Here is a 57,671-nt window from a genome sequence, read left to right as displayed (position 1 = left end):
TTGCCGTCAAAAGACCACTTTGGAAATTTTGCCTTTACGTCATTGGTAATTTTCATTTCCTTCCGACCATTTTTAATCCATAGATCATTGCTCCTAATAAATGCTGCTCTCAATCCTATGTTGGATTCTGCCGAAACAAATGAAAGAGGTTGAATACTTAATATAATTAAAGCAAGAACTATTATAATTCTTTTCATCTAATCATTATCATCCCTTTTCTCTTCAAACCTAGCTTCTATATCCTTCCCCTCCCCTACATTTTTACTAATAAAAAAACAGCGATCATAATCGCTGCAATTTTAAACACCCTCTATAGAAGGCGTTACTTTCTTATAATAGTCATGTGTTCGCTAGAAGACCGTTAGGGCGGAACCGGCTCATTTTTATTTCATCTATAAATCTGCCGTGAGCTTTTATACTGCCTTTCTTTTTTCCTTCTACTGTAAAACCAAATTTTTCATATAAGGCCTGTGCAACAGGATTTGTTACAAGAACCCCAAGTCCCACTCTTTCAAGCATTAGCCAATTGTCTGCAAGATCAAGAGCCTTTGTAAGTAATGCTTTCCCAATTCCTTTTTTATGATATTCACTGTCTACGCCAATAAATAATTCCCCCGAATGCGAAAATCTACCTCGTCCTTGAGTTAGACCTACAAAGCCAACAACATTGCCATTAAGCTCCGCAACAAACTCAAATTGATTATCTCCCAGGTTTCGCAACCTATTTTCGACAGCATCCACTCTCATACTAGGAAGAAAAACCATATATTGCAGAACGGCTTCCTGTGTGCAGATACGATGAATTGCACTGGCATCATTTATCTGTACAGGACGAATATTTACTTCCACCACAATACCTCCCTTTTAAACTAGGCAATGTTAAACTTCCCTGTTGATTTCCGCTGCAGGCACTTAGCGATCGCGGGCGGTCCGGAAGCCTCCTCGTCGCTATGGCTCCTGCGGGGTCTCCCTTTGACTCGCTTCTCCCGCAGGACGTTGAATAATCTTCCCTGAATAAACACCGCACGAAGGAAATGCGAATGCATTTTCGAGGATCTCGCACCTTTCGCTCCAATCAACAACAAAATAGCATTTTCAACACTGATCTTTAAAACAACCAATAACTAAAAGATTATACCTATTTTAGAAAATTCTCGATATTTATCAGAAAATCCTGCCCAGGTTGCTGTGTTAGTAACATTCAAGGATATTTCAAAATCAGGAGGCAATATTCTTGATACTCGTATTATCAATAAATTTAAAGTAAGGAAGAATTATTCCTAATAATGATACTGTACAAATAATGGAACCTATTAGTAAGTACATTGGGCGTATCCCCCAAAGTTCACCTAAAAAACTCCCTGCCAATACACCTAATGGCATTGCACCTCTAATGATAAAAAGTCGAACAGAAGATACTTTACCCATTAAATGATCTGGCACAGATTGTTGACAAATCGTTATGTTATGAACTCCAAAAAACGCCATAGCTATTCCAGCAATAACCTCCGTAAAAATCGCAAAAATGATACTGTTATTTATTCCAAGAGAGATAAATGTTAAACCCCCAATAACCAAAGCTCCTAACATTAAAACCCTGCGACTCTTATATGTAATTTTTCCAACTAGTATTGAACCAATCACATAACCTAGAGGGAAAGCAGCCATAAAATATCCGTATTCGGCATAGCTTCCTGATAATTCCTTCGTTATATAAGGAAGATTAATAACCATCGTTACCCCTACTCCAAACTGGACAAAAACTAAAAAAACTCCTAACCAAACGATTACTGGCTGCTTAAAAAAGTAGGAGATACCTTCAATAAAATGTTCCAGCCATGATTTCCGCACACTTTGGGAAATTTTCACCTCATGGATAAAATGCAATAGGATTCCACTTGTGATAAGTAAGGCGCTAACAGAAATGAGTGTCGGTTTTACACCGATGTACTCAACAATGAGTCCTCCTAATATTGGTGCACAGAAAGTCATTAATCTTACAGTTCCATCTATATAAGCATTAGCTGTACTAAGTTGGTCTTTTGACACAATGGTAGGGGTAATCGCTTGATTTGCAGGTGTATATATTGGAGTGATTAAGCCTACTATAATTTGAACTGTATAAATATGCCACGCTTCAAGGTTCCCAGTTATGAGTGTAACAAGTGGTATAAAGAAAATTACCCCTCTTGTCCATTGAGAAAAAATCATTATCCATTTTCGACTCCATTTATCAATAAACGGACCAATAAACAATTGAAGGATAAGAGAGGGTATAAAATATAACAGCCACATACTTCCCAATGCCATAGTAGAACCTGTAAGTTGATAGATAAGAATCGAGTTGCAAAAAGTACCGAAAGCACCGCCTAATTCAGAAATAGCGTTACCTATCCAAACAAAAACAAATGAACGATTCTTTAAAATATTGTTGCTCACGGTCCATCCCATCCTTAATACTCATTATTTATTTAAGAAAATGTTTAGTTCTTCAGATAAAAATTCAACAGCTTTCTTTTTAAGTGAATACTTTGATCCAATAATTTCAACTAATTTAGCTGCTCTAAGAATCTTCAGATGATGATGGACAGTAGATTTACCTATGTTTAATTGATCCGTTATATTTTGCAAAGTAAGATCCGCTTCGTACAGCAGTTTAACAATCCGCAGTCGAACCTCATCTCCTAATGCCTTATGTTTAAGCACCAAAAAGTTGTTTGGCGTATATCGATCATTTGGGGAAATACTTTCATTTGCTATGGGATAATAAAAAACTTTTGTGCCCTCAATATCTGCTTCTATATTCCATGGGCGATAAATATATTGAGGGATTAGTAGGACATGATTTACAGTAGGCTCAGGCATATAAGTAATCCCTCCCGTTGACCATTCAACAAGTTCTTCAGGATTCATTTTTCCTCTCATTTCTTTTTTCGCTTCATAATCTGCTTGTAAGATTCTATTCAATAGCTCGGATTCTTTCTCTATAACCTCGCCATACCATCCTGTCATAACGCTAATAAGATGTTCTTTCAGGAGATTACCATCCACTTTACACATGAATTCTATATAGCTAGGAAAAAATGGGTTATTATTAGTTAAATCTTTCAATTCATTAATAGCTGATTCCTCACCTAATGCAGCATTTTGTCTTACTGTTTGATATTTTAAGCCTATAAAAGGTAAACTAATATACTTTAAATCAGTAAGAGGCAGTTCCTCTATGTAGGAAGTAAGCTCTTTTAAATGAGAAAAATCTTTTGCATGTAACAATTGTAGTAAAGCTTTCCAAGTATTATTTTTTTCAACAAAGTCCAAATTCTCCAATAATTCATTTGATAAAGATTTCCTTATATCTCTCCAATACTTCACTGGTTTCTCCAATGTATTTATAAGTGTAGTATTTGTAATGGCTGCAATTCCCAATGCACATTCCCACAGTAAGGAGTATTTTAACTGAACTTGGTAGGTTTCTCTTTTCCTGCTTGTAAAATTTAAAACATCCAAATTAAGCACCTCGTTTATTATTGTTTCATCTCTTATACAAATTCTATAATTATCGAATTTAAAATTCAATATTTTTAGAACATTATTTTATTAATCTATTATTAAAACTAAAATAAACCCATTCTTTATTTAAATGGGTTTTCTTAATCAAATGCTTATTGAATTTACCTTATTAGATTCGTTCGTTTTTCAATTTCAGATAAAGTGAAACTTCCATCAGTGGGGTTTTTCGACGTACAGGACGTGCTAGTGCCGACGTTGCCACAGGACGTGGCGTTCTTAGTCGGCCTTCATCCCCCACTGATTGTTAGTTGAACCAATCGGGCCTTTACGGGCAGTTGATCCCTCACTTACTCTCCTTTGCATACGTGAATCCTTGAAGTGGGGGTCTTACTGCCCGTTAATCTGCGATAAAAATCAACCATTAAGCCTAATGCTTCTTGTGCTGATTTAACATTATATTTTGGAGAATATGGGTCACTAAATCCATGTTGTCCGTTAAATTTATGTACCTCTACCTTTTTTTCGTCTAAGCATGATATTAAATCGTCCACATTAAATGATGGCTCTGTTTCAGGAAAAAATAGCATCGTAGGACATTTTGGATCAATATCTGTATAATTCCTAATTCGAGAACCATAGTATCCAACCATTCCATCGAGACATTCTTCTTCACTGCATAACCACGCAATCGTTGCCCCAATACTAAATCCGAGAAGATATACTTTTTTATACTTATCTTTACTATCTTGTATTACATTTTTAATTTTTTCAGAAGCATTCATAAAGCCTATATTCCCCATAAAATGACGATAAGCGGCTTCCTCTTGAGAATAATCATAAGGCGCTTCTTGCTCCAATAAATTTGGACAAATAACATCAAAATGTTTTTCCGACAACCGTTGACAAACATGTTCCATGTGCTTGTTAATCCCATAAATTTCATGAACGACAATGATAACAGAGTCTGATTTATTTTGTATGTTTATCAATTTGTACCCCCTGTTAATCCTTTTCAGATTTACCCGAAGTGATATCGTCAAATGGAGTATATTCGTTACTAGGCAGTTTTCTCTTTCTTATCGCTTTAAATACAGCAAATCCAATAGTAAACACTAAAACTCCTGTGAAAAAGTAAGCCATAATAACGCCTCCCATTTCCATTATTTCACTTAAGAAACTGATTTACGAATCCATTATTTTACTGGTTACAATAAAGCCCTAATCTAATGGAATTGCTTAGTTTTTATTTTCATTACCCGGTTTTGTCTTTTTATCCTTATCATCACCCCGATCCTCATCTTCAGCAAGAATTTCCTGTTCCTCATGAAATTCGACTCCAGTTTGTCCAGTGATCTGATCAAATGGGGTGTAGAAAGGCGTTACACTTCTTTTCTTCACAAAAACCTTATAAAAACTAATCATAACGATTATTACAATAACTGCCGGAAATCCAATTGCCATTAGTTCCATCGGATTCATGAACATTGCCCCTTTTTTGTTCTCATCATTCCGTCATTTCAGTTTGTGAAAACCCTATGATTGTTTATTCTTAATCTCCTCCAGCAAGGAAATGATTTTTTCATTCTGCTCAATCATTGTTTCATTTTGGCTTCTTATTTTTGCAAAATCAAACACAAATACTAGTAAAATGATTAATGCTAACTACATATTAACACCTCATACATTATCTTCAATTTTATCATAAAGGACAGGAAATTCATTTTACAGATTCATATTAGCTATAAATGCTCGCTATTACTTTTGCTGCTGGATAAATTAAAAATTGCCCAATGAGAGTTCCTAGTAGTTTCGTTCCTATTAATAGGATGACAAGAGCCTTAACATCTCCATAAGGCCGTTTATTTCTTATTGCTTGATCAGTAATAATGGCGGATTTAGGATCGACTAATTAAAGTTAATAAGATGGTCGCAACACCATTAATCATTCCGGATGAGCCTGCTACGGCCAAATGATACTTTTCTTCTACAAAAAAAGCTGCGTAGGAGGCAGAAATCACACCTATCGTATAAATAGCTGTTATCATTGTATTAAGAAGCAGAAATCTCTTCGGAATCTCCCTATATCTTAATCTAGAATACATTTTTTTCTTAGGCTTAGTTGTACTTTTTACTATACGTTTAAGATTAGAGATACTTAACGCCTCTACCACGATGGCAGGAACGGATCCTTTTATTTCAAGCTTATCAACAGCCTTTCCGAATAATTTAAGGAAGGTAGGAATGAATATGATTCCTGCTAGCGTACCTGCTGTCGCTGAAAAAATGACTAGGCGAATATCTTGCAAAGGATCGATTCCCTTCGAAATGCTTATTCCTATTAATGTACCTATTAATGGTGCTTGAAACATATTGGCTGTCCTTGATACTAAAACAAAAATATTAAATAACGACATAGACAGGGCGTACTTCCCGCTTTTTACGGTATTAAGCCGGACAGAGTAAGCCAGTGTATCTATTAAATGTATGACGAAAGTTAGCCCCATGAGACTAAATAGCACAACAATTCACCTCAAACATTATTTTTTCTCGATTTTATGATCATGAAAGATGGTCTCCGTTTTTCATTTATTAATTTTGGCATTTTTTCTAACCCAGTTGGAGTTGACTGTGGCTCTATAATTCTCTCGAGCACAAGCCCATTGTCTATTAGAGTATTTATTAAGGTTGAAATGGTTCTATGGTACTTCACAACACCATCAATATACCAATGCTCCTCTCTTCTTCCTTCTTCTTGATAATTATCTAAAGCCCAATGTATTTTAACTCCTTCTTTATCCTTCACCCAATTATTCATTTCATTTCTAGCTGTTACGATAGGATGCTCTATTGAAAATACAAATTCACCATTATGTTTTAAAAATGCACTAATATTCTTAATAAGATTTGAGTAATCCTCTATGTAATGAATAGCTAAAGAACTTATAATGACATCAAATTTTCCTTTTGGGAAGTCCATATCTTCTATTGGTGCACAAATATACTCTATTTTTTCGTGCTCGTTATTCTTTTTAGCTTCTTCTATCATATTTTTAGAAATGTCTAAACCTATGACTTTGGAAGCGCCTTTTTCTATACAATACTTGGAAAAGTGGCCTGTCCCACATCCTAAATCTAAGACAGACTTATCCTTCAGTTCAGAAATGGCAGATTTAATGGCAGGCTGCTCAACAAAATCATTATAGGTTATTCCACTTTCACGTAATGACGTATATTCTTTAAAGAAAATTGGATGATCATAAAGTGAAACTTCCATCAGTGGGGATTTTTCTTCATCCCCCACTGATGGTTAGTTGAACCAATCGGGCATTTACGGGCAGTTGATCCCCCACTTACTCTTGTTTGCATACGCGAATCCTTGAAGTGGGGGTCTTACTGCCCGTTAATCTGCGATAAATGTTTTGTTTCATTTTTCTTTCCTCCCTTTTAACATTCATCTCTATTTCATTAATTCTGAAGACACACTAAAAAACCTTTATTAAATTTAATAGAAAAAAGCGATCTTCCTGTTGAAAAATCGCCTCTTGCTTAAGATAGATTACCAGTTGTTATTCTCCCTGATGTTTTCTTATTATTGCTCTTCGGTCCCTGTCTTTGGCTGAGTAAAAAAGAAAATGAAGGTAAGGAGGCCTAGAGCTAAAAGAAAAACACCGTTTTCAGATAATCTAATCGTAGGTAGATCATTTAAAGCCATGTTTATCATTCCTTTTCTAATTTTCTAAATAAAGTCGGGTCAATATTAAAATGATTAGAAACAATCTGGTGAAAAAAATTATAATTTTGTCTTAATAATGGAAGTGTCGGCTCATTTACTTCTTCTCCAAAGATCGGACCACTAACGTCAACGGAAAACCTTCCTGGCCCAACTACAACACTAACTAATCTAATTTCGTCGATAATTAATAAAATGGCGATAATCACATCAATGATATCTATAAAGGCATTTAACACTCTATTGCCACATTTCCCCTCTAACCTACTGCCTCCAAAGATTGGTCCACTTAAAGAAACACTAAATCCACCAGGAATCACAAACACTCCTACGATCGTAATTTGACCTGATAATAATAAAAATGCAGTAACAAGATTTAAATCACGCTGAAGAGAAGCAATCACTTGAATATCTCTTTGTATACTTGTGTTTCCCAAAGTAAGCACACCTCATCAATATACTATTCGGAATAACCCAAAATGACATTGATCAGATAAGATGAAACCTTTGCACAAACAGAAAAAAAGACACACAGCGCTCCTAAAAGGCCATATGTCCTTGTAATTGTTCTTCCGAAAATGTTCGCAGTATTCTCTGTTTTTTGAGCATAATTATTTTCTATTATTTATATGGAGTGGGTGAAATCACTTTTTTACCGATCTGGATCCTTTGTATGCAATACTCGAGGACGCTTGTGTTTCAAAGGAATCGGCGACCTTAACAGAACATCTCTAAAGGCACGGTTATTAAACGGAATAAATGGCCAAAAATATGGAACCCCAAAGGAGTTCATTCTTGTTAATAGGATGATTAACAAGCAGCTTCCAATGATAAATCCATATGAATGGAACATACTCGTGACAATCAATAAAGCAATTCTAATAATTCGGTTAGCAAGACTCATTTCATAGCTTGGTGTTGCAAAAGTACCAATTGCAGCAATTGCAAAATATAAAATAACTTCATTAACAAATAAACCAACTTCAACTCCTACTTGTCCAATCATTAAAGCAGCAACAAGACCAAGCGCTGTCGCTAACGCAGAAGGGGTGTGTATTGCAGCCATTCTGAGCATATCTAATCCGATTTCAATGACTAGGAATTGAACAATTAATGGCACTTTCGTTGAGGAATTTGGTCCGATAAAAGATAAGCTCTTAGGCAATAATTCCGGCTGAATCGCAAATAAATACCAAAGCGGCAGCATAAATACGGACGCCCAAACGGCAAGAAAACGAACAAAACGCAAATAAGCACCTACTATTGGCTTGTTTCGGTATTCTTCTGCATGCTGTAAATGATGCCAGAAGGTTGTTGGCGTAATAATGACACTTGGTGAGCCGTCAACGATAATACATACATGTCCTTCGAATAAATGTGTAGCAGCGACATCTGGTCTTTCTGTATATCTAACTAGGGGATAAGGATTCCAGTGTCGTCCGGAAATAAATTCTTCAACCGTTTTTTCAGCCATTGGCAGTCCATCTATTTCTATCTTTGTAAGCGAATCTTTTATTTTTGTAACCAGCTCTGGATCCGCAATATCTTCAATATAACTGACGACAATATCCGTCTTTGAACGCCTTCCCACTTGCAAATATTCCATTCGTAATGTCCTATCTCTAACTCTTCTTCGTATTAATGCTGTATTAAAAACAAGGGTTTCAACAAAGCCATCACGTGATCCACGCACAACTCTTTCAATATCTGGCTCTTGTGGCCCCCTTACCGGATAGGTACGTGCATCGATTAATATGACTTTATCGACACCATCAACGACGAGCGCTGTCGGTCCGGCCAAAACGGCGTCTACTACCTTTTCTAATTCATCTGTCGTTTCTACTTCTACATATGGTATATACGTCTTTACAAGCTTTGAGAGTATGTCACCATCTAACTTTTCTTTGTCTAATCTAGCGAGTAATCTCATTATGTAATGGAGAATATCATCCTTAACAAAGCCATCGACTAGATAAAAAGCCATTTTCCGCTCTGCATAGACAACATCAAGCTGAATGACATCAAAGCTTTTTTCGACTCCAAGAGCTTCTTTTAAAAATGTAATATTTTCGTCAATATGGTTACTTACTTTCTTTCCTTTTTGTTCCAAAATATCACCTCAGAAGTACATTCCAATATTCCCCTCTAATTCTCTTCAACATCTTTAACATCCATAAAAAAATCCATACCAGTTATTGGTATGAATTTTCCCCTAGCAAATAATAGAAGCTCATGGTATACAAATCGTTCTTGAATCGTCGCCCTCAAAAGTACCTTTATTTCCCAAAAAAACAAAAAGACACATGGCGATTTTCAATATAAAATGCCGTGTGTCTTTCATAAAATATTATTGTATTTTCCTAAAGAACTCTATATAAAGTGAAACTTCCTTCAGTGGGCGTTTTTCGACGCACAGGACGTGCTAGTGCCGACGTTGCCACAGGACGTGGCGTTCTTAGTCGGCCTTCATCCCCCACTGATGGTTAGTTGCGGCCCACAGGAAGTGGGTCACGCAGACGTTGCCACACGATGTGGCGCTTTTAGTCTGTGTTCATTTTACGAGCATTTACGGGCAGTTGATCCCCCACTTACTCTTCTTTGCATATGCGAATCCTTGAAGTGGGGGTCTTACTGCCCGTTAATCTGCGACACCATATCAATTCACTTCAATAACTTTAGAGCTTAATTATCACTACTCGTAGCCATCGACCTTTTTAATGACTCGAGTTCCTGTTTTAACTGTACGTTTTCCTTTTGAATCGCTGCTAATCTAGCATCATTTATTGAATCTATGTCAGTCCCGGGAGGTAGAAGGGAAACTTTATACCAAACTTTTCCGTCTGATGCTTCCTTTGGTATACTTTTATTTAAACTTGCTTTTGGATAAATTCTTTTAATATACTCCATTTCTTCTGTTGAAAGACGTAACTCTCTAATGTTGACGCCTTGATCAAAAGATTCTGCCAAAAACTCTTTAAATTTTTCTTCTTCCTTATGCTTCATCTTAACCCCTCCCTCTTAATTTAACCCCACTTAATGGGATCTTTCACTTGACCTCCAGAGTATTCTATCGATTTTTCTACTAGAACATCCATTGCATCAATACAATATTTCACGACTTCATCACTTAGCTTCAAGCAAGATAGTTCTGTGCAGGCGAGAATAACACAACAGCAATTCTCTTTATCAACAAGGTCTATTATGATTTGTTCAATTGCATTCACATCTACTGCCAAGTCACTTTTTATATTATATATTGTATTCATAACTTGTTCTTGATAGACCTCATTTGGAGTAATCAGCTGCATATTATAGTCAAGACAGCCATGTCGGTATATTCCACTGCTCACCGTGCCATTTGTAGCTAGAATCGCAACCTTGCTTTGATCTCCATATTTTTGATGAATTTTTTTACAAGTCTCATCTATCATATTAATAATATTAATAGAAGTCATTTCTTGCATTTGTTCATAGAAAAAATGAGACGTATTACATGGAATCGCTATATTCTCAACACCAGCTGTTTCTAGTAGCTTGATATCTTTTACTACTGCATTTAAAAATGTTTCTTCCTTCTGATTTATAATCACATCTGTCCGATCTGGCAATGTGGCATGGTTGAGAATCACCATATTGATATGCTCCTGATCAGCATTTGCGACTGTATTTTCAATGACCTTTTCAAAAAAAACAGATGTTGCCATGGGCCCCATCCCACCAATAACGCCTAAGCTTCTTTTTTGCATAATTCATCCTTCTCAAATGATTGACTTTTTTATATTGTACCAAAAAAATAAAAGCAAAAGAAATATTAGACATGACCTACTTACAAAGGTCTATGTTCATTCTTTTGCTCTTATCCTTAGTTTCCATTGTTGACAACCATCATAGCATGGCTGCCTAGTTCTTCATAGCTTTTAAAGAACGCGTTAGCATTATAGGTCACTTGACCTTTCAGCGGGTTCATTGCATGTACGTTCTTTTCATCATAACCATTCAATACAACGGTATGTAAATTTACAGGAGCAATAAACTTCTCTCCTGATTCATGAATATACCATGAATATTTTAACTTAGGCTTTCCAAGATCCAGTGTTACCCAGACAGCTACAGGAATCCCTTTATCAAGCTGTTCAATAATCTCTTCCCTTGTGCTCCCACTTATATCAACAGGCTTAGCGTCCGCATTAATAGCATCTAAATATTTATTTGCTGCCTCTACAATAGGAGGGGCGTAGGAAAAAAACCCGCCTTTTTCGCTTCTAGGATTCCCAGCATATGCTTTATATGGATTAGCCCCATATCGCTTTGAATTCTTGTAATTAAATGGCTGTTTCGGCAAATATTTATCTGCCATTTCTGTTTTTGACACGTTATAGCCATAAGTATTTAGAATCGAAGTTAAGGAAGTGATCTCACAGCCATGAGGAAGCTCCGGCAGCTGTTTCACTGTTTTAACAGGAATCAATACTTCTGTTATGTCCATTCCACCATTTTTTGTCCAATCATACCTTTTCACATAAGGAGGTACATCTATTTTTGTAATGGACTCAATGTCTGAAAAATCTATTTCATCGCTGCCAATACTGTTCACTTTCAAGGTATTAGACACAATATTAATCGTAGCAAATACGACAATTACTAGGCCGGTATAAATAGTAATACTTACTACTTTCTTCACTTATATCTATCCCCTATTAAAGTGATAAGGTGAAACTTCCATCAGTGGGGTTTTTCGACGCACAGGACATGGCTTTCTTAGTCGACTTTCATCCCCCACTGATTGTTAGTTGCGGCCCACAGGAAGTGGGTCACGCAGACGTTGCCACACGATGTGGCGCTTTTAGTCTGTGTTCATTTTATGGGCCTTTACGGGCAGTTGATCCCCCACTTAGGTTTCTTTGATTCTCTCGCAAACTTGAAGTGGGGGTCTTACTGCTCGTTAATCTGCGATAAAGATTTTTTTACATATCTTTAAAGAACTTTTTATACCATACAAGGAAAACGTATACTGTCCAAATATATCTAGCATAATTATTCTTTTTCGTATAATGTTCATCCAAATATCTCATCAGCTCGTCAGTATGGAAGAATTCCTTTGCAATATCGGATTGGAACATATCCTTAACGATATTATAGTATTTTTCTTCTTGGAGCCAGAAACGAATTGGTACAGGGAATCCAACCTTTGGTCGATTTGCCCATTCATCTGGGAGAACCTCACTTGAAGCCTTTCTTAAGGCATACTTCGTATCTTCTCGATTAACTCGAAGAGAACTTGGAATTTTTGATGCCATAGACATCACTTCTTTATCTAAAAACGGAACGCGTAATTCAATAGAATGAGCCATACTCATTTTGTCAGCCTTTAAAAGGATATCCCCAGGAAGCCATAGCTTTAGGTCAAGATATTGCATTTTTGTCACATCATCTTTACCCTTCACTTGGTCAAAAACCTGTTTCGTAATACTTTGTACAGTAGGGCCTTTTTTATACCCTTCCTTTAATACTTTAAAGGCATCTTCCTCTTCAAAAACCTTTGCTTGTCCAATAAACTTCTCTTCTATCTTTTGTCCTCCCTTTACTAGGAAGGTTGTGATTTTGTTTTGCGGGAGGGCGCTTCCTACCTTTGAAAGCATGCGTCTAATAAAGTACGGAACCTTTTCGTATTTTTCTAATTTCGCTGATTTTTGATACCATACATACCCGCCGAAAATCTCATCTGCTCCTTCTCCAGACAGTACAACCGTTACATGCTCTCTAGCTAATTTTGATAAAAAGTACAGAGGCACAGAAGAAAGATTCGATTGTGGTTCATCCATATGATATTGAATGGTTGGCAGTGTTTCAAAGCACTCATCAGCATTCATGAGCTTTCGATAGTTTTCAATGTTAAGAATATCTGATAGTTCCTTAGACAAGTTCGTTTCATTAAAGATTCCTTCATAATCCTTAAAGCCGATAGAGAATGTCTTGTTCGGATTCAATAATGCCGTAATATAACTTGAGTCGATTCCACCTGATAGGAAAGAACCTACCTTAACATCACTGATTTTATGATAGTCAACCGATTCACGCATTGTCTCGTTTATTTGCTTAATATAATGATCTAAGCCATTCTCTTTCTCATCAAAATTCACATTCCAATACTGCTTAATCTCCATTTTGCCTTTTTGATAAATCATATAGTGGCCAGGCTTAAGCTTGTACACACCTTTAAAGAACGTTTCATCAAGGACTGAATATTGGAAAGTAAGATATGGCATTAAAGCATCCTTGTTTAATTCCTTTTTAAATGCTGGATTCTTTAAAAAGGATTTGATCTCTGAACCAAAAATAAAGGAGTTGTCTGTTGTATTTTGCGTATAATAAAGAGGCTTGATTCCAAAGAAATCACGTGCTAAAAGCATTGTTTCCTTTTTCGTATCCCAGATCGCAAAGGCAAACATCCCTCTAAGCTTTTGCAATAAATCTGTACCATACTCCTCATAACCATGGATTAACACTTCACTATCCGTGTCAGTCTTGAAAATATGGCCTTTCTCTAATAAGTCTTTTTTCAATTCTTGATAGTTATAGATTTCACCGTTAAAAATTAAAACACAGCTTTTATCCTCATTAAACATCGGCTGACCAGCTTCTTCTGATAGATCAATGATGCTTAAACGTCTAAAGCCGAATGCAACATTCTCATCTGTATATGATTCTCCACTGTCAGGACCACGATGAATGATTGTGTCCATCATTTCGTTTATCGTATTCTTTTTATCTATTTCTGAATTTGCGTGAGCAAAACCAACAAAACCGCACATTTTTATATCACCTTTATATAGACTCCGTTAAACCTTTATTCTAAATAACAAAGTCCTAATTTTATATTTCCCTAAGAACAAACAATATCAAAAATATAATGGATAGCCAACCAATAACTCATCTACAGCTTAAAGAAAAACCTCCAATGATGGAAGTTTTCCTTTAATTTTGGCATTGTTAAACAAGGTTACTGTTTTCCGAAAGGCCTGTGGGGCACGCGTTCAAAAAGTGATCCAAAAGGTGGATCAAAAATTTGCCTGCATACCCCACAGTCAATTTTAAAGAAAACTCGCCGATTGGCGAGCCTTAGAAAGGCGAAGACAGAGGCGTAGTTGCACTTATACTTAATTCCTAAAATTGCCAACTACGTCGAATCATCTTCTATGCTGGCAATTTATATTTTCTTAACGTGCAACAATAACCATTAACATAGCTTTATTTTAAACCATTTCTGCTTGACTAGATACCCGATTTCGAAGAGGCAGGAATAATTTTTCTTTAGAATAATCAACTTTTATTTCCTCTAGCTGATGTAAAGCAACTTCAGCTCCATGATCCATTCCTTGACAGCCTGCCAAAAGAATTAAGTCTCCTGCTTCTGCTTTTGATAGTGCTTCAGCGATGGCGTCTGGAAGCTCATCATATAAATTCACATTAATTTTTGCTTCCCCCATAACCTCTTCAAACACTTGCTGCTCTTCATCTGTAACCTTGTCCTTAGCGGTCACATGGGAAACGCTTTTCGTCGCAATGATTTCATTAAACTCAAGCTTCGGCGCCCAGCTAGCGATCGTCTCAGCGTTTTCACGATTGACTGTAGGACCTCTCTCTCCCCTAATAGCATAGACGAGATGAAGCTTCTTATATTCCATAAACTTTAAAGTTTCGAGCGTTACATTAATATTTCCTGTATTAGCAAAATGATCATCAATGATCTTAATATCATCTTCAAAAATAAACTCAAAGCGTCTCTCGACTCCACCGAATGTTTTCAATGTTTTTTGGATCGTCGAAACAGATACACCTGAGAGCAAGGAAACGGTAATCGCCACCATTGCATTATAAACAGAATGCAGCCCAGGAACAGCAAGCTCAATATCAAATTCACCTGGGATATATTCTGTATCCTTCACTTTAAAGGCCTTTAATATTTCAACAGTAAATTTACCTCTACCTGTCGTTAAATCTAAATTTTTACAATGAATATGCCCTTCTTTGCTCTTAACACCAAATGTGATAACTTGAGCTTTTGTTTTATCGACTAAAGAAGCGGAATAAGGGCAATCTAAGTTCAGAACAGCAAAGCTATTTTCACTGGCATTTCTAATTAAACTCGATTTTATTTCGAAATACTTCTCAAAGGAGCCATGGGAGTCAATATGCTCACGGCTAACATTGTTAAGCGTTACAATATCGTAATCCACCTGCTCAACCCGATGCATTTCAAGTGCCTGTGACGAAACCTCCATGCTAACATGGGTAACATCTTTTTCAACCATTTCATTTAAATAGTATTGTAAATCCAGAGATTCTGGTGTTGTAAGCTCGGAAGGGATAGTGGTTTCATTAATTTTTATAGAAACCGTTCCTATTAAGCCTGTTTTAAAGCCTTGATTCTCTAAAATGGCATTCGTCATATAAGAAGTAGTGGTTTTTCCATTCGTTGCCGTAATTCCAATCATCTGAAGCTTTTTAGACGGATGGTTGTAAAAGGCTGCTCCTAACCGAGCTAGAGAAATTCGACTATCTTCAACTAAATATTGAGGAATATCAATCCCCTCTTGAAACTCCTCCACAACAGCCGCAACTGCTCCCTTTTCCACTGCCTGGGCAAGATACTTATGCCCGTCTGTTTTATATCCTCGGACACAAACGAAAAGGTGTCCTTTTGTAACCTTTTGAGAGTGATAGGATATTCCAAATATATTTAAATCCTTGTTATTAAGGACTTGTTTGACCTTTATTGATTGTAGAAGTGTTTCTAGCTTCATCCTTTTCTACCTCTTTTCTGCGACATGTAATGATCGCTTTTGTTAGGTATGTTCATTAGCGCTTTTTCAAAAATTTACCCGCAATTTTTTTAAAGTAGGTAATACCTGGCTTAGGATCGCTCCAGTCCCAAATCGCATAAGCCTTCTTCTTCATCAAGGAAACAAATACTTGTTTTCTCGTTAACTGCCCGGTCTTAATATAGCCTTTAATCGCCAGCATGTCCTCATAGGCATACCAAAATACTCGATGCTTATCCTCTTTAACCGCATATGGTTCTAAAGGTGCACCTGTTAACTCACGGTACGTAAGATACGGAAAGTTCACTCCTACCTTATACAGTAGGTTGTTAAGATTTGTAATCCTTGCATTGATCTCAATTAAATAAAACTTCCCTGTTTCAGCGTCCTTTTTAAACTCAATTTCTGCAAACCCTTTATATCCAATCGCTTCAAGAAACGGAGCTCCAATATCGTACAGTTCCTGTACATATTTTTGCTCTGTATAAACAGAAGCGCCAAAATTAATTGGGTATTGACGATGCTTTTGACATGTAACCCAATGGGTCACTTTTGAATCTTGGTTTAAATAGGCATCAAATGTATACATGTGGTCATCAAAGCCAGGAATGATTCTTTGTACAATCACTTCTAAGTCGGCTTTCTGCGCTTTTTCTATGGCAGCAAGCAATTCCTCTCGATTGTATACCTTAAAAAGCTTTCTTCTAAAAGTTGCAACAAAGGTAGGGGAATCTGTAGGCTTTACTATGCAAGGATACTTAATGATTTCCTCTACTTTTTCAATATAGTTCTCTTCATCTATTCTAACCGTTTCCGGAACTGCCATTCCATGTTCCATAGCTAAGGAATGAAGTGTTTCCTTATTCATTACTTTCGTATATAAACCCTTTTCTGTCTGAGGGATAAAATAGCATTCTCTCAATTCCTCTAAATACTCATCAATGACTTCTACATATGAATCATGACAAGGGATTAAAACCGGGGTAATGCTTTGGTTTTTTGCATAATCTATTAAAAAACGAACAAACCCTTTTGGATCTTCTTTATAGTAAGGGGCAATTAGCCTCTCAGAACAATATTTAGATTCTGAACCATATCTATCATTTTCATTATAATCCACAGCAACAGTATGGATGCCATGAACTCCTAAACAGCGAATTGTACTTAAACCAATATAATAATTACATCCTAAAATTACAGCCTTGTTCAAACTCTCATCTCCTTGAATATCTTATATAAAATGATATTCTTCAATATATAGATTTTGTCATAGAATTGCGTAACCATGCAAGAGATATTAAATAATTTCAGCCGAATTGCTTAGGTAATTTCCGGAAGCTTACACATAGATGAAAAAATACTGTTGCCTTTTCCTATGTTTAAACTTCTTTAAGCCTCATACACTGATATAAAAATACACTTTGTCAGCTAGTTTGATTGATTTATCAACCAAATTAGGTGTTTATCAGCCAATTAATGAAAGCAACAATCTTTTTGAAATAAGCCTTAAAAAAAGAAATGATCTCGCTAAAAAATCGAGATCATTTGCATCTATAGGTATTCGGTAACTGTTGTAAGGATTTTGTACGTATTAGCAATATATTGTCCAAGTTTAAGATGATATTGTCCGGGTTCACAGCTTTATTAGCCGAGTTACATTTATAGAAAGCTTACCTTTATTCCTTATTTATTTCATTCATTATAAAATATTGTTTTACTCGATTTAACAACATAAATTCGGTATAAAATGAAGGCAATAATTGATAATATCACACCTGAAATATAAGGAAGTCCTGCCTGAATTGCAAACAACCAGCCTCCTAAAGGCGGACCAATAATTCTTCCTAAAGAATCAAAGGAAGACAGCAGTCCAGTTGAGCTTCCATGCCCAGCGACGGATTTTTTCGTAATTAGCGCTGAAACGCTAGGTCGAATAACTCCATTTCCAATACCAAAAATCGTTAAAAATATGGCTGCCGTAGTGAAGCTATTAACAAGTAAAATGAGCCCAAAGCCAATGGCTGAGACCACTATTCCAGCTTGTATTACTGCTCCCTCTCCATATTTTTTCGTTAATTTGCCGACTAAACCGCCTTGTACGATTGCACTGGCAAGTCCCATTATCATAAATATATATCCTAATTGCACCGTTCCTAAATCTGCTTTTTTAGCAGCGAAATAGGCAAAAGTAGCTTCTAAGCCAGATAACGATAGGGAAATAAATAGCTGCAGAAAAAATAAAATAGATACAGACCCAGTAAATGCACTCCATCTTGAGCTCTTATTTTCAGATTGCTTCTGTCTTTTTTCTTTAGGTAATGATTCTTTTAATATCAACAGCACTAAAATAAATGTGATCGCAGATGTCGCACCTGCTAGAAAAAAAGGCATTGTTAAGCTTATTTTGGAAAACACACCGCCAATGGCTGGACCAAAAACAAACCCTAGCCCTGTTGCAGCACCAACAACCCCCATTCCTTTCCCGCGATTCTCTTCAGAAGTTATATCCGCTACATATGCCATGACAGTCGGCATATTAGCAGAGGATAAAATACCCCCAATCATTCTTGCGGCAAACAGCATCCAAAGCTGGCCCGAAAAGGCTTGGAGGAAAAACGAAATCGATAATCCTGCGATTCCCAATAAAATAACGGGTTTGCGTCCAATCCGATCCGAAACCTTTCCCCAAATCGGTGCAAAAATGAGCTGCATTAACGAATAAACAGCCATCAGCCATCCCAGTTGAGCTGGACTTGCACCAATTTCCTCAGCGTAAAATGGCAGTACAGGAATGATGATACCGAAGCCTACCATAACTAAAAACATAACTAGAAATAATATGGGTAATACTCTTTTAGTTTCCAACTGATATCTATCCCCTCAGAAAAGCGTTATTCACATATTTTACTGTTTTGTGGTATTATTTTCTATACTTTATCATTGTATACCACCAATCCATTTTACAAAAATAGATTGCATTTGAAAAACTTAACGTTCAGGCAAATATTCGTTTGACCTTCTTATGCACAAAAAAAAGCAATTACCGGTCTAACCAAACAGGTAATTACTTCTAGTTATTATATACTCTAACTCCCCGAAGATCCCCCAGCAGATGCCGCTGCAGCCGCACTCGCCGCAGCAACCGAAGCATGCTGTGCCTGGATCAATGCCTGAATGGCTGCTGTTAATCCAGTTGAAGCGTCAACGTATTCCTGCGAAACAAACACTGCTGCTGCAACGATGGCCATATCCTTATGCCATTTAAATTCTTTCATATCTCTAAGTTCGAGGGCATACGAAATCGCTTCTTTTAATTTTCCTGAAAGTGCAATCACACATAAGGAAGAATAATGCATTTGCTTTACTTTCAGACCACTTCTACTTAATTCATCCATCGCATAGATTACATTACTAACCGTTTCTTTACGGAATGCTCCATTCATTACGAGCATATTCGCCATGAACTGTAAATCATTCCCTTTATAAAATCCGTTTTCACTTAAAGTTTTGTAATACTGTTCCGAAATATGAACAAGCTCCTCCACCTGACCTTCCTGCTTAGCAATAATCGCAGCTGCAGGATAATCATCATGCGAGGTCAGAAAGCGGTGATACTTCTTCATTTCTTCGTGAACTGTATTGATCCTTCGTGGGTCCATATGATCTTCCATTAAAAAAGCAGCAATATAGGTAAAAACGGAACTGCGAAACCCTGCTGAACGAAGAGTCTCATAATTTCGATGCAAACGATTAACCTCTTCATCTGGAAGATTTCCATTTGCTAAAATGAGTCCAGTCATGGGGTAATAAATGCTTCTTAAAGGCGAAAAGAACGACGTACTCTTTTTCACAAGATCCGACACTTTTAAAAAGGCAGTCCCGTCCATTCGTTTTCCTTTAGCTGCAAATTGCGATGCAGTCATCAACACCAGACGTCGATCCATCCAACTCCCTACTGCCTGCTTTAACACCTCTACATTTTCTTCAAGTAATGCTTTTTCCATTCTAACCACTCCGTTTTTAATTGGAAAACTAGGCGTTCGGCGAATGCCTTCGTTTTTCTAATGATCTTTATAACAAGGACTTCATCGAATTACTTTAGTACGTTAACAAACTTATGCGCTCCTTTAGCCAAAAGTTTGATACCTTTTAATACGAATAAAACTAAAAAACGTTTCCAATAACTCGAATATTTTGTTTTATCTTACATTATTCATTTATCTCTCATATATTGTTTGCAAGGACCAAAGGATTTTTGGTAAGTTTAGGATGAACTATTTTGTTTAGAGGTGCCTATTCAATGAAAAAAAACTGGGCTAAAAATATTAAAAATGTTGTACTCCATCCATTTACGTGGATCATGCTTATTTTGTTAATAAAAATAATTGCTTTTCAGATTGTTATTTTTGATAACAAATCATTTTTTCATATTTTAATAGTCGAATTCCCAATGTGGGCTCTTTTCTTAACCATTTTCATTATTCTATTTAAAGAACGAAAGTGGTTAGCCATTTGGCTCTATAACCTCGGCTTGTCTACTCTATTTATTGTAGTTATCTTTTATACAAGATATTTTTCAACCGTTCCGTCCTATTACGATGTTAAACAAATATATCAGTCGAACTCTGTTGGCGGGACTGTCGCTCTTCTCGGAACTCCATATGACTATTTATTTTTCTTAGATGTTGCAGTGATTCTTCCACTCATCTGGTATTTCAAGAGAGGAGACTCACCTCGTTCATTTGCTAATGCGAAAAAATGGGCCATCGGCTTTAGCTGTGTAGGACTCATCACGACAATCATTGCCTTTTTCTATCCGCTGGTTGATGTTTCTTATTTCGCAAAAAAGCATGGATATATTCAATCCCAATTTGTGCAAATGTATGAACGCAGCATCGGCAAAGCATTTGCTGAAAACGAATATTTATCAGACAAAGATTTAGCAAAATTAAAAGGAAATTCTTATGTTCCATTTACAGAGCATGACACTTATGGACTTGCGAAGGATCGCCATGTTTTTGTTATTCAAGTGGAGTCCTTACAAGGATTTACGATTAAACAATCGATTGATGGACAGGAAATCACTCCGAATTTAAATGCTCTTTTAAAGGAAAGTGCGTATTTCGATAATGTGTACCAGCAAATCGGGGCAGGGAATACTTCTGATGCAGAATGGCTTATGCATACATCCCTTTACCCTGAGGGAATGGACCCAACCGTGAATGTGATCGATAATGGGAGCGAGATCCCCTCACTTGTACGGACTTTAAAAGACAATGGCTATGGGACAGCAACATATCATGCGGATGACATTACCTATTGGAGCCGGGATAAATTGTACCCCGCTCTTGGCTTTGATTATATTTATACAAGTGAAGAAATTCCAAATGAGAAAGAAATCGGGTTCGGTCCAGCGGATGAGGTTCTATTTAATTTTGTTGAATCACAATTGCCAAATCATCTAAATGAACATGACAAGATGTACTCAAATATCATTACACTTACAAATCACACACCATTTGAAATGCCTGAAGAATTTAAATATCTTGACCTGCCAGACGAGTATGAGGGGACGTATGTCGGAAACTATTTGCAGTCCGTTCGCTATACGGATGAACAAATTGGATTATTTATTAAACAGTTGAAAAAGCTTGGCATCTATGATGATTCGCTCGTGCTCATTTATGGGGATCATTCTGGATTACACGGAGCACCCGTTACAGAAAAAGACTATGAAATATTAAAAGAAATTTTAGGACACGGTTACAATTTGCAAGATCGCTTTGTTGTGCCTGTTATTTTCACTGCTCCTGGTATTTTTCACGGAGAAACACACTCCCAGCTCGGCGGTCAAATTGATTTAATGCCTACACTGCTGAACCTGCTGGGTATCGAGCACAATACCCAAATGATCGGTCACAATCTTTTTCAATACAAACATAACTTACTTGGCATGAGATACTATTTGCCTGGCGGATCATTTATTAGTGATAATACGCTATACACTGCGCCAAGCGCCAAGCACCCGGCTGTTTTATATAACCGCGAAACAATGAAGAAAACGAAAAACACAAAGAATATGCAAAAAAGAATCGATAACACCCTACAAATCATGCAGTACTCCGACTATATCCGGAAGGAAATGGAAGAGGAATAGAGATTTAGATTTAGATTTAGGTATAGCCTCCAGCCGCGTTTTTAGTGGGTGGGGGTTTTTTGTTTGTTGAGGTGGTCTTACTAAATCCCTTGAGACCATTTTTCTGCTTTAAAGTGGGAAGTAGTCTTCTTTTCTGACCTCTTCTCCTCTTAAAACTGCAAGCGATGGTCTATTTATCTCTCTTTCTGACCTCTTCTCCACTTAAAACTGCGGGCTGTGGTCTATTTAACTTCTTTTCTGACCGCTTCTCTCCTTAAAACTCAGGGCCATGGTCTATTTATCTCTCTTTCTGACCTCTTCTCCTCTTATAACCGCGGGCAGTGGTCTATTTAACTTCTTTTCTGACCTCTTCTCCTCTTAAAACTGCAAGCGATGGTCTATTTATCTCTCTTTCTGACCTCTTCTCCACTTAAAACCGCGGGCAGTGGTCTAATTATCTCTCTTTCTAACCTCTTCTCCACTTAAAACCGCGGGCTGTGGTCTATTTAACTTCTTTTCTGACCTCTTCTCCACTTAAAACTGCGGACAGTGGTCTATTTATCTTCTTTTCTGACCTCTTCTCCACTTAAAACTGTGGACAATGGTCTATTTAACTTCTTTTCTGACCTCTTCTCCACTTAAAACCGCGGGCTGTGGTCTATTTATCTCTGGTGAATCAGTAATCTACTATTATTTGAAAAGTAGATTATTGGTATTATTTTGTATCACTAAAATTAGGTTCAAAATAAGAAGATCTTCCTTGCTTAATTAGTTCATACTTTTTCGAAAGAATCCTTCGAATGGATCTGCTGGACTTAACGCCTTTACACCACTCAAAAATTTCATTAGTGGTGATTTTTCTATCAGGAAAAAGCAATTTAAATTCCTCCGTGCTCCGTAAAATAGCAGAGATAACATTTTCTTTTCCACCACACTCCTTACAGACAATAGTTTCTTCCCCCTCTGTCAAACTATCCATCAATGAATAACAGTAAGCACAGGTTACTCCCCTTTCAAGTTGGTCATAGTTATATTCAGGTAAGCGAGTGTACGGAGATTCTTTTAAACAAATAGAAACTAATTGTTCTGCGAATTTTGAGTGTCTCTTTTTTAAAATGCCCTCGTTCATTATTAATTTGTTCTTAAAGCGATTAAGCTGTGCTAGGGATACGATCGGAAGGCTAAGTGGAGTTTGATAGAGGAAAAAATCGGGATTAACGAAGATAAGATATGATTCGATCGGAGAACTAAATCCAAGCTCTTGAAGTAATCCTCGGAAAAGCATTCCACTCCTTTCCAATTGAAAGATAGGATTCTTTATTTCTGATTTTGATATTGTATACCATTTATCACCTTGAATATAAAAATCACCTTCGTAATTTTTAATTTCAAACAGATAAATCTTCTCCGAAGTGATTAACAACGTATCAATTTGAAAAACAGAATTATTACTTTCTAGCAACAAGTCATTTAGCACAAGCCATTCACCTGAAAGATTCTCTAACCAATTGTCAAACCACAGTTCCCCTTTAAATCCCTTTTCTAAATTTAAATAAATATTCTTTTCTTTTTCTGACAATTCCATCCGTGCATTTAAAAATCTCAAAAGCTTTAATTCTACTGGCTCAGTACGTTGCTTAATAAGCATACTTTACATCTCCTTATTTAGTTTAGGGTATAAAACTTTGCTAAAACTCCTCCTCTTCTTCAAAAAAAACCTCCTTTTTCTGCGGACTTACATTTATTTTTTCAGTTTTTACAAAAAATAGATCAAGGAAAAATGTACATGAAGGAGTTGTGGAGAAAATAGCGGGTTTTATTTCGAAAATTCCAACTACATTGTAATAGAAAATAAATAATATCTCAATTAATTACCAAAAACAGTTGAACAATTCGCATGCTTATAACATAATATATATGAGCATATATTCATATACTAAAATAGGAGGTTTATCTTATGGGACATCACCACCACGGTCATTCACACGGGCATAGTCACTCCCATGGACATGGACATAGTCATTCCCATGCACATACAGGGAATAAAAAAGCGTTATTATTATCCTTCATTTTAATAACTTCATTTATGATTGTTGAGGTTATTGGAGGAATTATGACAAATAGCTTGGCGCTGCTTTCAGATGCAGGGCATATGCTGAGCGATGCAGCGGCACTTGGATTAAGCTTTTTTGCCATTAAGCTTGGAGAAAGAAAAGCTTCTGCTTCAAAAACTTACGGGTATAAGCGATTTGAAATTATTGCTGCTTTATTAAATGGGATTACGCTCATTCTGATCTCACTCTATATTTTCTTTGAGGCATACCAACGATTTTTCAACCCGCCAGAAGTTCAAAGCGGAGGAATGCTTGTCATTTCCACAATTGGATTACTCGTGAATATCCTTGCAGCATGGATTTTAATGAGAGGAGATAAGGATGAAAATTTAAATGTTCGAAGTGCCTTTCTTCATGTAATTGGAGACATGCTTGGTTCGGTTGGTGCCATCATCGCCGCTTTGCTTATGATCTTATTCGGATGGGGAATTGCAGATCCAATTGCAAGTGTCATTGTAGCGCTCCTGATCATCATAAGCGGCTTTCGAGTGACGAAGGAATCCCTCCACATTTTGATGGAAGGTTCTCCTGCTCATATTGAAATGGAGAGTGTGAGAGCAGCACTTACAAAAATACCAGGCGTATTGGAAATCCATGATATTCATGTTTGGTCCATCACATCTGGAATGCCGATGTTAAGCTGCCATATTGTGATTGGAGAAGAGAGTGTGCACGATACCATTCTCCATGATGCACAATCAATCCTCCATGATGATTTTGGGATTGATCATAGTACCATTCAAGTTGAAAAAGGAGCATATGGCTGCCCGAATCATCATGGAAGCTGCAATTAATGATGATTCGCGTGCTCAATTGTCTGCTTTAATATATCCATGACATGCTCGTCATCACAGGAGTAAAATAGTGAGGTTCCTTCACGTCTAAATTTAACTAATCGCAAATTCTTTAAAAAGCGCAGCTGATGTGAAACCGTTGATTGAAGAAGAGATAAGTTCTCAGCAATCTCATTAACTGAATGCTCCCCATGAAATAATAAATGCAGTATACGAATTCGGGTCGGATCTGATAGTGCTTTAAATGTTTGCGACACAATAAAAAGAGTCTCTTCATCAAGCTCCTTCATATTATAGGGCTGTTGATCTTTTTCCAAAATTATCATCCTCCACACCTTATTATAAGGCAATGTACATGAAGAGTGTTAAAATTGCCAATAGGGATTATGACAGATTTTGATCCATCTTTAGATCACTTTTTGAACCTTTTTCATAAGGCCTTTGCAAAATCAATATTCTTTTTATATTAGCTAGCAATTCTAAATAAGGCTCTGTTAAACTTTAATGTTGATTTTTATATTAAAATTTAGGGAAACCCACTTTTAGTAGGTTTCCCCTTAACCTATCGTGATTTACCGTAAAAAGTAATCGACAATGAGTGGGAAAATTAATAATAGTACAGAGAAAGAAATTAGAAAATTAGCGGTTTTTCGTGATAGCATTTCTTTTCCTTTTCCATTGTACCAACCTTTAAATTGCCATTTGTTCCTATAAGTAACAAACAACAATAACAAAATAGCCAAGAAACCTAACCATTCATATTGGGTTACGCCTAATGATTTGTAAAAGTAGGTTAGAACGGAAGAGAAGATACCTCCTAAAAGTCCAAATATCAATATGATTCGTATTAATTCTAATAAAACTCTCATTCCACAACCTCCCTTACCTTGTATATTAAATTTACACTAAATGGATTTTGTTAAATATAACAATTTTTGAAACAATAAACAGTTAACCAAGTTAAATGTTAAATTTCCCCAAAAACAAACTATCATATGTGTCCGTCATTTCAAATACAAATGATGTTAGCAGAAATTCTTTTATATATTGTTTTGTGATTTTGTTACTACAACTATTGACAAATAAAAACCAAGCGAGGTAATTATCAAGATATTTTGTTTTGTAGACACACTATTAAATCGGTCTTCCATTGTTTCAAGCGAGAGTGGAGACCATTCACATTTTGGATATGATACAAGCCTTTAATAACGTGTTTACAATCGTTTGATTTAATTCGATAATGCTCCAAGCCTTTTTCTTTTGCATAGGTTTATAGGCTCTCCAAGCATCTGCTACAAGCACATTTTTTTAGTATGGGGTAATTTGTCGATATGCTTTAACAAGTTGCTAAACGCTTTGCTCAACTTTACAATCAACAAACATTTGTTCTTATTCTATCATGGCGAAAATATCAAATATCAACACTGTTCTTTAACAGAGCCCTAAATTAAAGAAATTCTGGCTTTTATAATGATTATTACTCCTTAACAAATTGAAAATCCACATTAGTACCATTCAATTGGAGGGATTTTGGTACCTTTAAATATACTTCCATATTCCCAATCCCACTTACATCATTAAAAGCTTGTTGACCGGTAAATTGATTGATTGTAAACTCATTTCTTACAATGGAAAGATTAATAGTTTGTTGATCCGGATATAACACACTAAGCGTATCATTCTCCAGCCGAAAATTAATAGGCACAAGTTTATCTGAGAAATCATAACCGCTTACGTAAAAACCGTTCGTATATACGAGAGCTTCAATTATTCCATCGTCAAGATCTTTTCTTTCCACATAAACAGGCTTAACAAGTCCCGTGATTTCTACTTTAAGAGACTGATTGGAGTAATCATAGATTTTTTCGTTAATTACTTGCCCACTTTCAAGCTGCTCTATATCCCCCGCTTCAAGAGCAGTGTAAAAACGAGTCCAATCCTGGACTTCATCCAAATCCTCCACTTTCTCGCGACTAGTCATAGAATCATTTGTTAGGAGCGAAGCAAAAGGAAAAGAAAGTAATAATACACCGACGTAAATAATTAGCAGCCAATGGGTCATTTTCACTGTTACAAATTTTCTTTTCGAATTCAAACTTAAAACGATGACCAGTATAATAAGTATGGCTGTGACCGGCAGTAAAGTCATAAGAATAGTCATCTTCGCACCTCCAACCGATTTAGAATGCTAATGGAAGCGATGAAAAATAAAGCTGCTGTGGAAACCATTTTTACAATAAATAGTCCAATTGAAGACTCCATTACATAAAATTCAAATACGTATGCTATAAACGGGTCTCTATTCATTACCCCATCCATAAACAGCATTCCGATAACCAATACTGGAATTAATACTACAAATGCCTTGCTGATTTGTACAAGCGCTCCTATTAAATAACCTATTGCACTAACAGCGAACAAGTAGATTATGGTCGCACCAACACCAAGAAGAAAATCCTGAAACGTTAACGGAATTCCATAAATCTGTTCCTCGGAAAAAATATATTTAAAAACGAGAAGTAAATTCTTAGCTAGCATAGCCGTTATCCCGCCGATAATGCTTGCTGTCAATAAAAAAAGAATATTGGAAAGGCTGCTGCTGAGACGATTCGTCACAAACGAAAAATCATGATTTCGATATGGCCTCGTTGTAATCGTAATTGCAGTGACAAAAGCCCAAATCATCGTAAAGCCAATGATTACATCTCCAGAGAAATAGCTGACTTCGATCGAAACTTGATCAGAAGAGGAACCAAATGAATTAGATCCACCCATAGAAAAAAGAATAGCTAACAGTTGAAGGAAGACAAGTGAACTCATTGCATCGATATTCGCTTTTAGCTTGAAAAAATATTGCCTTTTAACGACTTCGGTCAAATTAACGTTCTTTAAAAACATCATCGATTCCCCCTTTCGTTTGATTTGTTAAATAGACACATAGATCACTAGGAGAAACAGCGGTAATCTCCAGCCCTGCTAATCTTGCATTCTGAAGTGCAGAACCTGCAAAATCATTCCTTACCACTACATAGCTCGTATTCGTGCCAATTTTATTTTCATAGAGAATCTCTTTATCTTTCACCCATTCTTGAATCTTCTCTGTCGGTCCTTTCAAGCCAATCGCCCATTCCTTCAACTCTTCCATGGGCAAATACAAATGATTCCTCCCGTCCTTTAAGAGAAGAACATCCTCTAATAAATTCTCGATTTCATCTACATGATGGCTTGAAATAATAATTGTCCTTGGATGAGCAATATAGTCTTTAAGCAGAGCGCGGTAGAAGTCCTTTCTTACCGATGCATCCATTCCTGTTGTCGGTTCATCTAAAATCGTTAATGGCGAATGGGAGGCTAGGCCGACAATCGCATTAAATGTACTTGTCTTCCCTTTTGAAAGTCGGTTGTGGTAACCTTTCGGATCAAAGGAAAAATAATCAAAAAGGCGCTTTGCCAATTCCATATCCCAATTTGGGTAGAAGCTGCTCGCTGCTTCTAATAATTCATAGAGCTGCAGTGCAGGTGGAAAACTCATTTGGTCATCGACAAAAATAGAATTGGCAGAGACGATTAAACTATTAAATGGTCTTTCTGAAAATACCTTAATGTCGCCAGAAGTCTCTTTAATGAAACCAGCTAATATCTTCAATAACGTCGTTTTTCCAACTCCATTTCGACCAATTAATCCTGTGATTTTATTTTCTTCAATCGAAAACGAAAGATTTTTTAAAACCTTTTTCCCAAAATACGTTTTCGTTAAATCTTTGCATTCAATCACCTTCATCACTCCCCCTCCTCAGATTGTGCTGATTTGATCATCTCAATTAATTCCACATCACTTATATGCAATCTTTTTGCTTCTAACACTATTTCTTGGACAAGCCGCTTAAATGTATAATTTTTACGTTTATTCATAATGATTTCTTTTGCATCCGCTGTAACAAACATGCCCAGTCCCCTTTTTTTGTAGAGGATGTTTTCATCAACGAGAAGACTAAGACCTTTAGCTGCAGTTGCTGGATTGATTGTATACATCTCCGCTAATTGATATTGAGAATAAACCTTATCGTCACTGTTGAAGTGTCCATTCATGATTTCTGTTTCTATCCATTCTGCGATTTGTACATAAATAGGCTTCGTTCCTTCTGTATTAAGAATCGTCACCGCCCCCTATAACATAGTACATTACTGTTGTAATGTACTATACTATTAATTCCCTAAGTTTTCAAGTGCTATTAGCCAAAAATAAAAGGACAGACACCTCGTCCCTCTTTCATTGGGAAAAGGTGTCTGTCCTCATGTCACATTAAGCTTCTCTTTCTATATCCAACAGCCTTGTCTTCATTTCTAATCCACCTCGATAGCCGGTCAATGTTCCATTCTTACCTACTACACGATGACAAGGTACTGTAATTAATACTGGATTTGCCCCAATCGCTGACCCAACTGCACGAACAGCGGCTGGCTTATTTATATGGCTTGCAATCTCTGAATAGGACTTTGTCTGTCCGTAAGGTATTTCACAAAGTGCATTCCATACAGAAAGCTGGAATGCTGTCCCATGGAAATCAAAAGGAATCGTAAATGCTTTCCGTTTACCTTTTAAATACCCAATGATTTCAATCGCATAGGGTTCAAGTTTCTTATTATCTTCAATGAGAGGACTTTCCGGAAAGCGTTTCTTAGCCCACTCGGATAACTCTTCAAAAGGTTTGTTTTGTGAGCCGACATAGCATAGCCCCTTAGATGTTGATGCAATATAAAAATTCCAATCCCTAAACTCTAGCAAAGACCAATACAGGGCTGGCTTATTCTTGGATTCCATTTACAATCCCTCCAAATGATTCATTTGTTGATGCAACTGGCGATATCGTGCTGGTGTATATCCTGTTATCTTTTTAAACAAAGTTATAAAATAAGGTGTGTTAGATATTCCTACACATATGGAGATATCGGTTATCGATTTTTTAGATTGAACCAAATATTCTTTGGCTGCGTTTATTCTAACCAGTTGAATATATTCAACTGGCGTAATGCCCTTGATTTTTTTAAATGTTCGATGTAAATGATAAGGGCTCCCATGAGCAATATCCGCTAATGTTTCTAGTGTTAATTTTTCAGTGAAATTCTTATCAATGTATTCAGTTATTAGCGTCACCCATTCACGATCAGGCAATCTCTCATTAGTAGGCTTACAGCGTTTACATGGGCGATAATGAGCATTGAGAGCTTGTTCTGCATTTTGGAAAATCCGTACATTTTCTCTTTTCGGAACACGGGACTTGCATGATGGCTTACAAAAGATCCCTGTAGTCTTCACAGCATAAAAAAATTGATCATTATACGCAGCATTATTTTCGATAATTGCTTGCCACTTTTCATTTGTTATCCATTCTGCTTCATTCGAAATTCCATCATCATGACGATCTTGAAAGCTATCGCTAATTCGGCCTGGCATTGCCCATCACCACCCCTTTTAAAGTACGATACTATAAATGATTTAGTAAGAAATAATATCCTCAAATGATGAAACAGTAGAGTATTTTTTCATCATACCTACACTATAACCCCGTAAATTAGAAAAAATAAGATTTTTAGAATATAAAAGCAAGATAACAAAATTTTTTATGATTATGTTGTGTTAAAGTGAAAATACACTTTTGGGGTGTTAGCATCTGCTTATTTTATAAATGCCAAAACAAGTGAGGAGATAAAATGGAGCTGCATGAAATCAATGATAAATTCATCATTCCACTGCCTGAAGCGTTCGATACGAATGCGAACTTGGGCTATTTAACAAGGGCAAAAGATGAATGTATGTATGAAATCGAGGACGGCATCATTACAAAAGTTATAGCCATTGGGGAAATTCGTTCATTAGTACGGATAAGCATCATCGAAAATAAACAAATGCTTATCCAGTTTATCAATGATTCTCGACCTACTAAAGCCCGTCATCTAGAAGAGATTGTAAAATATATCAGTGAGTGGTTTGATCTAGATAACGATTTAACTTCGTTTTATGACATGGCCAAAGCAGACCCATTACTTAAATTGCCTGCCCGAAAATTCTTTGGCTTGCGAATCATTGGCATTCCGGACTTATTTGAAGCTTTATGCTGGGGAGTTTTAGGGCAGCAAATCAATTTGCCGTTCGCCTACTCATTAAAGAAACAATTTGTAGAAAAATTTGGCGATTCCATCGAATGGAGTGGGAAGAAATATTGGATTTTTCCAACCTGCGAACGAATTGCGCAATTAACTCCTGCAGATTTTGCGGATATTAAAATGACGGTTAAAAAGAGCGAATACCTCATTGGAATTGCTGGCTTAATGGCAAGCGGAGAATTATCAAAAGAAAAATTAGCTAAAATGAACTTCAAAGATGCTGAAAAAAACTTAATAAAGATACGCGGCATCGGCCCTTGGACAGCCAATTATGTTCTAATGCGGTGCCTTCGATTCAGTGAAGCCTTTCCAATTGATGATGTCGGTCTTATTAATGCCATTAAAACATTACAGAATATGGACCGAAAGCCAACAAAAGAGGAAATCTTAGCATTTTCGATCCCATGGAGAAATTGGGAATCCTATGCAACCTTTTATTTATGGCGAACACTGTACTAATACGATTTAGAGGATGAAATATCAAAGCACATCCTCTTTTTTGTTTATCCCGCATTAACGGGCAGTAATACTCCCATCTCAAAATTCAGCGAAAGCAAAGAAGTTAGGTGGGAGATAAACTGCCCGTAAAAGCCCGACGACGGACAGGACAAGGAAGGCTTCGATAGCGATTAACATCGCACGAAGGAAAAGCGATAGCTTTTACGAGGATGTCCTAGTCAGGCGAAAGCCACAGGACGTGGCGTTTTGAGCGTGATTGGTTCAACTAATAATCAGTGGGGGATGAAGAAAACCCCCACTGATTAAAGTTTCACTTTATTCATTGCTTTTGAGAAACTTTTCTGATAATATAAATTCCTTATCACTCACGCTTCTATGTACTTCCCCATTGCGGCTGAAAAATGGGAATGGAAGGAAGATGGATGTGTCAACTCAACAACAACACCCCGATTTTCAACAAGAAATTCAACGATTAGAATTTACGAAAAGATACTTAGATGTTGTGATTAAAACAGCAGAATCTAGTAAAGATCAATTCCAAGAAAATATGCGCGAGGCATTCCAAGACGTCGATTGGCTAGATTCCAGCTCAAGCTATTCCTCTCTACTCACAAATGCAAGATTTTTTGAAATGTCTAAGGATGAATTAAAAAGTCTAAAAAATGCCAGAGTAAAACCTTATTTTGCACGGATTGATTTCCTGCAAGAGAATCAAAAAGAGATAGAACAATTATACATAGGGAAAACATCTCTATACTCGAGGGAAAATCAAGAACAAATCATTGTCGATTGGAGATCTCCGATTGCAAATCTCTATTATGAAGGCAGGCTTGGAGAGGTTCATTACGAATCCTACGAGGAAAGCTATAACGGATTATTATCGCTAAAAAGGCAATTTATGATCGAAAATGGCGAGCTTGATGAAATTCGAGACATTGATTTAACAACAACAGATGAACTGCTCCAGGATTCACTCTCAAAAAGCTCAAGTAATCGGCTTACAGAAATCATTTCAACCATTCAAGAAGAGCAAAATCGCATTATCCGGGCTGATTTAAATAAGCCAATTATTGTTCAGGGGGCTGCCGGAAGCGGAAAAACAACGATCGCTCTTCACCGGATTAGTTATTTCATTTATCAATACAAGGAAAACTTTGCCCCAGAACAGCTTATGATTCTAGCACCAAGCAGGCTCTTTATTGACTATATTTCAGAAGCACTGCCTGAGCTTGGGGTGGAGAGGGTCCGCCAAACAACTTATCAGGAATATGTTCAAGCATGTCTTGGCATAAAGCTTAACCTCAAGCCTGATAATAAACTAGTTCGACTGCTGGAAGAGCCTGAAAGCAAGGATAGTCAAACCTCTGCTTGGATTTCATCAACTAAGGGTTCTCCCGTTTTTCATCTTATATTATCCAACTATATTAGAAGCATTTATAAAACCTTCTATCCATCAGAAGACTTTATGGTAGATAAGTTTCGGCTATTTGGTCATAAAAAGTTCATTCATCTTTTTAAAAATGACTATAACTATCTTCCCCTTTTTAAAAGACTGGAAAAATTGAAAGCGATTCTTCAAAATGATGTTGCCAAAAAGAAACAAAACATCATCAAGAAAATTGAAACCTTTTATGATGAAAGGATTGAACGTGCGCTCTATCGTGGAAAGGATCCAGAGAAACGAAGGCAATATGTTTCCGACGCACTTGATAAGAAGGATCTTCGCCTAAGCGAAATTAAGAAAGCTCTTCGTACTGCAGTCCCTGCCTATATGAGACAATTTCCTAAGAAGACGCTTATCCAATATTATCATGAGCTTTTCAACGATCCCGCCCTGCTTTGTCAATTCTCTGAAGGCAAGCTTACGGAGCAGGAAGCAGAGACTCTTTGCCAGTACAGCCAAGCCCTTTTCTCGAAAAAGAAATATGAAAGAGAAGACCTTGCTCTCATGCTTTATTTACAGGTTTACCTATTTGGCATTCCAAAAGAGATCAAAGCGAAGAATATTGTCATTGATGAAGCACAGGATTACAGCTTTATGGAGCTGATATCTCTTAAGAAAGCACTTGATACAGATATGTTTACACTTGTTGGCGACCTCGCCCAAGGGATCCATTCATATAGGGGATTAACTTCTTGGAATGGGGTTTTAGAAGAAATTTTCCCACGTGCTACCTATACCGAACTGCAAAAGAGTTATCGTACAACAGTTGAAATCATGGAAAAAGCAAATGAGCTTTTGAAGCTGCTTCCCTACTCTTTTCCAAAGGTAGAACCCGTTGTGAGACATGGGGAAAGTCCAAAATTTATGATGAGGAAAAACGATCTTGAACTTGTTAGGCAAATCGAGGAGCAAGTTTCCCTTTTAAAACAGGAAAACTTTAAAACCTTCGCGGTTATCGGAAAAACAATGAAAGATTGCCAGCTTCTTTATTCCCTTTTCAAAGAACATTCGGAGATGCCGGTTAAGCTGCTGGAAGAACAAGAAAAGATCCCGAAGGATGAAATTGTCATCGTGCCTTCGTTTTTAGCAAAAGGGTTAGAATTCGATGCCGTTATGATCGTATCTCTGGAAGAAACATTTTCCCGCGACTCTGAACTGGATATTAAGCTTCTCTATGTAGCCATGACAAGACCTTTGCACCGGCTGTACTTTTATGGGGAAAGCGAAGATGATTTTATTATTCATATATAAAATAGTGCCTGCTCCTCAAAGCTTTTTCCTTTGGAGCAGGCACTATGCTTTTTCTAACTTATGCTGCTACATCCCTCTTATTAAACAATAAGAATGCAAGTAAATGGAAGAAAGCAAAGTAGATAATCAGCATCATAATGGAGAAAGACAGTGTCATACCCTCTACTGGTGGAACACCATCAAAATACACAGTTAAGTTTGTATTTGCAAACAAGAAATACTTCGTCCATTCAAATTTGCTTGCCAACAGCATTGTCGCTGTGCTCCCCGTAAAGAGGAGAAATAATGATAAGCCAATAGCAAGTGAGCTATTCCGGAAAACGGTAGAGATCATAAAGGCCATTGTTGCAACTAATAACACATCAATCGAACTTAATAAATATTGGCTGATTAAGTGAACAACAATATTTCTTTCAACTACTTCTCCATTTATATATGCTAAATGAGACACCTCTTCCGCTGGTGCACCAAATAGCACAAATCCGACAAGAACTGATAATGTGTACAGGATTGCTAAAAAGAAGAACCCATATAAAATAACGGTTATATACTTTGATAACAATATGCTTGATCGTCCATAAGGTCGTATTAAAAGCAGTTTGATTGTTCCCCATGAAAACTCGGACGATACAATTCCGGCAGCAATAATAATCGTAAATAAACCTGCAAATGATATGATGGCTTGTGCTTCGTTGACAAATGTCCACATATGGGTTTCAGTTTGAGGAGGAATATCATTTTCTAGCTGATATTCCTTGATTGCTATTTGTCTTTCATAGTACATTTTTAAATTGGCATTTCTTTGACCGATGTCTTCTAATGCAGAACGATCACTTAAAAGCTGTTTTTCTAACTCTTGCTTCCATTGAGTATTTTCCTGTGGAGGATTTTGATTGTCTAGAACTTTTGATAGCCCTCCAAACCCGATGACAAACAGTACAATTAACGCAATCATAATAAGTGTCCCAATTCTTCTAAACACTTTTACCCACTCATTAATGATTAATTTCCCCATTTTATCTCCCCTCCTTATCCAGCAGTAATTTCTAAGAACTTATCCTCTAATGTTTTTGTCATTGGTTTAGCACTATAAACGGCAATATTACATTCGGTTAGTTTTTTGAATATAGTGGGGATGTCTTCTCTAGAACATTTAATTGTAAATCCCGATTCAATTCGTTCCATCTCATATTTATTTTCAAGCCACTGTGCAGCCTCAATACCTACCTCTCCTGTCTCGAAGAAAAACACAAGCTGGTCGTCTGAAACGAATGCATTTACTTCCTGAACCTCGATTAACTCACCATTTTGAATGATAGCAATTCTGTCACACATCATTTCCATTTCTGATAACAAGTGACTCGAGACAATGACACTCATTCCTCCTTCTCGTGTCAGCTTCCTTAAATGCTCTCGAATCTCTTTAATTCCTGCAGGATCGAGCCCATTTGTCGGTTCATCTAAAATTAACAGCTTTGGATCATGCAACAAACATTGTGCTAATCCAAGCCGCTGTCTCATTCCTAAAGAATAGGTTTTGACTTTATCGTGAATCCGATCTGTTAGCCCTACAAGATCTACTACTTCACGTATTTTTTCTTTTGATATTCCTTTTTGCATACGAGCATACTGCAGTAAGTTTTGATAGCCTGTTAGGAATTTATACATCTCTGGGTTTTCTACTATCGCACCAATCTGTCTAATCGCTTGGCTAAAATTATTCTTAATACTTTGACCGCAGACAATAATGTCTCCTTCATTTATTTTCATTAATCCTACAATCATTCGAATTGTTGTAGTTTTACCAGCACCATTTGGACCTAAAAAACCAAAGATCTCCCCTTGCTGTACGGAAAAACTTAAACCTTTAATAATCTCTTTACCATTAATCGTTTTCTTCACATTTTTCAGCTCAAGTATTGTTTCCAACCTTTTCCCCTCCCACCTTCACTCTTCTTCCTCTTCCCAAAATAACTCATCAAGTGTTTTATTAAGAGCCTTACAAATAGAAATACATAAATTCAAGCTAGGGTTGTATTTTCCTTTTTCAATGAGCCCGATCGTTTGTCTCGACACTCCTACAATATTCGCTAATTCCTCCTGCGACAAATCCTTTTCAACTCTTGCTACTTTTAGTTTCAAATTCTTCATAGATGCTCCTCACTTGTTACTCATCATCTAAGTCTTTCTCAGATGCTTTTAGGCTGGCACTCTTTGCTGCAGAAAAGGAACCTACAATCACGACGAGAAAAAACGGAACATTAATCATAAGGGAGGAAAAAAGGACTAACACAAAGATAAAAATGCTATTTAAATATCCTTCCCCATAAATCATTGCACTTCGCACCCCAAAGAAAATACTAATAATTAATCCAAAACTAAGAACAAAATATACATTTTTAGAACTCAACGGGACCTTACTATTTCGATCATGGATTTCAACTTCGTCTGAAAAAATGCCTAAGCTTGCTGCCCGCACAGTGTAGTAAATACCCGAAACAAATAAAATGATAAGCTCAGTCATAATTTGTTTGGCTTCCAACCCTAATATATACATCTTAGCGGCTATGGAAAGTAAGCAAATGACCATAATCAGCATATAAATTTCTCTGTAAATTTTGTTTTGGGTGTTCCTAATACGTTCATCCACCACTTTTTTTCTTTTTCGAAACCAACTCATTTGATTCTCTCCTTATCAGGATAATATTTCCTAATTTAATCTTATTATATGATATTATTAACAAAATGCAATATATATATTGCATTAATTAATATATATATAACATCAAGGTTACAAAAAAAGAATCTGTTTTGAAAAAATAATCAGAACAGATTCTTACATATTTCCATTATTATTAGCTTTACAAATTATATTGTACCTTTTGAGAGTGATCCAAGGATCGATTGAATCCTTTCAAGCTTTTCATTCTCATCCAAATACTCGAAAAAGCCTACTTGGTTTCCCCACGGATCAAGAAATGTCCCCCATTTTGCAGGAACGCCTTCTCTTTCGAATATTTGAAAGAACTCTACTTCTAATTCTTTCATTAATCTTTCTCTTTCTTTTTCCATACTATCCACACCTAGTCGGATCGGCCCACTTCCCACTAAGTGAGTCCCTTCAGCCACTTGCAGCCAACAGCCAGGAATCAGCTCCCATTCCGCAAAGCCTTCATGTGGAATGAAATCTGGCTCCCTATTTAACAGCGTTGTGTACCATTTTTGGCCCTTATCAATATCTCCTACTCGAATTTGGAATGTTACCTCATATACCAATTTGTTATGTCCTCCTTAAAGGTTAACCATTAAAATCTATAATCGTCTTTACAGACAATCCCATATTCAAGATACATTTTTAATAATGTCATCGCTTCTCCCCATCCTGTTGCACATCCTATACAAGCAGATAGATCTTTAGAGGAAGTCGTGTATCCTGTCTCCTCCAATAATAAAAGCGTTCCTTCCTTAACTTGCTCTAATTCAAATTTAACCGTTGTTTTGCCTTCGCCTGGAGACCATTGAAAAACAAATAATTTATTTGGAATGGCTGTTAAAATATCTCCGCCGTCTTCTATATTCTCCTTCTTCACTCCATAGCTAGACCAGCTAAAAGTTATTTTTCCTTCCCCATTTTCATTCAAGTATAAGGAAGTATGATCTGTAAACCAGGCATTCCATCCTTCTGCAGTTATTAATGTTCGATATACCTTTTCTGGATTGGCCTTTATATATGTTTGATGATGAATCTGCATTAAACACTACTCCTTAATTGGAGAACTCTACTACTTCGATCTGGTTTCCAGCAGGGTCCTCAATAATATTGTAGCGGCCAGGCGGGCATGGTCTTGCCTCATCAAACAAAATTTTTACTCCTTTTGATTTCAAATGGCTAATATCCTTATCAAGGTCAGCTGATATTAAACCTAGCAACACATTCTGTTTCGGATTCTGATAAGCATCTTCACTTTCCTCTAACACAATTGGTATTTCATCATGCTCTAGACTGACAATCTTAGCACCATAATACTTTGAAACCTTGAAACCTAAAATATTTGAATAAAAATCAACGGATTCCTGCAGATTTGGAACACGAATGGTAAGCACACAAACTTTATTTAACATGACATCTCCTCCTTATTTAAGTTTCATTTTATCGGAAAAATCCACACATTATTTCTCCCAGATTGCTTACTTTTTGTCTCTATCAAAAAGAAGCATAGGCAAATTAATTAATATAGGCGGATCAAATGGTTGTGGGTCTCTTAATAGTATTTCGACTTCAGCAATTGTGTCTTTCCTAACCTCTATCGGCTGATCGAAAATTCCACGTAATGCTTTATCGAGTATGAAATAATCCATAGGATTTGTACTCCAATGTATTGCTGCAGCTAAAATATAATACGTGCCATTAGGAACATGATCAAATTTACATGTCCCTTCATTATGTAGTACTGTACCTAAAACTGGCTTTTGGTCTGGAATAGGGCGAGGGAATAATCCTACAAATACTAAGCCTTTAAATGTTGGAGGTGCTTTAATATGACAAGTAATAGATGCAGATGTTTTCGATATCATTTGATAGCTTTTCTTATCTTTGTAAAGATTAATAAATTGGTATAAAAACTCGTATTCTAACTTGAATCTCTTTGGTGATTGCCCTACATATTGTTTAAATCTAGAGCTATAGGAGCCTATACTTTTATAGCCAATACTTAGTAAGGATTTAAGGATCGAGTTAGAGGGTCTTGTTAACATTTGCTTACTAGCTTCAATCCGTAATGCCGATAAAAAGTGCCGCGGAGTTACGCCTGTCACTTCCTTAAAAGCTCTCAAGAAATGATAGGTACTGTAGCCATACTTAGCAGCTAGATCCTCAGATGTAATATCTGCTTCTAAATGATTTTTCATATATTCAATCGCTTCTTCGACAGCATTCAAAAGATCCTTGTCCATACACATCATCCTAAAGCGCTTTTTTAGAAAAACTCCATATGACTCTTTTCATGTTTATAATAATCCAAGCGATCCTGCAAAGTACCCGTATGAAATTCAAATTTATGTCCATCAGGATCGGTAAAATAAATGGATTTCTTATCTTTTTCATCTCTTGGACGGCCTGAAAGAATATTAACGTTTAATTTTCTTAGTTTGTCATACATCTCATCGTAATCCTCTTCATCAATTGAAAAAGCAATATGTGTATTGGATTGAGCTATTTCGTTACGAGGAATGTCCTTTTCCATATTCAATGCAAGCCATAGACCATTGAGATCAAAATAAGCCGTGCTTCTTCCTTTAACTAACAGCCTTGCATCAAAAACATTTTTATAAAATTCGATAGACTTTTCCAGATTGGAAACAGAGAATAAAAAATGGTTTATACCTTTTACTGCCAAGAAATTTTCCTCTTTTCTTTTAAACGATTTATTCTTTCTAAAAAACTAGCAAGCTATCATGATCTCCTCGTCACATCTGGTTAATAATAACATTATAGTTTGAAAATTAATAATTTACCAATAACATACTAGATTTGATAAATCGTAAAATCAAAAAAGTCCATCCCAGCAAATTATGCGGAACAGACTTTTCAATATGTTTAAGCTTCAGCGCCGCTCCATTCCGTTAATCCCCAATCCCATTAAAACCACACCAATTAGAAGCAGCATGCTTATTGGAAATAACAGCTCAGAAAATGGCAGCTGATAAATGGTAACACCCTTTAAAATTTCCATCCCATAGGAAATAGGCGAAATATTTGATAATGCAAGTAGGAAAGGTGAAGAGACAATTTCAAGTGGCCAGTAAGCTCCACCTAGCATGGCTAGACTAACCGAAATGAGCGGAATAAGCGCATTAAACTGACGAATGCTTTTCACAAAACCAGTAAGAAACATAGATAGAGCGACAATCGAAAATACATAAGGAATGAGAGCAACCAAGGTCTCTCCAAATCCTCCATAAAAGTCAACCTTTGCCGCAAAACGGAATACAAGAAAAATGAGAACAATTTGTACATAGCCTAGAACAAAGCTGTAAATTAAATTTGCACTATACATTTCCCATTTTCGAACCGGGGATAATATTAGCCGGTCACGGATTCCCATTTGTCTTTCCTCAAATAATTCAGCAACCAGGGTCGAAATCGTATAGATGACGAAAAAAAGTGAGAAGCCGAAAATCCCTTGTAATCGACTGTCAATAACAACGGATTCCCCTCCATGGAAGGTTTCCATCCCAATTTGAAATAGTGGTTCTTCTTCCACTTGTATCAATAGTTGATCCACCTGTTTTTCCGATAATCCATTTTCCTCTCCAGTACCAAGAAGATGTTGTCTTTCATTTTGTTCTGCAACGATTTGGGTGAGCTTCTGTTCGATCAAAGTGACATTGGGTGATTCTACCGTATAAAGAATTCTATAACCCTTGTTATTTTGGAGTATCCCTGCGTCCACCTCATTCCCTTGCACCTGATTCCGCAGCTCCTCCTCAGTAACAGACTGAAAAACAAGTTCATCTGAAGTGTTTAATTGCTCTAGCAATGAAGACGAGATTTCATTTTCACCTTCCGCAGCAATTGGAATGGTTTGTGTTCCATTGTTACCACCCATAAAATATGCAAATACGAGTGTAAAGAGCACCATGATGATAAAGGTCCATGGTTTACGAAGAAATCGCTGCATTTTTGCTAATAGTAAACCACCCATTACTGTCTCACCTCTTTCGGGAAAATGAACACACCAATAACAGCTAACACAATTCCACAGATGCAGAGCGTCACTAGCTGAGGAATCACTGTTTCAATTCCATAGCCTTGATATATGTTTAAATAGGCATTCATCGCTGCTCCATTTGGTGTAAATTTTCCAATTTCTGCAACTGTTTCAGACAAATCTTTGACAGGGACGAAGGTTCCGCCCAATAAAGCAAAAATGGTTACGATAATAGATGAAAAGAAATTTGAAAAAGTTTGAGAATGAAAGCGATAATTTAATGATGTGACAAGAGCTGCGAAGCCTCCAACCGCTATGGCAATACAAATCGTAATGGCCAAGAAGCTGGATAAGTCATCCCATTTTACACCGTATGCAAGAAATGAAAACCCAAATAGGAGCAATAACTGGATAAAAGCAATGATAATAGCTGATATAAATGTACCCATTAAATAAGAGGTTCTAGATGCTCCTGAAAGGATAAATCGTGTATAAACATTTGATTCTTTCTCTGCAAAAGCAAATGTACCGGCCATGGATGCAACATAGAGAACGAACATCATACTAATACCAATTGTGTAATACGCAATGGCTGAAACAGATTTAACAGCAGATATACTCTGAATGGATACCTCAGATTCAGCTGGTTGCTTCATCTCCGGATTCATCGGTATACCTTTTTTTGCTAAAGCTGTTTGAAGTGTATATTGATGTTGGAATTCCTCTATAATATCGGTAACCAATTGGGTGGCAAGCTCGCGAGCTTCATTTTGATAAAGCTTCAATTCGGGTTTTTCAGATGTCGGCTCAGATGGGAAAAAGACAGACATTAGAAAATGATAAGTGAACTTCTCTGGCACTTCAATGATCACTGCATAGTCTTTATTCTTCTTTAACTCAGCCAATTTTTCAGGTTCAACTTCCTTAACAAGAACAAATTCTTTCAATTTCTCATTTTCAAGAACGTCTTCTCTTAATATTTTTAATGGCAGCAACGTATCCATTTGTTCTTCAATCCCTGCGATGGCTTCAGGAGCTAGCCGACTTTTTTGCAGGAAGGTTTTAAATTCCTCTGTGTCATCCTCTTCGTTTCCATGAGAAACATAAGCCACCTTCACTTCAATTGGCGACTTCTCTCCCTCAAACAATCCTCCTAATGCAAATCCCAAAATCGTAATAAGCACCAGAGGCATGACAAGTTGAGTGATGATTACCTCAGGGTTTCGTATAAAAACGAGTAACTGCTTTTTCAAGAAAGCGGTAAACACAACAATCCCCCCCTAATTCCGTAGCGCCCGACCAGTAAGATGCAAAAATACATCTTCAAGGGTTGGGGTTTGTGCCTCAATGGACTGGATCGTCGTTTCCGTCCCTTCTGCTAACTGAAAAAGACGAGCAAACAGGTTTACTTCTTTAGGAATGACAATAGTAATCATATTTCCAGAGCTTTGGACTTCCTTCACGATCGCTTCCTGCCTGATACTTTGGACAAATTTTTCATTTGGCTGTTCAACTTTGATGATTAGCGTTTTTTCCGCTGATAGAATGCTTTTGATTTCATCCTTTGTCCCTGCAGCAATGATTCGACCTTGATCCATAATATAAATACGATCACATATGAATTCGACCTCTTCCATATAGTGACTCGTATACAGAATGGACATCCCAATCTCTTGATTTAACCGCTTCACTGTTTCTAAAATATGATTACGGGACTGGGGATCGATTCCTACCGTCGGTTCATCCATAATGATCATTTCAGGGTCATGCATTAAGCTCGCACCAATATTCAATCTGCGCTTCATTCCTCCAGAAAAATGCTTCGTGATCACCTTTTTTTGTTCAGATAGGCCAATTAACTCCAGCACTTCATCCACCTTTTTCTGAAGCTGCTTACCTGACATATGATGTATTCGGCCAAAAAAAAGCAAATTTTCCTTTGCGGTTAAATCATTGTATAAAGCTATTTCCTGTGGCACGACTCCGAGCACACGGCGAAGCTCCTGCGGATTCTTCAAAATACTTTGCTTGTGAAACCGCACATCACCAGAAGTTGGAGGAACGAGCGATGAAATCATCGAAATGGTCGTCGACTTTCCTGCCCCATTCGGACCTAATAGCCCAACCGTCTCCCCACTCTCGATATACATGTTCAGCCCATCAACAACTTTCTTTTTCTTAAATTGTTTTGTAATATCAATCGCTTCAAGCATTGTTATTCCCCCTTTCAGTAACTTCATCTTATTCTAAAGGCATTCCCTTTCCCACTCACCTCCGTCACAAAATGATTCTCCTAACCATGACCTCAGTCATTATCATTTAAGTGAGCTTTGAAGAGCACTATGTGAGGTAGTTGCTTAGCCTAAGCTTATAAACCACTTGATGCGGGTTTGTGTTTTGGAATGGTCTATTTCATGGCTTTTATGACCACTTAATGCAATTTTCTGCTTTGGAATGGTCTATTTCATGTCTTTTATGACCACTTGATGCGATTTTCTGATTTGGAATGGTCTATTTCATGGCTTTAATGACCACTTGATGCGATTTTCTGATTTGAAGTGGTCTATTTAATCGCTTTTATGACCACTTGATGCGATTATTTGATTTGGAGTGGTCTATTTAATTGCTTTTATGACCATTTGATGCGATTTTCCGCTTTGAAGTGGTCTATTTAATTGCTTTTATGACCACTTGATGCGATTTTCCGCTTTGGAATGGCCTATTTAATTGCTTTTATGACCACTTGATACGATTTTTTGATTTGAAGTGGTCTATTTATTTTCCTTTATGAACACTTGATGTAGACTTTTGCTTTGAAATGGTCTATTTAATAACTTGTGTTACCATTTTCGCATAAAGTGATTTTGCCACTAAAAAAAGCCCTCCAAAGTAAAATACTTCAAAAGACTCTTCCTAAATAAACGATATACAAACTTTCCTTTAATCATTCCGCCAGTATCTTATTCAGATAAATCATTCTTCACTGCAAAGATTGCCAGCTGTGTACGGTCACGCAATTCAAGTTTTTGTAAAATGGCGGTAATATGATTTTTTACTGTTCCAATCGATAAATGCAATTCATCTGCAATTTCCTTATTCGTCATCTCATTACCGACACATCGGGCTATCGCTAATTCTCTTGGTGTTAAAGGAATATCCGCTGCTTCCTTCTTTTTTTGTAAAAGCAATCGCGGCATAACCTTTGCTGTTACTTCTTGATTGAGTGGCATACCTCCATCTATGCAGCTTAAAATCGCCTTAATCAATTCTTCACGCTCCGCCGTTTTTAACAAAAATCCATTGACCCCATCTTTTAAAGACTGAAGGGCATACTCATCATCATTAAAGGTGGTCAGCATTAAAATTTTTACATGAGGCCATCTCTGTTTCATGATGCGTGCAGCTTCAATTCCATTCATGACCGGCATCCGTATATCCATCACAACACAGTCAATAGCATGAAGTTCCATTTTCGATATAGCTTCCATTCCATCTCCAGCTTCTGCCACTACCTGTAAGCTTTTTTCCTGCTCAATCATCATTTTTATCCCTTGGCGAACAATAACCTGATCTTCTACTAGCAGAATTTTTTTCATTTATAAGCCATCTCCCTTCAATGGAAAAGATGCATCAACAATAAAAAACCCCTCCGTTTGATATGCCTGCACGCTACCCCCGATTTCATCCAGCCGCTCTCTCATATTTTGCAAGCCAAACCCCGGCTGAAAAGGTTGAGCGTTATTAATGCGATTTTGAATATTTATATGAAAATGACCAACAGCCGTTCTTCCAAGAGTAACCATGACCTCACGTGAAGCAGCATAACGCATTGCATTCGTAAGCGCTTCTTGAAGCACACGGTATAAAACAATACTTTGATCATTTGATAGCTTTGCAGACAAAATGCCATGTTTCGTTGTGAAGTTAATAGAAATATGACTCTCCGTTTCAAGCTTTCGAATAAGCTGGAGGACGGAAGTAAGTCCTGCCGCTTCGTCTTGGTTCAATGTACGAACAGCTAGTCTTATTTCTTCTAAACTATCGCGCACCTCTTTCTTAATGGTTACTAACCGCGGATCATTAACCTCCATTGACATCATTTCAAGCTGCATTAGCACCGCTGTTAATTTATGACCAACTGAATCATGAATCTCACGCGAAATCCGAGTCCGTTCTTCCAACCGAGCCATACTTTCATTTTCAAGAGCCTTCCTCTTAAGCTGTCGATATTCTAAAATAACCTCATTATGTACAAAAAATAATTCCGCGCGCTCTCCAATTTTCCTCCATAACAAATAAAGAAGAGCACTCATGAAGCCAACTGCCAGAACCGATTCAATCGTCAAGCTATCATGAATAAAAAGAGTGATAACTGAAAAAATCGTATATACACCAAGTATGATGTAAAAGGAATGTCGTTGAACAAAAAATGCCGCTTCTATAGCTATGTATAGATAGAGCAATTCTCCATAATACAAACTCTTTATGTCCACAAAAATAATAGAAAAAAATACAAGGGTGAGCATCGATGAAAAGAGAACCAAACTAGTTTTATAGATAGGAATAAGAAAAAAGAGAATAATCGAACTTGCACAAAGCAATAATAACAAGGATAATTCCTTATTAGCTAATTGTTCAGGAGATATAAACAATCCAACCCATAAACTTATATAAAGAAAAAATCGAATTAAAAAGGGAAAAATAGTAGTTCCTCCTTACATTTGAACGAAATACATCTTGAAGGTCATTTAAGTTATATTTTACCATTATGTGATATTAGAAAAATAGTATCTTATCAAGATGTATTCTGTTCAAATAAGAAAGGAATTCTACGACAAAGCCTTCAAACCTACTACGCCAATAATAATTAATCCCAAACTTATAATTCGACCCCTGTTTTTGGATTCGCCAAAAAGAAGCATGTTTAATAAAACTGCACCTGCTGTACCGATACCAATCCAAACTGCATAGGCGATACTGACCTGCAAATAATTGAAGGATGCATATAAAAAAACAAATGAGGCACCAAATCCACCTATATATAGAAGGCCGTTTTTTAGCGATTTTTGCTGACTGTACAATTTCAAACCAATCGCACCAGCAATTTCACTAGCAGCAGCAATTAAAACCAGTAACCAGCCCATATTAAACGGCCTCCTTTTCTTCTTTGTTATCAGCAATATTTAACCCAATTACGCCAACAATTAAAATGACTATAAACAAAACTTTCCCCAAGCTAAAGCTTTCTCCGAAAAGGAATACATCCATTAGCACTGTTCCGATTGTACCAACCCCAGCAAAAACAGCATATACCGTTCCAGTAGGAAGGTTTTCACATGCTTTAGGAAGAAAGTGAAAATCAATAAGGATAATTCCGATAATAATCACCCAATGCCACCAGCTATTTGCGACATTAAATCCATACACCCAAATTAACTCAAAAAAACACGTTAGAAAAACATAAAACCAAGCTTTATCTTTCATAGTATCCTCCTCTAAGATGACTGACTTTCATTCATTTTTTAAATAAAAAATAATTTCGACCTACTTAAAGATGCCTTTCTAAGCAAGTCGAATAAAAATTTTCATTTTTTTCCTTAATAAAGGCTCTTATTCCCTAATCCCAAGCCCACGCTTTAAGAAATCCATCACTTCTAATTTTTGAGTATCCGCATTCCCATCTTGCTTGGAATCATATAAATATATTTGCTCTGCCGCTGATTCAACAAGACCAATGAATAGCTTAGAAGTGCGTTCAACATTAATGGAATGACGAATAACACCTGAAATCTTTGCTTCTTGTAAAAACTGGCTGATCCACGAATAAAAAGGCTGATAAACGGTTTCCCATTCTTTTATATGCTCAGTTGAAGCAAGTCCTGCATATACAAGAGCCTGAAGTTCCCGATAATCACTGGTAAAAGAAAAAATGGCGTCAACCACCTGTGTAAGCTGTGTTGAAAAAGATGCACTTTCATCTACTTGAGCTTTTACCGCTGCCATTTCTTTTTCAACCATTACTTCTGCTATTGCCGGCATAACAGACAATTTAGACGGAAAATACAAATAGAAGGTTCCTTGCGCAATTCCAGCCAATTTCACAATATCCGAAATCTTCGTCTTTTCAATGCCTTTTTCCTTAAAAACCTCAATGGCTGCATGAACAATTTTTTCTTTTTTATTCATGATCCACTTCCTCTCGAAAACAATGACTGACTTTCATTCATTTTATCCAAATCTCTATAGACTGTCAAATTAATCAATCGTTTGACTAATACCTTTGTTCGCTTTTTTCCTCTTAATCAATCGTTTGATTGATACTTCTGTTCGCTATTTCCTCTTAATCAATCGTTTGATTAATTCTTCTGTTCGCTTTTTCCTCTTAATCAATCGTTTGATTGATACTTCCGTTCGCTTTTCTCCTTAATCAATCGTTTGATTAATACTTCTGTTCGCTTTTTCCTTTTAAAATAACCAATTTCAAAAAATTTAGTTTTTAATGAAATACCTCATTCATTCTCCGTTCATATTCTATTTTTACAATAAATTCAAAAAGTTACAAAGGAGCTGAGATTAAATGCTTAAGCCATTTCGAAAAATAGTAAAATTTGCGAGCAGTTCAAAAGGAGCTAAATTTGTTATCCTAGCATGGGTATTAGCGGTAGTTCTATTGAGCGTGATCGCTCCATCAGCTAAAGATTATAAAGTTAATAGTGGAGAAGGAAGCGTGAATGAGAATACACCTTCCGAAATTTCAAATCAAATAATGAAGGAACAATTTCCTTCTACTGACGGACTGCCTGCACTCCTTGTTTTTAATCGTGAAGGCGGCATTACTGACCAAGATAAAGAAAAAATCAATGAACTGAGCGAATGGCTTTCTTCTGATAAAAAGCCTGATAATATTTTAAGTGCTCTTCCTTTTCATGCGCTTCCTCCTCCTGTTCAAAAGCAAATGTATTCTGAGGATGGATCAACACTTCTAATCAATTTTTTATTAGATCCTAATCTTGAATCTGGCGAAGTTCTTAAAATAATGGATCAAATTAGGGATAAAGTAAAAGACATCGGCATGGATGGAATGAAATTTGAAATCACAGGTCCAGCCGGAATCTCAGCTGACACAATCTCTTTATTCAAAAGTTCTGATATCATTTTAATGGTAGCAACAGTTGTTTTGATTTTTATCACTTTAATCGTCATTTATCGTTCTCCATTGCTTGCCATTACCCCATTGATTATTGCAGGTATCGTATATGGAATAGTCGACCGGATATTAGGATTAGCTGGAAAATATGATTGGTTTACAATCGATAGCTCGGCTGTTTCTATCATGCTGATTTTATTGTTTGCCGTTTTAACCGATTATAGCCTGTTTGTTTTTTCACGTTATCGCGAGGAATTAAAGAAACACGAATCTAAGTATGCTTCCATGCAAGAAGCCATGCATCATGTTTCCGAACCAATTGTATTCAGTGGCGGAACCATTCTACTAGCGATGCTTACATTATTTGTAACTGTATTTAAGCCATACAATAGTTTTGCTCCAGTCTTTTCTGTGGCTGTAGTGGTTATTTTAGTAGCAGGTTTGACGCTCATCCCGAGTATTTTTGCCTTAATGGGTCGAAAAGCGTTTTGGCCGTTTGTACCAAAGGTTGAGAAGGAAAGCAAAACGAAAAAAGGAATATGGTTTAAGATAAGCAACCAAGTAATGAGGAAACCAGCATTATTAGGGAGCATCTTGCTTATTGTCTTACTTATTGGTGTCTTTAATTTTTCATCCATACAATATTCATTTAATTTATTGAAATCATTCCCAGAAGACATGCCCTCTCGCCAAGGCTTCGAGCTTCTCGAAGAAAATTATCCTGCAGGGCAATTAGCACCTGTAACTGTGCTATTAAAATCTGACAAAGAATTTGAGATAAATGAAGAGTTCTTCCATCAAGTAAATGATCTTACACAGAAATTAGCAGGCCAAAGTGGCGTTGCATCTGTCACCCCGATGATTTCTGATGAAGCGATGAAGGATACGCGGATGCTTCCACGTAACTATTTATCAGAATCCAATCAAACGGTTAGACTGCAAGTAATATTGAACAGCAATCCATATGAAAAGGAAGCCTTGGACACTGTTCAGAAGCTCCGTGATTCAGAGGAGCAATTGCTCAAAGACAGCGGATTTTCTACAAGTGAAGTTAATCTTCACTTTGCTGGGCAATCCGCTCAGCAGCTAGATGTAAAACATATGAACGATCGTGACATGATTGTCTTGTTCTCCCTTGTCACCGTGCTGCTAACTGTGATTCTAGGTTTCCAAACACGATCAATACTCATGCCGATTATCATGATGTCAACGATCCTTTTATCTTATTTTTCCACGCTCGGCTTTGGATGGTGGATTTTCAAACATCTTATGGGCTATGACACCATTAGCTATCGCTTGCCTGTGTATACCTTTGTCTTTATGGTTGCCCTTGGCATTGACTATAACATCATGCTCGTGTCGCGTATTAGAGAAGAAGCCACTAAGCTTCCTTGGAAAGAAGCCGTTGGAAAAGGAGTTGCTGTTACGGGTGGCGTGATTTCATCAGCAGGATTAATCCTTGCAGCTACTTTTGCCGTCTTAATGACACAGCCATTACAAGAACTCTTCCTATTCGGCTTCATAATGGCTATGGGGATTTTACTAGATACGTTCTTGATAAGAGGAATTTTCCTGCCTTCGATTTTAATTTTGACACATGGAAAAAGTAAAAAACAATTGCATCAGGCTGAAGCTGAAGAGCAAATTTCATAATAAAACATAGTGTTAAATGAACAGTCTAAGGGGGCATCTCTAAGTCGAAAACTCGACTAGTGGTGCCCTCTTCACACATAAAGTGAAACTTCCATCAATGGGGGTTTTTCGACGCACAGGACGTGCTAGTGCCGACGTTGCCACAGGACGTGGCGTTCTTAGTCGGCTTTCATCTCCCACTGATGGTTAGTTGAACCAATCGGGCCTTTACGGGCAGTTGATCCCCCACTTAGGTTTCTTTGATTCTCTCGCAACTTTGAAGTGGGGGTCTTACTGCCCGTTAATCTGCGATAAATGATTATGCCCCCTTTCCAAAAACACCTATTTATCGCCCTTTTTGGTATTTGTCCATACATCTGAAAGGCTGGCTGAATAAATTGTACTAATTGGAAAACTGCCGTGTTATTCACCAGGGGGAGAACATCTATGAACATATTAATAGTAGGTACCGGCTATGTTGGTACAACCACAGGCCTTGTTTTTTGTGAAATGGGTCACCAAGTTACTGGCCTTGATATTGATGAACAAAAGCTTAAATCCTTACAATCTGGAAAGATTTATTTCTACGAACCAGGGTTAGATGAGTTGCTGTCAAAACATCTTCAGAAAAGAAATATTACGTTTACATCGGATATAGAAAATGCCATAAAAGATAATGATATTATCTTTATTTGTGTTGGGACCCCTCAAGGAGAAGATGGGAGTGCCGACCTAAGGTATGTAAAAAACGTCACCGAATCAATTGGAAAATATATGGATAAATATAAAGTCATCGTCAATAAAAGTACAGTACCAGTTGGAACAGCCGAATTAGTGACGACTTGGATTAAAGAAAAACAGGAAGCTTTGATTCCATTCGATGTTGTATCAAATCCCGAGTTCTTACGAGAGGGTTCAGCATTACATGACGCTTTAAATCCAGATAGAATTGTGATTGGCTCTGAAAGTAAAAAAGCAAGAGATATAATGAAAGAATTATATAAGAATTTCCACTGCCCCATTGTAGAAACGGATTCTAAATCCTCTGAGCTAATCAAGTATGCAGCCAATGCTTTCCTTGCATTAAAGATCTCTTATATAAATGAACTGGCCCGATTATGTAAAACATTAGATATTCATATAGATGGTATAGCTGAAGGAATCGGGTATGACAAAAGAATTGGGAATAGTTTTTTAAAGGCAGGGATTGGATTTGGAGGATCTTGTTTTCCGAAAGATGTAAGTGCCCTTTTATACACCGCAAAAAAATCAAACCACCGTTTGACCATTTTGGAAGCTGCAAAAGAGGTAAACGAGACACAGCCTATTCATTTTATTCATATGGTGAAAAGCAAGCTTGGGAAATTAAAGGGGAAAAATATTGCTATCTTAGGTATCTCTTTTAAAGCAAATACTGACGATACAAGGGAATCCCCAGCATTTCGAATTATCGACAGACTACTAGCTGAGCAAGCAAATGTTACCTGCTATGATCCTAAAGCGAAAATTGGAAATCAGAGGGTCATTCAACAAAATAATATTGAAAATACGTTAAGAAATTGTGATGCTGTGATTATTTGTACTGAATGGGAAGAATTTCGGATCACAGAATGGGAAAAACATAAATCAATCATGAAGTCACCTGTCATTTTTGACGGTAGAAACATTTTGGAAAAATCCAAAATGAAAGAAATAGGATATGAGTATTACAATATATAATGGAGTAGAAACGTTAATCTATTCATTAGATATTTATCTGCTTATAAAGCAACTACAAAAGCCGGGGAAAAAATCCCCGGCTTTTGCAATTTAAAAACTAAATATGATTAGGGCTTATTTGTCCCTTTTTTTAGATTTCTTTTCATTTTTCCAATAAAATCGATATTGCATGATTTTATTGATCATCTTTTCATCGTCAATTTCTTTAAACACAAAAGGATCTGGCTTCAAATTTATTTCGATAATCCAGATATTCATATTTTCATCTATGCCGATATCTAATCCGATTGCCTTTCGATTAAACAAAAGAGCAATTTCCTCACCTAGAATGTACAATTTTTTTTTCAATTCTTTTATATCCTTTTTTTTCATATGAGGTTTTAGCAAAAATTCAACTGGATAGGGTGTTCCTTTACTATGAAAATTCGTTACAATATATTTCGGATCTGCTAATCTGCCTAATATACCGGTAGATTCATATTTATTTTTCGGAGATAGCTGTACCATTAAACGAAAATCAAATATGGCTTCATTGTATTTTAATAAATGAATGCCTCTTTGGATAATGTAGGTATGATTTTTCCGTTTCTTCATTTTTTTGTTGATTGATCTTTCAATAGCATCGAATAATTCTGTGTAGGAACGAAAGGTAAAGGATTCTTTTTTGCTTTGGTATCGAAATTTACATTTACCACTTTTCGTTATTATTTTCTCTACTCTCATAACACCCCTTCCCCATGACCAATTATCTGGCTTTATATAAACCATCTTATACATTTCAAGCATCTCAGCTAAATCATGGCTACTAAATAACCTTGTTTCAGGGATATATTGACGGAACTGATCATGCTCTTCTAAAATATTTTTTAAGGCCCATTTACTCCTTTTTATCTTTGGATTTTCCATATTTCACAGCACTCCTTTAGATTCGTAATAAAGACCATCAACCAGATTTCCATATTTTTTATGAATATTTTTAGAATTTACGGGTACAAAAAATTAGAAAAACTTGGCGTTCGCTAGTCCTTTTTGGCGAATGCCTTAGTTTTTCTTACACGTTAAGAAAGTATAAATTGTCAACGCAGAAGATGATCCGACGTAGTTGCCAATTTTAGGAATTAAGTACGACGGACAGGACAAGGAAGGCTTCGATAGCGATTAACATCGCACGAAGGAAAAGCGATAGCTTTTACGAGGATGCCCTAGTCGGGCGAATGCCACAGGACGTGGCATGTATGAGCGCGATAAGTGCAACTACGCCTCTGTCTTCGCCTTTCCAAGGCTCGCCAATCGGCGAGTTTTCTTTATGCGATCTTATTAGCAGATATTTAAATGAACACACACTTTACTTTAGAATGTTAATAGACTTAAACTTTCCTGTTAGCTAAAAAGCAGTTGTATCCTATCCTATGTATTTTTTAGTTTCATGCCTGTGTTATAATCCATCTTAAAAAAACAAAAAGCACCCATTATCTGGATGCTTCATTACCATTTTGGCTCGATGATGATTTTTCTCATTAATAGATCTGTATCTAAGCATTGTAATCCACAAATACAAGATAGATCTATATCGGTGCAAACGGGTGTTTTTTCTAATCGATAAACTTCACATAAATCTGTTACAGGCCTATTATTTATGTCAAATGGGCGAAGTAAAGTAATATTGGCACAGTGAGTTCCTTTTTCATACGAATTAACTCCAAAAAAACTGGTTGTGAAACACTCTTGTCCTATTGAATCAATATTAATAAAATGGCTGCTAACATGATGAATCCCCTTTTTTGTAAAGAGCATGAATGGAATTGTGTCTACTTTAAAGAGCCTGCCAAGTAAACTACCGAGATAAGGAGTTGAGATGTTCGATAAAAGATTCTGTAAGTTTATTATTTCAAGTAACGCATCACCAATACAATTTTCCTTATTTATTGAGCTTTCGTTTCTTTCCATAAGCCACTCCCTCCATCTGTCTAATCATCTACATTCATGATATAAAAATGAGGGAGCTTTTGTGTAGGCAGTTGATTAAATTAGACTTTAGCCCTTATCTTTTGCCATATAATGCGCGTAATGGACGATTCTTTTTGCAACATCAAATTCTCTATGCTTGGATCCTGGTCTCCAGTTTACTTCAAAAATCCATATTTTTCCATTTTCATCCATTCCTACATCTATCCCAAGTTCATCAAAGGAATGATTATACAAGGATTCAAAATGACTGGCAAAGGCAATGGCGAATTTTTCAAGCAGCCTTTGTTTATTGAAATATTCATTTCCAAACTCATCTTTAAGAAAACGGTCAAGATCTCCTCGGTATCCACCGCTGCTAATATTGCTTATCAGTTTGGCACTTCCGCTTATCCGTGGATAGATAAGATTAATATCCCAATTCCCCGAGCCATTTTTTTGGACATGAAGTCGAAAATCATAAGTTAGTCCAGTTTTTGTTTTACACTCAATAAATGGCTGAGTTAAATACTTTTGTTCATGTTTTAACTCTTCAATTAATAAATCAAATGATTTACTATCCAACAAATCTTTATGATCACCATTTATTATGGTAAAGCCTTTTAAAGCATCCCCTTGAATAAAAATGACTTTTTTTCCATGATTACCGGAATAAGGCTTGATGACGATTGTTTTTGCCTTTTCTAATAATTCAATGGTCTTTTCTGTACTTTCCAAAGGGAAGGTCGGGATTAAATAATCTGCAAACTCCCCATCCCGTAATATTTTTTTATAAACCTTCATTTTGTTCCCTACTGTGTGACTCGTAAATGGAATCATCTTTTTTAAACGACTATAGATTTCTTTTTGCTTAATGCTTTTAGGACTGCTATTATTAATAATTACATTTGGAAAATCCATTTCTTTTTGAATCCAATTTCCTTTTTCGTAAATCCAGCCATTTATCTTTTGGCTATCAAATTGAACGCACTGATAAGAAAAATAAAAGAAATGGAAGCCTTCCATTTTTGCGACTGCAGCACATGCATAGGCAATTTTCACATCATCCGGCCTCTTCTTATAATGCAACATTCCGATTAATACCATAGCCAAAATTCCTTAAAGAGGTTCCATATAAAATTTTATTTCCTTAGCAGCTGTCGTTGCAATTCGTTTTGCTTCCTCTTTAGAATCAGAGGAGGCAATCACATAGGCATAGCGATCTCCCATTGAATACGGGGCAGTTAAGATTTGACCTTTACGTGGTTTTATATAAACTTCCTTTACACCATCATAAGATAGAGCACGATTCTTCCCTGTAACTTTTATCAGCTTCCCTCTGGAACTTACCGTTAAAAAATGTGCAAATACATGATTTGACAACGCGCCCTTCAAAATAGGTTCCTCCCCTAAGTTCATTTTAATAATTTCTTGAACGATATTCACTCCAGTTCCTTCAAGAATAATTCTATTCATCGCTCCTCCTGACATTCTTGGATTGATCTCAACTAATTTCCATTCACCTTTTACATTTCTCATCTCCAGATGACAAGACCCATGATACATTTCTAATTTATTTATAATCGATTTGACCGTCATTTCTAGTTTATTGTAAAGGAACTCATCCATTTCAGCGGGAAAGCTATATCCAGTCACAATAAAGGTATCCTTTTGTGAGAATTCTTGCTCCACAACTCCAATGAGATGAATATCCCCATGGCAAACGATTACCTCGATTAAATATTGGGGACCGTCTAAATATTCTTCTATTAAAATAGGCAAATGAGGAAATTTGGTTTTTAACATTTCAATTCCTTTAGGAAGAGCTTCCTTTGATTTCACGAATATTACATCCTTTGAACCATTGGATAGAGGATATTTCAAGATGAGTGGCAAAAAGCTTTCAATTTGATTTATCATTTCATGAACAGAATCATTTGGATTCATAACCGAATAGAATGGATTCACATCGAGCTTCTGCAGTGCATGTCTGAATCGAGTCTTGTCTTCCATTTTGTATAAAGCTTTTGTTGAAAGATGAACAAACCCCATCTCTTTTGATAGGATTGAGGCAAGATGTACATATGGATCTATAAGACTTATGCAAGCCTTTATATTTTTCCCTTGGTCCTGTAATAATTGAAAGCTTTCTTTTAGTTTTTCTATGTCGTGAATTTCTTTCATAAATATCATTTGATGGACATCTTGAAATTCTTCTCTTTGATCAATAAATTTCCTGTTATTAGTAATTAAAACTGTAAAGTAACCCATTTGATCAGCAATTTGTATCGCTTCTCGACTTGTGCCTGACTTGTGGCTTCCTATAAAAACAATTGTCTTCATGTTTTTTCGTCCCTTGCTCTTTCTTTTTAAGCCCTTTCTTAATTTATTCATCCAGCAGGAAAGAGGTGAATTGGAGCACTGCCTGAGAATAATAAAAGATGAGCACTTTAAATGAAATGATCACCTTTTTTACTTAACTAGGGTTTTTTAGCTATATTTTTATCAATCTATCAAATAACCTAATTAAATGATTATATTTGCCGTAATCCTTTATCGTATTTCGCTGAAACAATATGCGCTCTTTCAGACTTTTATCAGATTCAATTCAATCTAAAAAAGTACTCCTTTCTCAATTAAAAACCAGTAGATTAGTAATTGATTAGTCAGCCTTTTTATTATATTTTTGTAAGCAGATCAAATAGTTCAATTAAATTCATATACTTCCCATAGGACTCTATTTCATCTCGTTCTTCAAAGATGAGTTGTTTCGTTATAGCATCTGTTTCAATTCCAGAGCTTTGCATTAAATGACTGATTGGCTTATTTTGTGACTTTAAAATTCGGATTTCTTTGAACAACATGATTAAAGAGTGTTCGAATTTTTTGTATTTACCATTATATTCTTCTTTGAGGGTTAAGCTCTCTCTCAAGATGTTGTCCATAAATGCATAATCCATTTTCATAATGATGAAAGATAAATCTCGAATGCAAACACTGAGATCAGGATGCTTTTCCATAAAGAGAAGCCAATTCCTATCATCTTCTTCAGATAAAGACTTATGTTTTTCATGTTCCTGATGATATCGAATGAGAGCTGGTTCAGACACAAACTTGGCACCAGCTTTATAAAGCCTATAAGCAAATTCAGCATCTTCTGGGCCCCATCCTCTAAAGGCCTCCTCATAGCCTTCCAAACTATCAAAAAAAGATCTTGTCATTGACAGATTCCCTAAACAGGCCCACCATGCAAGGGGACTTGTGTCCAAATCGCCACATAAATAGGCTAATAATTCATCATCTTTTTTCACAGTAAATAAATCTAGTTGCTGAAAGTTGTTGATATCTTCTTTATTAAGCAACTGAACGGGGTGCTTTAACTTTTTTATGATTGCCCGTACCTTCTTACTATCTACCTTTTTTTTTATACTTTTTTCTATTCGTTTCTTTACAACAGATTTCGTACTTACTAAATGGGTTAATTCATTAATTTGTTTCTTCCCATACTTAGGAAAAAGATAAGTATAAAGCTTCCCGCTGCGTTTCCCTCCGATTACCACAACATTCTCTTTATCCAAATGATGACGGTAGCGATTATGAATGTAATTTGGGTCAACAATCATTTCAGCGTCTAAAAAAACAACCACTTTCCCATTTGACATTTTTACTCCTAGATTTCTTGCCGCTGCAAGCCCTATGTTTTGCGTTGTTTTTAAATATATAAATTGGAAAGGGGCTTGATATTCTTTCAAGTCTTCAGTTTGATCAGTTGATGCATCATCTATCAAAATGACTTCCATTTCGGATAAATCAAATGTCTGATTTTCTAACGCATAAAGGCTCAAAAGATTAAGAGGATACCGGTTATACGATGGTAAAATAACACTAACTTCCATAAAAAAATACTCCTTTCCTTATTGAAAAAAGCATACGATAGGTAATTGAAAAGTTAGGAGTTTCCAAAAACATCCTAGTGGTTCGTATCATTTATTAGTAAGGAGATCAAATAATTTAATCAAATTCTTATATTTTCCATACGACTCTATTTCATTTCGTTCTTTAAAAATCTGTTTTTTCTTCATGGCATCTGCTTC

Annotated in this window: 58 protein-coding genes and 1 pseudogene (2 of these 59 running past the window's edge); 6 read left to right on the top strand and 53 right to left on the bottom strand. The window is 36.5% G+C overall.

Annotation, left to right across the window (positions count from 1 at the left end; genetic code table 11):
• From FSZ17_RS02690 to FSZ17_RS02595, 20 genes are all read right to left on the bottom strand, one after another.
• Window positions 1-197, bottom strand: partial view of a PD40 domain-containing protein gene (locus FSZ17_RS02690; protein ID WP_057775617.1) — the start only. The gene continues 1,054 nt to the left of window position 1, outside the view; 197 of the gene's 1,251 nt are visible here — the first part of the coding sequence; the start codon lies at window positions 195-197; the stop codon falls past the left edge of the window.
• A gap of 142 nt (window positions 198-339) precedes the next feature.
• Window positions 340-849 carry a GNAT family N-acetyltransferase gene (locus FSZ17_RS02685; RefSeq protein ID WP_057775615.1) on the bottom strand — a complete coding sequence of 170 codons (510 nt, stop codon included), beginning with the start codon at window positions 847-849 and terminating at the stop codon, window positions 340-342.
• 369 nt (window positions 850-1,218) lie between these two features.
• A complete protein-coding gene (locus FSZ17_RS02675; RefSeq protein WP_057775613.1) occupies window positions 1,219-2,451 on the bottom strand; it encodes an MFS transporter in 1,233 nt (410 codons plus the stop codon).
• A 12-nt stretch (window positions 2,452-2,463) separates the two neighbouring features.
• On the bottom strand, window positions 2,464-3,507 hold the full coding sequence (locus tag FSZ17_RS02670; RefSeq protein ID WP_057775611.1) for an ArsR/SmtB family transcription factor: 1,044 nt from the start codon (window positions 3,505-3,507) through the stop codon (window positions 2,464-2,466).
• A 350-nt stretch (window positions 3,508-3,857) separates the two neighbouring features.
• On the bottom strand, window positions 3,858-4,499 hold the full coding sequence (locus tag FSZ17_RS02665) for a dienelactone hydrolase family protein (protein ID WP_057775609.1): 642 nt from the start codon (window positions 4,497-4,499) through the stop codon (window positions 3,858-3,860).
• Window positions 4,500-4,512: 13 nt separating this feature from the next.
• Window positions 4,513-4,650: a DUF3951 domain-containing protein gene (locus FSZ17_RS02660; RefSeq protein ID WP_185150658.1), complete on the bottom strand. Its 138-nt coding sequence runs from the start codon at window positions 4,648-4,650 to the stop codon at window positions 4,513-4,515.
• A gap of 96 nt (window positions 4,651-4,746) precedes the next feature.
• Window positions 4,747-4,989 carry a DUF3951 domain-containing protein gene (locus FSZ17_RS02655; RefSeq protein WP_057775607.1) on the bottom strand — a complete coding sequence of 81 codons (243 nt, stop codon included), beginning with the start codon at window positions 4,987-4,989 and terminating at the stop codon, window positions 4,747-4,749.
• 256 nt (window positions 4,990-5,245) lie between these two features.
• On the bottom strand, window positions 5,246-5,380 hold the full coding sequence (locus FSZ17_RS23860; RefSeq protein ID WP_267128905.1) for a lipid II flippase family protein: 135 nt from the start codon (window positions 5,378-5,380) through the stop codon (window positions 5,246-5,248).
• 25 nt (window positions 5,381-5,405) lie between these two features.
• Window positions 5,406-6,014, bottom strand: coding sequence for a lipid II flippase family protein (locus FSZ17_RS02650; protein ID WP_267128904.1), 609 nt, complete (start codon window positions 6,012-6,014; stop codon window positions 5,406-5,408).
• Between the two features lie 26 nt (window positions 6,015-6,040).
• Window positions 6,041-6,784 (bottom strand): class I SAM-dependent methyltransferase, encoded by a 744-nt coding sequence (locus tag FSZ17_RS02645; RefSeq protein ID WP_057775606.1) that lies wholly within the window; start codon window positions 6,782-6,784, stop codon window positions 6,041-6,043.
• Window positions 6,785-7,227: 443 nt separating this feature from the next.
• On the bottom strand, window positions 7,228-7,677 hold the full coding sequence (locus FSZ17_RS02640; protein ID WP_057775604.1) for a hypothetical protein: 450 nt from the start codon (window positions 7,675-7,677) through the stop codon (window positions 7,228-7,230).
• A 215-nt stretch (window positions 7,678-7,892) separates the two neighbouring features.
• Window positions 7,893-9,350: a spore germination protein gene (locus tag FSZ17_RS02635; RefSeq protein WP_057775602.1), complete on the bottom strand. Its 1,458-nt coding sequence runs from the start codon at window positions 9,348-9,350 to the stop codon at window positions 7,893-7,895.
• 572 nt (window positions 9,351-9,922) lie between these two features.
• Window positions 9,923-10,243 carry a hypothetical protein gene (locus tag FSZ17_RS02630; RefSeq protein WP_057775601.1) on the bottom strand — a complete coding sequence of 107 codons (321 nt, stop codon included), beginning with the start codon at window positions 10,241-10,243 and terminating at the stop codon, window positions 9,923-9,925.
• A gap of 20 nt (window positions 10,244-10,263) precedes the next feature.
• Window positions 10,264-10,986 (bottom strand): cysteate racemase, encoded by a 723-nt coding sequence (cuyB, locus tag FSZ17_RS02625; RefSeq protein WP_057775599.1) that lies wholly within the window; start codon window positions 10,984-10,986, stop codon window positions 10,264-10,266.
• Between the two features lie 116 nt (window positions 10,987-11,102).
• Window positions 11,103-11,921, bottom strand: coding sequence for a C39 family peptidase (locus FSZ17_RS02620; RefSeq protein WP_057775597.1), 819 nt, complete (start codon window positions 11,919-11,921; stop codon window positions 11,103-11,105).
• A gap of 283 nt (window positions 11,922-12,204) precedes the next feature.
• Entirely contained in the window at window positions 12,205-14,052 is a 1,848-nt protein-coding gene (gene asnB, locus FSZ17_RS02615; protein WP_057775596.1) for an asparagine synthase (glutamine-hydrolyzing), read from the bottom strand.
• Between the two features lie 441 nt (window positions 14,053-14,493).
• Window positions 14,494-16,044, bottom strand: coding sequence for a Mur ligase family protein (locus FSZ17_RS02610; protein ID WP_057775594.1), 1,551 nt, complete (start codon window positions 16,042-16,044; stop codon window positions 14,494-14,496).
• 55 nt (window positions 16,045-16,099) lie between these two features.
• Complete coding sequence (locus FSZ17_RS02605) at window positions 16,100-17,272, bottom strand: carboxylate--amine ligase (protein WP_057775592.1); 1,173 nt, start codon at window positions 17,270-17,272, stop codon at window positions 16,100-16,102.
• Window positions 17,273-17,754: 482 nt separating this feature from the next.
• Entirely contained in the window at window positions 17,755-18,927 is a 1,173-nt protein-coding gene (locus tag FSZ17_RS02600) for an MFS transporter (protein ID WP_057775590.1), read from the bottom strand.
• Between the two features lie 221 nt (window positions 18,928-19,148).
• Entirely contained in the window at window positions 19,149-20,066 is a 918-nt protein-coding gene (locus FSZ17_RS02595) for a DUF4003 family protein (RefSeq protein WP_057775588.1), read from the bottom strand.
• A gap of 296 nt (window positions 20,067-20,362) precedes the next feature.
• Here FSZ17_RS02595 and FSZ17_RS02590 point away from each other — a divergent pair, with 296 nt between their 5' ends.
• The gene (locus FSZ17_RS02590; protein ID WP_057775740.1) at window positions 20,363-22,219 is read left to right on the top strand and encodes an LTA synthase family protein; all 1,857 of its coding nucleotides are present in this window, start codon (window positions 20,363-20,365) and stop codon (window positions 22,217-22,219) included.
• A gap of 694 nt (window positions 22,220-22,913) precedes the next feature.
• Here FSZ17_RS02590 and FSZ17_RS02585 read toward each other — a convergent pair.
• Window positions 22,914-23,846: a nuclease-related domain-containing protein gene (locus FSZ17_RS02585; RefSeq protein WP_057775585.1), complete on the bottom strand. Its 933-nt coding sequence runs from the start codon at window positions 23,844-23,846 to the stop codon at window positions 22,914-22,916.
• A gap of 309 nt (window positions 23,847-24,155) precedes the next feature.
• Between FSZ17_RS02585 and FSZ17_RS02580 the strand changes: the two genes are divergently transcribed.
• Window positions 24,156-25,106 carry a cation diffusion facilitator family transporter gene (locus FSZ17_RS02580; RefSeq protein ID WP_057775582.1) on the top strand — a complete coding sequence of 317 codons (951 nt, stop codon included), beginning with the start codon at window positions 24,156-24,158 and terminating at the stop codon, window positions 25,104-25,106.
• Here the strand turns inward: FSZ17_RS02580 and FSZ17_RS02575 are convergent.
• The 9 genes and pseudogenes from FSZ17_RS02575 to FSZ17_RS02535 form a co-directional block, all read right to left on the bottom strand.
• Complete coding sequence (locus FSZ17_RS02575; RefSeq protein WP_322107598.1) at window positions 25,103-25,432, bottom strand: ArsR/SmtB family transcription factor; 330 nt, start codon at window positions 25,430-25,432, stop codon at window positions 25,103-25,105. The two genes, FSZ17_RS02580 and FSZ17_RS02575, sit on opposite strands and share 4 nt — an antisense overlap.
• A 246-nt stretch (window positions 25,433-25,678) precedes the next feature.
• The gene (locus FSZ17_RS02570; RefSeq protein WP_057775578.1) at window positions 25,679-25,975 is read right to left on the bottom strand and encodes a hypothetical protein; all 297 of its coding nucleotides are present in this window, start codon (window positions 25,973-25,975) and stop codon (window positions 25,679-25,681) included.
• Window positions 25,976-26,066: 91 nt separating this feature from the next.
• Window positions 26,067-26,411 (bottom strand): annotated as a pseudogene (locus tag FSZ17_RS02565) (IS1595 family transposase); the annotation flags it as partial.
• A gap of 172 nt (window positions 26,412-26,583) precedes the next feature.
• On the bottom strand, window positions 26,584-27,267 hold the full coding sequence (locus FSZ17_RS02560; protein WP_057775576.1) for a hypothetical protein: 684 nt from the start codon (window positions 27,265-27,267) through the stop codon (window positions 26,584-26,586).
• The gene (locus tag FSZ17_RS02555; RefSeq protein WP_146846346.1) at window positions 27,264-28,007 is read right to left on the bottom strand and encodes a hypothetical protein; all 744 of its coding nucleotides are present in this window, start codon (window positions 28,005-28,007) and stop codon (window positions 27,264-27,266) included. The genes FSZ17_RS02560 and FSZ17_RS02555 overlap by 4 nt, the downstream gene beginning before the upstream one ends.
• Window positions 27,985-28,887: an ATP-binding cassette domain-containing protein gene (locus FSZ17_RS02550; RefSeq protein WP_057775572.1), complete on the bottom strand. Its 903-nt coding sequence runs from the start codon at window positions 28,885-28,887 to the stop codon at window positions 27,985-27,987. The genes FSZ17_RS02555 and FSZ17_RS02550 overlap by 23 nt, the downstream gene beginning before the upstream one ends.
• Window positions 28,887-29,267 carry a GntR family transcriptional regulator gene (locus FSZ17_RS02545; RefSeq protein WP_228460271.1) on the bottom strand — a complete coding sequence of 127 codons (381 nt, stop codon included), beginning with the start codon at window positions 29,265-29,267 and terminating at the stop codon, window positions 28,887-28,889. Before FSZ17_RS02545 ends, FSZ17_RS02550 begins: the two co-directional genes overlap by 1 nt.
• Window positions 29,268-29,409: 142 nt before the next feature.
• Window positions 29,410-29,928, bottom strand: a complete 519-nt coding sequence (locus tag FSZ17_RS02540; protein ID WP_057775570.1) for a methylated-DNA--[protein]-cysteine S-methyltransferase — start codon at window positions 29,926-29,928, stop codon at window positions 29,410-29,412.
• Window positions 29,929-30,561: a bifunctional transcriptional activator/DNA repair enzyme AdaA gene (locus tag FSZ17_RS02535; RefSeq protein ID WP_057775568.1), complete on the bottom strand. Its 633-nt coding sequence runs from the start codon at window positions 30,559-30,561 to the stop codon at window positions 29,929-29,931.
• 257 nt (window positions 30,562-30,818) lie between these two features.
• On the opposite strand from FSZ17_RS02535, the gene FSZ17_RS02530 reads away from it, so the two are divergent.
• Together FSZ17_RS02530 and helD are read left to right on the top strand one after the other, a co-directional pair.
• Entirely contained in the window at window positions 30,819-31,730 is a 912-nt protein-coding gene (locus FSZ17_RS02530) for a DNA-3-methyladenine glycosylase 2 (protein WP_057775566.1), read from the top strand.
• Between the two features lie 424 nt (window positions 31,731-32,154).
• Window positions 32,155-34,425, top strand: a complete 2,271-nt coding sequence (gene helD, locus FSZ17_RS02525) for an RNA polymerase recycling motor HelD (RefSeq protein ID WP_057775564.1) — start codon at window positions 32,155-32,157, stop codon at window positions 34,423-34,425.
• A 58-nt stretch (window positions 34,426-34,483) separates the two neighbouring features.
• Here helD and FSZ17_RS02520 read toward each other — a convergent pair whose 3' ends face one another.
• From FSZ17_RS02520 to FSZ17_RS02440, 17 genes are all read right to left on the bottom strand, one after another.
• Window positions 34,484-35,440, bottom strand: a complete 957-nt coding sequence (locus FSZ17_RS02520) for an ABC transporter permease (protein ID WP_057775562.1) — start codon at window positions 35,438-35,440, stop codon at window positions 34,484-34,486.
• 14 nt (window positions 35,441-35,454) lie between these two features.
• Window positions 35,455-36,354, bottom strand: coding sequence for an ABC transporter ATP-binding protein (locus tag FSZ17_RS02515; protein ID WP_057775560.1), 900 nt, complete (start codon window positions 36,352-36,354; stop codon window positions 35,455-35,457).
• An 18-nt stretch (window positions 36,355-36,372) separates the two neighbouring features.
• A complete protein-coding gene (locus FSZ17_RS02510) occupies window positions 36,373-36,576 on the bottom strand; it encodes a helix-turn-helix transcriptional regulator (protein ID WP_057775558.1) in 204 nt (67 codons plus the stop codon).
• Between the two features lie 16 nt (window positions 36,577-36,592).
• Window positions 36,593-37,105, bottom strand: a complete 513-nt coding sequence (locus FSZ17_RS02505) for a DUF6773 family protein (RefSeq protein ID WP_057775556.1) — start codon at window positions 37,103-37,105, stop codon at window positions 36,593-36,595.
• Between the two features lie 188 nt (window positions 37,106-37,293).
• The gene (locus FSZ17_RS02500; RefSeq protein ID WP_057775554.1) at window positions 37,294-37,701 is read right to left on the bottom strand and encodes a VOC family protein; all 408 of its coding nucleotides are present in this window, start codon (window positions 37,699-37,701) and stop codon (window positions 37,294-37,296) included.
• A gap of 29 nt (window positions 37,702-37,730) precedes the next feature.
• Window positions 37,731-38,177 (bottom strand): SRPBCC family protein, encoded by a 447-nt coding sequence (locus FSZ17_RS02495; protein WP_057775552.1) that lies wholly within the window; start codon window positions 38,175-38,177, stop codon window positions 37,731-37,733.
• 13 nt (window positions 38,178-38,190) lie between these two features.
• Window positions 38,191-38,547 carry a VOC family protein gene (locus tag FSZ17_RS02490; protein WP_057775550.1) on the bottom strand — a complete coding sequence of 119 codons (357 nt, stop codon included), beginning with the start codon at window positions 38,545-38,547 and terminating at the stop codon, window positions 38,191-38,193.
• Between the two features lie 66 nt (window positions 38,548-38,613).
• Entirely contained in the window at window positions 38,614-39,378 is a 765-nt protein-coding gene (locus FSZ17_RS02485; protein WP_057775548.1) for a helix-turn-helix transcriptional regulator, read from the bottom strand.
• Between the two features lie 23 nt (window positions 39,379-39,401).
• On the bottom strand, window positions 39,402-39,821 hold the full coding sequence (gene fosM / locus FSZ17_RS02480) for a FosM family fosfomycin resistance protein (RefSeq protein WP_057775547.1): 420 nt from the start codon (window positions 39,819-39,821) through the stop codon (window positions 39,402-39,404).
• A gap of 207 nt (window positions 39,822-40,028) precedes the next feature.
• Window positions 40,029-41,129 carry an ABC transporter permease gene (locus FSZ17_RS02475; RefSeq protein ID WP_057775545.1) on the bottom strand — a complete coding sequence of 367 codons (1,101 nt, stop codon included), beginning with the start codon at window positions 41,127-41,129 and terminating at the stop codon, window positions 40,029-40,031.
• On the bottom strand, window positions 41,129-42,403 hold the full coding sequence (locus FSZ17_RS02470; RefSeq protein WP_057775542.1) for an ABC transporter permease: 1,275 nt from the start codon (window positions 42,401-42,403) through the stop codon (window positions 41,129-41,131). The genes FSZ17_RS02475 and FSZ17_RS02470 overlap by 1 nt, the downstream gene beginning before the upstream one ends.
• 12 nt (window positions 42,404-42,415) lie before the next feature.
• Window positions 42,416-43,348 (bottom strand): ABC transporter ATP-binding protein, encoded by a 933-nt coding sequence (locus FSZ17_RS02465; RefSeq protein ID WP_057775540.1) that lies wholly within the window; start codon window positions 43,346-43,348, stop codon window positions 42,416-42,418.
• 747 nt (window positions 43,349-44,095) lie between these two features.
• A complete protein-coding gene (locus FSZ17_RS02460; protein WP_057775538.1) occupies window positions 44,096-44,731 on the bottom strand; it encodes a response regulator transcription factor in 636 nt (211 codons plus the stop codon).
• Window positions 44,732-45,787: a sensor histidine kinase gene (locus FSZ17_RS02455; RefSeq protein WP_228460270.1), complete on the bottom strand. Its 1,056-nt coding sequence runs from the start codon at window positions 45,785-45,787 to the stop codon at window positions 44,732-44,734.
• Window positions 45,788-45,964: 177 nt separating this feature from the next.
• A complete protein-coding gene (locus FSZ17_RS02450; protein ID WP_057775534.1) occupies window positions 45,965-46,279 on the bottom strand; it encodes a DMT family transporter in 315 nt (104 codons plus the stop codon).
• 1 nt (window position 46,280) lies between these two features.
• Window positions 46,281-46,619 (bottom strand): DMT family transporter, encoded by a 339-nt coding sequence (locus tag FSZ17_RS02445; RefSeq protein ID WP_057775531.1) that lies wholly within the window; start codon window positions 46,617-46,619, stop codon window positions 46,281-46,283.
• 126 nt (window positions 46,620-46,745) lie between these two features.
• Window positions 46,746-47,324, bottom strand: coding sequence for a TetR/AcrR family transcriptional regulator (locus FSZ17_RS02440; RefSeq protein ID WP_057775529.1), 579 nt, complete (start codon window positions 47,322-47,324; stop codon window positions 46,746-46,748).
• A 388-nt stretch (window positions 47,325-47,712) separates the two neighbouring features.
• Between FSZ17_RS02440 and FSZ17_RS02435 the strand changes: the two genes are divergently transcribed.
• Together FSZ17_RS02435 and FSZ17_RS02425 are read left to right on the top strand one after the other, a co-directional pair.
• Window positions 47,713-49,935 (top strand): MMPL family transporter, encoded by a 2,223-nt coding sequence (locus FSZ17_RS02435; protein WP_057775526.1) that lies wholly within the window; start codon window positions 47,713-47,715, stop codon window positions 49,933-49,935.
• Window positions 49,936-50,361: 426 nt separating this feature from the next.
• Window positions 50,362-51,633, top strand: coding sequence for a UDP-glucose dehydrogenase family protein (locus FSZ17_RS02425; RefSeq protein WP_082625362.1), 1,272 nt, complete (start codon window positions 50,362-50,364; stop codon window positions 51,631-51,633).
• 114 nt (window positions 51,634-51,747) lie between these two features.
• Here FSZ17_RS02425 and FSZ17_RS02420 read toward each other — a convergent pair whose 3' ends face one another.
• The 6 genes from FSZ17_RS02420 to FSZ17_RS02395 form a co-directional block, all read right to left on the bottom strand.
• The gene (locus tag FSZ17_RS02420; protein WP_057775521.1) at window positions 51,748-52,539 is read right to left on the bottom strand and encodes a YheC/YheD family protein; all 792 of its coding nucleotides are present in this window, start codon (window positions 52,537-52,539) and stop codon (window positions 51,748-51,750) included.
• Between the two features lie 579 nt (window positions 52,540-53,118).
• Window positions 53,119-53,580 (bottom strand): CotY/CotZ family spore coat protein, encoded by a 462-nt coding sequence (locus tag FSZ17_RS02415; protein ID WP_057775519.1) that lies wholly within the window; start codon window positions 53,578-53,580, stop codon window positions 53,119-53,121.
• Window positions 53,581-53,667: 87 nt separating this feature from the next.
• Window positions 53,668-54,684, bottom strand: coding sequence for a YheC/YheD family endospore coat-associated protein (locus tag FSZ17_RS02410; RefSeq protein WP_057775516.1), 1,017 nt, complete (start codon window positions 54,682-54,684; stop codon window positions 53,668-53,670).
• Between the two features lie 12 nt (window positions 54,685-54,696).
• The gene (locus tag FSZ17_RS02405; protein ID WP_057775514.1) at window positions 54,697-55,920 is read right to left on the bottom strand and encodes an ATP-grasp domain-containing protein; all 1,224 of its coding nucleotides are present in this window, start codon (window positions 55,918-55,920) and stop codon (window positions 54,697-54,699) included.
• A gap of 335 nt (window positions 55,921-56,255) precedes the next feature.
• Window positions 56,256-57,473 (bottom strand): glycosyltransferase family 2 protein, encoded by a 1,218-nt coding sequence (locus FSZ17_RS02400; RefSeq protein ID WP_057775512.1) that lies wholly within the window; start codon window positions 57,471-57,473, stop codon window positions 56,256-56,258.
• A gap of 87 nt (window positions 57,474-57,560) precedes the next feature.
• Window positions 57,561-57,671, bottom strand: partial view of a glycosyltransferase gene (locus FSZ17_RS02395; RefSeq protein WP_057775510.1) — the final stretch only. Its footprint extends 1,113 nt past the window's final position; 111 of the gene's 1,224 nt are visible here — the last part of the coding sequence; its start codon lies beyond the right edge, outside the window; it ends in the stop codon at window positions 57,561-57,563.

Source organism: Cytobacillus dafuensis, from assembly GCF_007995155.1.
In the GTDB taxonomy this organism is placed as follows: Bacteria; Bacillota; Bacilli; order Bacillales; family Cytobacillaceae; genus Cytobacillus; species Cytobacillus dafuensis.
The sequence above is the reverse complement of the archived record's forward strand: the minus strand, read 5'-3'. Positions and strand labels throughout refer to the sequence as shown.

Bases quoted from the DNA above. Each gene is read 5' to 3' on its own strand.
- FSZ17_RS02475 (WP_057775545.1), bottom strand. From the start codon at position 41,129: ATGGGTGGTTTACTATTAGCAAAAATGCAGCGATTTCTTCGTAAACCA.
- FSZ17_RS02490 (WP_057775550.1), bottom strand. From the start codon at position 38,547: ATGTTAAATAAAGTTTGTGTGCTTACCATTCGTGTTCCAAATCTGCAG.
- FSZ17_RS02435 (WP_057775526.1), top strand. From the start codon at position 47,713: ATGCTTAAGCCATTTCGAAAAATAGTAAAATTTGCGAGCAGTTCAAAA.
- FSZ17_RS02550 (WP_057775572.1), bottom strand. From the start codon at position 28,887: ATGAAGGTGATTGAATGCAAAGATTTAACGAAAACGTATTTTGGGAAA.
- FSZ17_RS02520 (WP_057775562.1), bottom strand. From the start codon at position 35,440: ATGGGGAAATTAATCATTAATGAGTGGGTAAAAGTGTTTAGAAGAATT.
- FSZ17_RS02505 (WP_057775556.1), bottom strand. From the start codon at position 37,105: ATGAGTTGGTTTCGAAAAAGAAAAAAAGTGGTGGATGAACGTATTAGG.
- FSZ17_RS02660 (WP_185150658.1), bottom strand. From the start codon at position 4,650: ATGGCTTACTTTTTCACAGGAGTTTTAGTGTTTACTATTGGATTTGCT.
- FSZ17_RS02540 (WP_057775570.1), bottom strand. From the start codon at position 29,928: ATGGAATCCAAGAATAAGCCAGCCCTGTATTGGTCTTTGCTAGAGTTT.
- FSZ17_RS02510 (WP_057775558.1), bottom strand. From the start codon at position 36,576: ATGAAGAATTTGAAACTAAAAGTAGCAAGAGTTGAAAAGGATTTGTCG.
- FSZ17_RS02555 (WP_146846346.1), bottom strand. From the start codon at position 28,007: ATGATGTTTTTAAAGAACGTTAATTTGACCGAAGTCGTTAAAAGGCAA.
- FSZ17_RS02485 (WP_057775548.1), bottom strand. From the start codon at position 39,378: ATGGACAAGGATCTTTTGAATGCTGTCGAAGAAGCGATTGAATATATG.
- FSZ17_RS02425 (WP_082625362.1), top strand. From the start codon at position 50,362: ATGAACATATTAATAGTAGGTACCGGCTATGTTGGTACAACCACAGGC.
- FSZ17_RS02530 (WP_057775566.1), top strand. From the start codon at position 30,819: ATGGAGCTGCATGAAATCAATGATAAATTCATCATTCCACTGCCTGAA.
- FSZ17_RS02560 (WP_057775576.1), bottom strand. From the start codon at position 27,267: ATGACTATTCTTATGACTTTACTGCCGGTCACAGCCATACTTATTATA.
- FSZ17_RS02465 (WP_057775540.1), bottom strand. From the start codon at position 43,348: ATGCTTGAAGCGATTGATATTACAAAACAATTTAAGAAAAAGAAAGTT.
- FSZ17_RS02590 (WP_057775740.1), top strand. From the start codon at position 20,363: ATGAAAAAAAACTGGGCTAAAAATATTAAAAATGTTGTACTCCATCCA.
- asnB (WP_057775596.1), bottom strand. From the start codon at position 14,052: ATGTGCGGTTTTGTTGGTTTTGCTCACGCAAATTCAGAAATAGATAAA.
- FSZ17_RS02460 (WP_057775538.1), bottom strand. From the start codon at position 44,731: ATGAAAAAAATTCTGCTAGTAGAAGATCAGGTTATTGTTCGCCAAGGG.
- FSZ17_RS02595 (WP_057775588.1), bottom strand. From the start codon at position 20,066: ATGGAAAAAGCATTACTTGAAGAAAATGTAGAGGTGTTAAAGCAGGCA.
- FSZ17_RS02570 (WP_057775578.1), bottom strand. From the start codon at position 25,975: ATGAGAGTTTTATTAGAATTAATACGAATCATATTGATATTTGGACTT.
- FSZ17_RS02655 (WP_057775607.1), bottom strand. From the start codon at position 4,989: ATGAATCCGATGGAACTAATGGCAATTGGATTTCCGGCAGTTATTGTA.
- FSZ17_RS02415 (WP_057775519.1), bottom strand. From the start codon at position 53,580: ATGGAAAGAAACGAAAGCTCAATAAATAAGGAAAATTGTATTGGTGAT.
- FSZ17_RS02495 (WP_057775552.1), bottom strand. From the start codon at position 38,177: ATGCAGATTCATCATCAAACATATATAAAGGCCAATCCAGAAAAGGTA.
- FSZ17_RS02535 (WP_057775568.1), bottom strand. From the start codon at position 30,561: ATGCCAGGCCGAATTAGCGATAGCTTTCAAGATCGTCATGATGATGGA.
- FSZ17_RS02405 (WP_057775514.1), bottom strand. From the start codon at position 55,920: ATGAAGACAATTGTTTTTATAGGAAGCCACAAGTCAGGCACAAGTCGA.
- FSZ17_RS02650 (WP_267128904.1), bottom strand. From the start codon at position 6,014: ATGGGGCTAACTTTCGTCATACATTTAATAGATACACTGGCTTACTCT.
- FSZ17_RS02420 (WP_057775521.1), bottom strand. From the start codon at position 52,539: ATGGAAAATCCAAAGATAAAAAGGAGTAAATGGGCCTTAAAAAATATT.
- FSZ17_RS02410 (WP_057775516.1), bottom strand. From the start codon at position 54,684: ATGGTATTAATCGGAATGTTGCATTATAAGAAGAGGCCGGATGATGTG.
- FSZ17_RS02645 (WP_057775606.1), bottom strand. From the start codon at position 6,784: ATGGAAGTTTCACTTTATGATCATCCAATTTTCTTTAAAGAATATACG.
- FSZ17_RS02675 (WP_057775613.1), bottom strand. From the start codon at position 2,451: ATGGGATGGACCGTGAGCAACAATATTTTAAAGAATCGTTCATTTGTT.
- FSZ17_RS02630 (WP_057775601.1), bottom strand. From the start codon at position 10,243: ATGAAGCATAAGGAAGAAGAAAAATTTAAAGAGTTTTTGGCAGAATCT.
- FSZ17_RS02585 (WP_057775585.1), bottom strand. From the start codon at position 23,846: ATGCTTATTAAGCAACGTACTGAGCCAGTAGAATTAAAGCTTTTGAGA.
- FSZ17_RS02610 (WP_057775594.1), bottom strand. From the start codon at position 16,044: ATGAAGCTAGAAACACTTCTACAATCAATAAAGGTCAAACAAGTCCTT.
- FSZ17_RS02580 (WP_057775582.1), top strand. From the start codon at position 24,156: ATGGGACATCACCACCACGGTCATTCACACGGGCATAGTCACTCCCAT.
- FSZ17_RS02450 (WP_057775534.1), bottom strand. From the start codon at position 46,279: ATGGGCTGGTTACTGGTTTTAATTGCTGCTGCTAGTGAAATTGCTGGT.
- FSZ17_RS02400 (WP_057775512.1), bottom strand. From the start codon at position 57,473: ATGGAAGTTAGTGTTATTTTACCATCGTATAACCGGTATCCTCTTAAT.
- cuyB (WP_057775599.1), bottom strand. From the start codon at position 10,986: ATGCAAAAAAGAAGCTTAGGCGTTATTGGTGGGATGGGGCCCATGGCA.
- FSZ17_RS02445 (WP_057775531.1), bottom strand. From the start codon at position 46,619: ATGAAAGATAAAGCTTGGTTTTATGTTTTTCTAACGTGTTTTTTTGAG.
- FSZ17_RS02575 (WP_322107598.1), bottom strand. From the start codon at position 25,432: ATGATAATTTTGGAAAAAGATCAACAGCCCTATAATATGAAGGAGCTT.